This window comes from Marivivens aquimaris, assembly GCF_015220045.1.
GTDB classification, from domain to species: domain Bacteria; phylum Pseudomonadota; class Alphaproteobacteria; order Rhodobacterales; family Rhodobacteraceae; genus Marivivens; species Marivivens aquimaris.
Genome location: NZ_JADBGB010000005.1, coordinates 1 through 55,699 on the forward strand (window position 1 = coordinate 1; position 55,699 = coordinate 55,699).

At 58.9% G+C, this 55,699-nt stretch carries 60 protein-coding genes and 2 pseudogenes (1 of these 62 cut by a window edge); 40 read left to right on the forward strand and 22 right to left on the reverse strand.

Annotated elements, in window-relative coordinates:
• Positions 1–270: 270 nt before the first annotated feature.
• Positions 271–498 (forward strand): hypothetical protein, encoded by a 228-nt coding sequence (locus IF204_RS18660; protein WP_194098685.1) that lies wholly within the window; start codon positions 271–273, stop codon positions 496–498.
• Between the two features lie 14 nt (positions 499–512).
• Here IF204_RS18660 and IF204_RS18665 read toward each other — a convergent pair whose 3' ends face one another.
• Together IF204_RS18665 and IF204_RS18670 are read right to left on the reverse strand one after the other, a co-directional pair.
• Positions 513–833 carry a type II toxin-antitoxin system RelE/ParE family toxin gene (locus tag IF204_RS18665; RefSeq protein ID WP_194098603.1) on the reverse strand — a complete coding sequence of 107 codons (321 nt, stop codon included), beginning with the start codon at positions 831–833 and terminating at the stop codon, positions 513–515.
• Between the two features lie 5 nt (positions 834–838).
• On the reverse strand, positions 839–1,081 hold the full coding sequence (locus IF204_RS18670) for a type II toxin-antitoxin system ParD family antitoxin (protein ID WP_194098604.1): 243 nt from the start codon (positions 1,079–1,081) through the stop codon (positions 839–841).
• Positions 1,082–1,555: 474 nt separating this feature from the next.
• Here IF204_RS18670 and IF204_RS18675 point away from each other — a divergent pair, with 474 nt between their 5' ends.
• Positions 1,556–2,209, forward strand: coding sequence for a hypothetical protein (locus tag IF204_RS18675; protein WP_228069665.1), 654 nt, complete (start codon positions 1,556–1,558; stop codon positions 2,207–2,209).
• A gap of 236 nt (positions 2,210–2,445) precedes the next feature.
• Complete coding sequence (locus tag IF204_RS18680) at positions 2,446–3,288, forward strand: hypothetical protein (protein ID WP_008336115.1); 843 nt, start codon at positions 2,446–2,448, stop codon at positions 3,286–3,288.
• A gap of 266 nt (positions 3,289–3,554) precedes the next feature.
• On the opposite strand, the gene IF204_RS18685 is transcribed toward IF204_RS18680, so the two are convergent.
• From IF204_RS18685 to IF204_RS18705, 5 genes are all read right to left on the reverse strand, one after another.
• Positions 3,555–3,917, reverse strand: a complete 363-nt coding sequence (locus IF204_RS18685; protein WP_194098605.1) for a SpoIIAA family protein — start codon at positions 3,915–3,917, stop codon at positions 3,555–3,557.
• Complete coding sequence (locus tag IF204_RS18690) at positions 3,889–4,854, reverse strand: cation diffusion facilitator family transporter (protein WP_010138164.1); 966 nt, start codon at positions 4,852–4,854, stop codon at positions 3,889–3,891. The genes IF204_RS18685 and IF204_RS18690 overlap by 29 nt, the downstream gene beginning before the upstream one ends.
• Complete coding sequence (locus IF204_RS18695) at positions 4,844–5,599, reverse strand: transglutaminase-like domain-containing protein (RefSeq protein ID WP_071167460.1); 756 nt, start codon at positions 5,597–5,599, stop codon at positions 4,844–4,846. The genes IF204_RS18690 and IF204_RS18695 overlap by 11 nt, the downstream gene beginning before the upstream one ends.
• A gap of 95 nt (positions 5,600–5,694) precedes the next feature.
• Positions 5,695–6,273: a cation transporter gene (locus IF204_RS18700; RefSeq protein WP_194098606.1), complete on the reverse strand. Its 579-nt coding sequence runs from the start codon at positions 6,271–6,273 to the stop codon at positions 5,695–5,697.
• A gap of 103 nt (positions 6,274–6,376) precedes the next feature.
• Positions 6,377–6,805 carry a MerR family transcriptional regulator gene (locus IF204_RS18705; RefSeq protein WP_013959865.1) on the reverse strand — a complete coding sequence of 143 codons (429 nt, stop codon included), beginning with the start codon at positions 6,803–6,805 and terminating at the stop codon, positions 6,377–6,379.
• A 171-nt stretch (positions 6,806–6,976) separates the two neighbouring features.
• On the opposite strand from IF204_RS18705, the gene IF204_RS18710 reads away from it, so the two are divergent.
• Genes IF204_RS18710 through lnt form a run of 10 tightly spaced genes read left to right on the forward strand, consistent with a single transcriptional unit; the run spans position 6,977 to position 14,435 of the window.
• Positions 6,977–7,579 (forward strand): SCO family protein, encoded by a 603-nt coding sequence (locus IF204_RS18710; RefSeq protein ID WP_018001723.1) that lies wholly within the window; start codon positions 6,977–6,979, stop codon positions 7,577–7,579.
• Positions 7,580–7,584: 5 nt separating this feature from the next.
• Positions 7,585–8,007, forward strand: a complete 423-nt coding sequence (locus IF204_RS18715; RefSeq protein ID WP_018001722.1) for a disulfide bond formation protein B — start codon at positions 7,585–7,587, stop codon at positions 8,005–8,007.
• Positions 8,004–8,663: a DsbA family protein gene (locus IF204_RS18720; RefSeq protein WP_194098607.1), complete on the forward strand. Its 660-nt coding sequence runs from the start codon at positions 8,004–8,006 to the stop codon at positions 8,661–8,663. Before IF204_RS18715 ends, IF204_RS18720 begins: the two co-directional genes overlap by 4 nt.
• 23 nt (positions 8,664–8,686) lie before the next feature.
• On the forward strand, positions 8,687–9,154 hold the full coding sequence (locus IF204_RS18725) for a copper chaperone PCu(A)C (RefSeq protein WP_194098608.1): 468 nt from the start codon (positions 8,687–8,689) through the stop codon (positions 9,152–9,154).
• Complete coding sequence (locus IF204_RS18730) at positions 9,154–9,780, forward strand: SCO family protein (RefSeq protein ID WP_026155632.1); 627 nt, start codon at positions 9,154–9,156, stop codon at positions 9,778–9,780. Before IF204_RS18725 ends, IF204_RS18730 begins: the two co-directional genes overlap by 1 nt.
• A complete protein-coding gene (locus IF204_RS18735; protein ID WP_026155631.1) occupies positions 9,777–11,150 on the forward strand; it encodes a M23 family metallopeptidase in 1,374 nt (457 codons plus the stop codon). Before IF204_RS18730 ends, IF204_RS18735 begins: the two co-directional genes overlap by 4 nt.
• 3 nt (positions 11,151–11,153) lie before the next feature.
• A complete protein-coding gene (locus IF204_RS18740; protein ID WP_194098609.1) occupies positions 11,154–11,609 on the forward strand; it encodes a DUF411 domain-containing protein in 456 nt (151 codons plus the stop codon).
• A gap of 12 nt (positions 11,610–11,621) precedes the next feature.
• Entirely contained in the window at positions 11,622–12,404 is a 783-nt protein-coding gene (locus tag IF204_RS18745; protein ID WP_194098610.1) for a ZIP family metal transporter, read from the forward strand.
• A 28-nt stretch (positions 12,405–12,432) separates the two neighbouring features.
• On the forward strand, positions 12,433–12,891 hold the full coding sequence (lspA, locus tag IF204_RS18750) for a signal peptidase II (RefSeq protein ID WP_018001715.1): 459 nt from the start codon (positions 12,433–12,435) through the stop codon (positions 12,889–12,891).
• Positions 12,858–14,435, forward strand: a complete 1,578-nt coding sequence (gene lnt / locus IF204_RS18755; protein WP_194098611.1) for an apolipoprotein N-acyltransferase — start codon at positions 12,858–12,860, stop codon at positions 14,433–14,435. Before lspA ends, lnt begins: the two co-directional genes overlap by 34 nt.
• A gap of 9 nt (positions 14,436–14,444) precedes the next feature.
• Here lnt and IF204_RS18760 read toward each other — a convergent pair whose 3' ends face one another.
• Both IF204_RS18760 and IF204_RS18765 read right to left on the reverse strand, forming a co-directional pair.
• Positions 14,445–14,957 (reverse strand): L,D-transpeptidase family protein, encoded by a 513-nt coding sequence (locus tag IF204_RS18760; protein ID WP_018001713.1) that lies wholly within the window; start codon positions 14,955–14,957, stop codon positions 14,445–14,447.
• A gap of 63 nt (positions 14,958–15,020) precedes the next feature.
• A complete protein-coding gene (locus IF204_RS18765; protein ID WP_071167356.1) occupies positions 15,021–17,375 on the reverse strand; it encodes a heavy metal translocating P-type ATPase in 2,355 nt (784 codons plus the stop codon).
• Between the two features lie 182 nt (positions 17,376–17,557).
• Here IF204_RS18765 and IF204_RS18770 point away from each other — a divergent pair, with 182 nt between their 5' ends.
• The gene (locus IF204_RS18770) at positions 17,558–17,842 is read left to right on the forward strand and encodes a hypothetical protein (protein WP_010138178.1); all 285 of its coding nucleotides are present in this window, start codon (positions 17,558–17,560) and stop codon (positions 17,840–17,842) included.
• A 47-nt stretch (positions 17,843–17,889) separates the two neighbouring features.
• Here IF204_RS18770 and IF204_RS18775 read toward each other — a convergent pair whose 3' ends face one another.
• From IF204_RS18775 to IF204_RS18790, 4 genes are all read right to left on the reverse strand, one after another.
• Entirely contained in the window at positions 17,890–18,552 is a 663-nt protein-coding gene (locus IF204_RS18775; RefSeq protein ID WP_071167357.1) for a L,D-transpeptidase, read from the reverse strand.
• 291 nt (positions 18,553–18,843) lie between these two features.
• Positions 18,844–19,365, reverse strand: a complete 522-nt coding sequence (locus tag IF204_RS18780) for a c-type cytochrome (protein WP_138919430.1) — start codon at positions 19,363–19,365, stop codon at positions 18,844–18,846.
• Complete coding sequence (locus tag IF204_RS18785) at positions 19,358–19,852, reverse strand: DUF411 domain-containing protein (protein ID WP_009573584.1); 495 nt, start codon at positions 19,850–19,852, stop codon at positions 19,358–19,360. The genes IF204_RS18780 and IF204_RS18785 overlap by 8 nt, the downstream gene beginning before the upstream one ends.
• The gene (locus IF204_RS18790) at positions 19,852–20,316 is read right to left on the reverse strand and encodes a WD40/YVTN/BNR-like repeat-containing protein (RefSeq protein ID WP_228069673.1); all 465 of its coding nucleotides are present in this window, start codon (positions 20,314–20,316) and stop codon (positions 19,852–19,854) included. Before IF204_RS18790 ends, IF204_RS18785 begins: the two co-directional genes overlap by 1 nt.
• A gap of 144 nt (positions 20,317–20,460) precedes the next feature.
• On the opposite strand from IF204_RS18790, the gene IF204_RS18795 reads away from it, so the two are divergent.
• Positions 20,461–22,077 carry an ISL3 family transposase gene (locus IF204_RS18795; protein ID WP_434622679.1) on the forward strand — a complete coding sequence of 539 codons (1,617 nt, stop codon included), beginning with the start codon at positions 20,461–20,463 and terminating at the stop codon, positions 22,075–22,077.
• Positions 22,078–22,099: 22 nt separating this feature from the next.
• A pseudogene (locus IF204_RS18800) lies at positions 22,100–22,594 on the forward strand (IS5 family transposase); the annotation flags it as partial.
• A gap of 55 nt (positions 22,595–22,649) precedes the next feature.
• Here IF204_RS18800 and IF204_RS18805 read toward each other — a convergent pair.
• The gene (locus tag IF204_RS18805; RefSeq protein ID WP_228069675.1) at positions 22,650–23,510 is read right to left on the reverse strand and encodes a LysR family transcriptional regulator; all 861 of its coding nucleotides are present in this window, start codon (positions 23,508–23,510) and stop codon (positions 22,650–22,652) included.
• A 231-nt stretch (positions 23,511–23,741) separates the two neighbouring features.
• Here IF204_RS18805 and IF204_RS18810 point away from each other — a divergent pair, with 231 nt between their 5' ends.
• Positions 23,742–24,386 carry a putative quinol monooxygenase gene (locus IF204_RS18810; RefSeq protein ID WP_228069677.1) on the forward strand — a complete coding sequence of 215 codons (645 nt, stop codon included), beginning with the start codon at positions 23,742–23,744 and terminating at the stop codon, positions 24,384–24,386.
• 206 nt (positions 24,387–24,592) lie between these two features.
• Here IF204_RS18810 and IF204_RS18815 read toward each other — a convergent pair.
• A pseudogene (locus IF204_RS18815) lies at positions 24,593–25,198 on the reverse strand (IS5 family transposase); the annotation flags it as partial.
• A 121-nt stretch (positions 25,199–25,319) separates the two neighbouring features.
• Entirely contained in the window at positions 25,320–26,861 is a 1,542-nt protein-coding gene (locus IF204_RS18820; protein WP_194098614.1) for a 4-hydroxyphenylacetate 3-hydroxylase family protein, read from the reverse strand.
• Between the two features lie 99 nt (positions 26,862–26,960).
• On the opposite strand from IF204_RS18820, the gene IF204_RS18825 reads away from it, so the two are divergent.
• Positions 26,961–27,593: a TetR/AcrR family transcriptional regulator gene (locus tag IF204_RS18825; RefSeq protein WP_189383083.1), complete on the forward strand. Its 633-nt coding sequence runs from the start codon at positions 26,961–26,963 to the stop codon at positions 27,591–27,593.
• Entirely contained in the window at positions 27,590–28,120 is a 531-nt protein-coding gene (locus tag IF204_RS18830) for an isochorismatase family protein (RefSeq protein WP_189383086.1), read from the forward strand. Before IF204_RS18825 ends, IF204_RS18830 begins: the two co-directional genes overlap by 4 nt.
• A 171-nt stretch (positions 28,121–28,291) precedes the next feature.
• Here the strand turns inward: IF204_RS18830 and istB are convergent, their stop codons facing one another.
• Together istB and istA are read right to left on the reverse strand one after the other, a co-directional pair.
• Entirely contained in the window at positions 28,292–29,023 is a 732-nt protein-coding gene (istB, locus tag IF204_RS18835) for an IS21-like element helper ATPase IstB (RefSeq protein ID WP_456085619.1), read from the reverse strand.
• Positions 29,020–30,519, reverse strand: coding sequence for an IS21 family transposase (istA, locus tag IF204_RS18840; RefSeq protein ID WP_194098615.1), 1,500 nt, complete (start codon positions 30,517–30,519; stop codon positions 29,020–29,022). Before istA ends, istB begins: the two co-directional genes overlap by 4 nt.
• 68 nt (positions 30,520–30,587) lie before the next feature.
• Here istA and IF204_RS18845 point away from each other — a divergent pair, with 68 nt between their 5' ends.
• Positions 30,588–30,782 carry a hypothetical protein gene (locus IF204_RS18845; protein ID WP_194098616.1) on the forward strand — a complete coding sequence of 65 codons (195 nt, stop codon included), beginning with the start codon at positions 30,588–30,590 and terminating at the stop codon, positions 30,780–30,782.
• Positions 30,783–30,800: 18 nt separating this feature from the next.
• On the opposite strand, the gene IF204_RS18850 is transcribed toward IF204_RS18845, so the two are convergent.
• Positions 30,801–32,036, reverse strand: coding sequence for a helix-turn-helix domain-containing protein (locus IF204_RS18850; protein WP_407658949.1), 1,236 nt, complete (start codon positions 32,034–32,036; stop codon positions 30,801–30,803).
• Between the two features lie 238 nt (positions 32,037–32,274).
• Here IF204_RS18850 and IF204_RS18855 point away from each other — a divergent pair, with 238 nt between their 5' ends.
• The 12 genes from IF204_RS18855 (at position 32,275) to IF204_RS18915 (ending at position 44,555) form a co-directional block, all read left to right on the forward strand.
• Positions 32,275–33,156, forward strand: coding sequence for a recombinase family protein (locus IF204_RS18855; RefSeq protein WP_194098617.1), 882 nt, complete (start codon positions 32,275–32,277; stop codon positions 33,154–33,156).
• Between the two features lie 134 nt (positions 33,157–33,290).
• Positions 33,291–34,484 (forward strand): plasmid partitioning protein RepA, encoded by a 1,194-nt coding sequence (gene repA, locus IF204_RS18860; RefSeq protein ID WP_194098618.1) that lies wholly within the window; start codon positions 33,291–33,293, stop codon positions 34,482–34,484.
• Positions 34,468–35,397: a plasmid partitioning protein RepB gene (repB, locus tag IF204_RS18865; RefSeq protein ID WP_194098619.1), complete on the forward strand. Its 930-nt coding sequence runs from the start codon at positions 34,468–34,470 to the stop codon at positions 35,395–35,397. Before repA ends, repB begins: the two co-directional genes overlap by 17 nt.
• 213 nt (positions 35,398–35,610) lie before the next feature.
• The gene (gene repC / locus IF204_RS18870; RefSeq protein ID WP_194098620.1) at positions 35,611–36,822 is read left to right on the forward strand and encodes a plasmid replication protein RepC; all 1,212 of its coding nucleotides are present in this window, start codon (positions 35,611–35,613) and stop codon (positions 36,820–36,822) included.
• 180 nt (positions 36,823–37,002) lie between these two features.
• Positions 37,003–39,171, forward strand: a complete 2,169-nt coding sequence (locus IF204_RS18875) for a ParB/RepB/Spo0J family partition protein (protein ID WP_194098621.1) — start codon at positions 37,003–37,005, stop codon at positions 39,169–39,171.
• A gap of 99 nt (positions 39,172–39,270) precedes the next feature.
• The gene (locus IF204_RS18880; RefSeq protein ID WP_194098622.1) at positions 39,271–39,744 is read left to right on the forward strand and encodes a hypothetical protein; all 474 of its coding nucleotides are present in this window, start codon (positions 39,271–39,273) and stop codon (positions 39,742–39,744) included.
• A 387-nt stretch (positions 39,745–40,131) separates the two neighbouring features.
• Positions 40,132–40,296: a hypothetical protein gene (locus IF204_RS18885; protein WP_009574204.1), complete on the forward strand. Its 165-nt coding sequence runs from the start codon at positions 40,132–40,134 to the stop codon at positions 40,294–40,296.
• 239 nt (positions 40,297–40,535) lie between these two features.
• Positions 40,536–41,981 (forward strand): hypothetical protein, encoded by a 1,446-nt coding sequence (locus tag IF204_RS18890; RefSeq protein WP_194098623.1) that lies wholly within the window; start codon positions 40,536–40,538, stop codon positions 41,979–41,981.
• A gap of 725 nt (positions 41,982–42,706) precedes the next feature.
• Positions 42,707–43,111: a single-stranded DNA-binding protein gene (locus IF204_RS18900; protein ID WP_194098625.1), complete on the forward strand. Its 405-nt coding sequence runs from the start codon at positions 42,707–42,709 to the stop codon at positions 43,109–43,111.
• A 251-nt stretch (positions 43,112–43,362) separates the two neighbouring features.
• Positions 43,363–43,842 carry an SRPBCC family protein gene (locus IF204_RS18905; protein ID WP_194098626.1) on the forward strand — a complete coding sequence of 160 codons (480 nt, stop codon included), beginning with the start codon at positions 43,363–43,365 and terminating at the stop codon, positions 43,840–43,842.
• Positions 43,826–44,101 carry a hypothetical protein gene (locus IF204_RS18910; protein WP_194098627.1) on the forward strand — a complete coding sequence of 92 codons (276 nt, stop codon included), beginning with the start codon at positions 43,826–43,828 and terminating at the stop codon, positions 44,099–44,101. Before IF204_RS18905 ends, IF204_RS18910 begins: the two co-directional genes overlap by 17 nt.
• A gap of 109 nt (positions 44,102–44,210) precedes the next feature.
• Complete coding sequence (locus IF204_RS18915; protein ID WP_194098628.1) at positions 44,211–44,555, forward strand: hypothetical protein; 345 nt, start codon at positions 44,211–44,213, stop codon at positions 44,553–44,555.
• A gap of 411 nt (positions 44,556–44,966) precedes the next feature.
• On the opposite strand, the gene IF204_RS18920 is transcribed toward IF204_RS18915, so the two are convergent.
• On the reverse strand, positions 44,967–45,473 hold the full coding sequence (locus IF204_RS18920; RefSeq protein ID WP_194098629.1) for a hypothetical protein: 507 nt from the start codon (positions 45,471–45,473) through the stop codon (positions 44,967–44,969).
• Positions 45,474–47,923: 2,450 nt separating this feature from the next.
• On the opposite strand from IF204_RS18920, the gene IF204_RS18925 reads away from it, so the two are divergent.
• Positions 47,924–48,577 (forward strand): LuxR C-terminal-related transcriptional regulator, encoded by a 654-nt coding sequence (locus IF204_RS18925; protein ID WP_194098630.1) that lies wholly within the window; start codon positions 47,924–47,926, stop codon positions 48,575–48,577.
• Between the two features lie 1,251 nt (positions 48,578–49,828).
• Here the strand turns inward: IF204_RS18925 and IF204_RS18930 are convergent.
• Both IF204_RS18930 and IF204_RS20345 read right to left on the reverse strand, forming a co-directional pair.
• Positions 49,829–51,052, reverse strand: a complete 1,224-nt coding sequence (locus tag IF204_RS18930) for a helix-turn-helix domain-containing protein (RefSeq protein WP_194098631.1) — start codon at positions 51,050–51,052, stop codon at positions 49,829–49,831.
• On the reverse strand, positions 51,040–51,360 hold the full coding sequence (locus IF204_RS20345; RefSeq protein ID WP_194098632.1) for a type II toxin-antitoxin system HigB family toxin: 321 nt from the start codon (positions 51,358–51,360) through the stop codon (positions 51,040–51,042). The genes IF204_RS18930 and IF204_RS20345 overlap by 13 nt, the downstream gene beginning before the upstream one ends.
• A 408-nt stretch (positions 51,361–51,768) precedes the next feature.
• On the opposite strand from IF204_RS20345, the gene IF204_RS18940 reads away from it, so the two are divergent.
• From IF204_RS18940 to IF204_RS18970, 7 genes are all read left to right on the forward strand, one after another.
• Positions 51,769–52,968 carry a DUF932 domain-containing protein gene (locus IF204_RS18940; protein WP_194098633.1) on the forward strand — a complete coding sequence of 400 codons (1,200 nt, stop codon included), beginning with the start codon at positions 51,769–51,771 and terminating at the stop codon, positions 52,966–52,968.
• A 129-nt stretch (positions 52,969–53,097) separates the two neighbouring features.
• The gene (locus IF204_RS18945; protein WP_194098634.1) at positions 53,098–53,538 is read left to right on the forward strand and encodes a JAB domain-containing protein; all 441 of its coding nucleotides are present in this window, start codon (positions 53,098–53,100) and stop codon (positions 53,536–53,538) included.
• Positions 53,539–53,646: 108 nt separating this feature from the next.
• On the forward strand, positions 53,647–54,165 hold the full coding sequence (locus tag IF204_RS18950; protein WP_194098635.1) for a DNA repair protein RadC: 519 nt from the start codon (positions 53,647–53,649) through the stop codon (positions 54,163–54,165).
• Between the two features lie 101 nt (positions 54,166–54,266).
• The gene (locus IF204_RS18955) at positions 54,267–54,758 is read left to right on the forward strand and encodes a DUF6878 family protein (protein WP_194098636.1); all 492 of its coding nucleotides are present in this window, start codon (positions 54,267–54,269) and stop codon (positions 54,756–54,758) included.
• Positions 54,759–54,768: 10 nt separating this feature from the next.
• Positions 54,769–55,146 (forward strand): DUF6915 family protein, encoded by a 378-nt coding sequence (locus tag IF204_RS18960; protein WP_194098637.1) that lies wholly within the window; start codon positions 54,769–54,771, stop codon positions 55,144–55,146.
• Position 55,147: 1 nt separating this feature from the next.
• Positions 55,148–55,345, forward strand: a complete 198-nt coding sequence (locus IF204_RS18965) for a hypothetical protein (RefSeq protein WP_194098638.1) — start codon at positions 55,148–55,150, stop codon at positions 55,343–55,345.
• Positions 55,346–55,420: 75 nt separating this feature from the next.
• Positions 55,421–55,699 carry the 5' portion of a hypothetical protein gene (locus tag IF204_RS18970; RefSeq protein WP_194098639.1) on the forward strand. 141 nt of this gene lie beyond the right edge of the window, so only the first 279 of its 420 coding nucleotides appear in the window; the start codon lies at positions 55,421–55,423; its stop codon lies beyond the right edge, outside the window.

Below are 55,699 nucleotides of genomic sequence, written 5' to 3' on the forward strand. Positions count from 1 at the left end.
CCATATTCGGGGCTTCTTCTATCATGGCCTTCCCTTGGGTCCTTGTTCTGCCTGGGTGCAGTATCAGGCCCACGGGGTCGCAACACCGTGAGCGATACAAAACAACATTAATGATAGCAATGCAATAATAACGTGTTGACGAAGTTCGCCTTGCTCCGATAACGGTGATCGCCGACAGAATGATAATCATAAAGGCGGCAAAGGAGTTTTGTCCTGCGGTTGTTTATTGCGCGCAACGCACCGTTGCTGTTCGCGTTCCTGCTTGGAAGCATGCCGATAGCCGCGGCAGCAGATTGCGTGCCTCCCGAGCGACCGTTCTTGCCCCAGTCGCAAGAAGACATGCGTGCCTATGCCGATCTGCTGCGTTCTGATTTCGAGGGCTACATCGCCGACATCCAGGAATACTTCCGTTGCCTTGATGCCGAGCGTCAACGCGCGTTTCAGGAGGCGCGCGAGGTCAGTGAGGACTATGGAAGGTTGGTCGAGCTATTGGAATGAGGAAACGCATGGGCTCAACCGCCGTCGAGATCCTCGTAGTAGACGAGCGCGGGCATGTTGCGGCGCTGATGCACGATGCGCAGGATGACGGCCGCGCCATCCGCCGCATCGAGCCGCTTGTAGAAGATCACGTGTCGCTGGCAATTGACGGACCGCATCCCAAGAACAAAGAGACTCCTGTCCCGGCCCGCGTCGGGATCCCCAGTGATCCGCTCGAAGGCGGTGACCAACTGGCGGTAATAGGCGAGCCATTGGTCCCTACCCCAGGTCTCGACGGTGTAGGCACGGATCTCTTCAAGGTCGGCCCTGGCCCGACCGGAAAGTCGAACAGTCATGCGGGTCAGCGATCAAACGCATCCGGTTCGAAGGCGTGAGCATCGAACTCGGCGAAATCCCCATTTTCGGCCAGGGTGGCTGCCTCCTCGAGGTCGGCCTTGAGCGCATAGAACTGCCGGGCGCCATCCCGCTCCATCAGCATCCTGACGCCGGCGCGCACGACTTCGCTCAGATTTGCGTAGGCGCCGGATTCGATCTGTGCCTGCACATATTTCTGCATCGGTTCGGTCAGGTGGACGTTTGGCATCGGACTCTCCTATACATGCTCAATCGTATCAGATACTGCCATAAATCTTCAAGCGCATGTTCGATCCGAACATAGGCCCCAACACAGGATCGTTGCTCCGCCCCGCCCTTCTGTTTCCGGATTCCAGCCGGAGAACCAAGCGCGACAGTTTTCCGATACTGCGCTTCCCGAGGCCATGAGCGCTGCGACACGCCGTTTGACGGGCTCATGCGGTCTGTTCTTCCATGACCGCTTTCGTGGCCGCATTGGAGCGCCATATTTGTGTTTGGTTACAGATGCTTGTTTGGAAATTTACATGAGATGGGTCCGCAATTCTGGCCGCTTTCAGGACGCCGAAACAGCCAAAACCGGCGTCAGATCTTGGAAGCCGCCAATCGACACAAGCGAACAATCGGACGAAATCATCAATCAAATCTCCTTGCTATCATTCATGTTGTTTCGTATCGCTGCACCATTGTAGATGGAGTCGGCATCATGAAGCACGTGATCCACAGCGTGGCAACAGCCACGGCATTAAGCATATCCGGACTAATGGCCTCGTCAGGTCCGGCTCAGGCCTATCAGGTCGACTGTGCGATCCTCCTCTGCCTTGCGGGCGGCTGGCCTGCCTCCGCGCCCTGCGCGCATGCCAGAGCGGTCTTCATTCGGCGGATCACGCCATGGCCGATCGAGCCGCCCTTACAAATCTGGCGGTGTCCGATGGGTGTGTCGCTCAACGATCCCAGTCCGATGTCGCCTATGGAACGCCTTTATGACATCACGTTCCGCGATCCGCCCGAACCGCAGGAATCGACTCCGATCCCCCTTGTTCACGTCCAAGCAGATGAGCAAGCCGACATCGACATCTCAGGCGACGCCTTTGATTTCGTGCGTAGCATTCGCGTTTATCACATCCAGTACCGCCAGCATGAAAACCGAGATGGCGACTGTAATCGCAGCGACTCCACGCGGTTGGGGTCCTACGGCGTGCAGGGCGACTACCGATGGACAAGGTCCACCGTAGGCCAGGTGCCGGCCGCATCCGGCCTGAGCATCCCGAATGGATGCGGGAGCTACTTCTACCGTTCCGTCTTCGTCGACTGGCACGATCACGCCGGTAACTATGGCTCTGAAGAGGTTCGCTACTGACAAAATCTGCGCGCGGTTTTGCCGCGCGCGTCATCTCAACCCCGCACGGGAGGCTGTGCAAAACCCCTGAAAAGGAGACGACGCCAGACCGTGAAGCCTGACGCCGTGCTAGAAAACTCCGTGAACAAGAGTTTCCTAGCGCACCGCTAAAACACCTGCAACCAGCAAAGTTGTTTTGCTGGCAAGAATGTTGTTGTCTCACGACATGGCGTCGGATCTCCAAGGAGACCTCGACCATGGAACCTACGACCGGCTTGATCCTGCGACGGATTACGCAGACAAATCTCTCTGTTGCAGCGCACAAGCTTGCCACCCTCATCCTCGATGCCATCGCCTGGAAGGATGGCTACAACGGTTTGTCGCGCGGAACGGCAGCCTTCACCCTCTCGGCCCTGGCGGAGAAGATGGGTGTCTCACGGCAGTATCTTGCGGTTCTTCTGAGCGAACTTGAGGCTTCGGAGTTGCAGCTCGAGCGGGCGAAGCCGAATGGCAAGTTCGCGCCCTGGATCTTTCGGTTTTCCGCTTTCGACGAGGAGAGTGAAACCCATGATCTCGTGTCAGGTGAAGGCGACACATCACTATCTAGAGATAATAAAAACAAAACTATCTTCTCAGGGCTGATCGATATCACCACGAGTTCGAACGTTTTTCAGACAAGTTGGGCGGAGCTCATCAAAGCAGCGAAGGCCACGTTGCCCTGCTGGAACATCGACACCCAGGTCATCTGGGATCGCTTCCTCGCCTTCAACCGGTCCCGAGGCAACGGCAGGGTGCCGGCCGGCTTCCTGCTTGGCTTCATGCGCCGATGGCGAAATTCGTGGGGAACTCCAACTCGTCCCGCGGTCAAGCCGCCCGCGAGACCAATAACGGATCCCAAAGAGCGCGAATTGCTGAGACAGATGCAAGCCGCACCAACTGCGAACCGCCAGTTCCACGCGTCCGACTTGTGTCGCTTGATCGGACACGCTGCCTACGAAGCGCGGGTACTCGATGTGATCCGCAAGTTTGGGTGCCAGAGGTTTTCAGCAACCTTGGCGGTGCACGGACGAGCGGTGCTGGAAGGGGAGATATCCCGGTAGCTTCGCTTGCTCGGACTTGGAGTCCATGAAAGCCCCGCTACAGATGTCAAGTTCCGATAGTGAAGTTTATGTTAAATTTCGAAGAATTCAGCGCGTAGGGACTTATTATGCAGCCTAAAGTCGACATCAAACTGCATCGGATTGTTTCATCCGAGCAGACAAATGTTGCTGACTACATTTAGATCGTTCCGTTCCTCCATTAATCGTGAAGCATCTGATGTGATGTCAATTTCCAGGCCAGAGTCCTTTTCTTGCAGAATCGCTGGCTACCCGTCACGCGCCCACGCAATTGCGGACTCGGTATCGCTGGATTCGAACCACTGCATCTCGGAGCCCGTCAATAGGTTGACCACCCGTGCGCCCCATTCCATCCATCTGCGTTCTCCGACAACCGCTATGCGACCGAAATCGTTCGCGTGGGCGGTGTCGACCTTCAGATCTTCTAGCATCGCCGAAGGCTCTTCGTAGCCCTCGAAACTTGTAAGGTCGAGAACCAGACCCGGATTATCGGTTGTTCCAAGACGCTCATGAAGCAGCGCGTGCATATGCTTGAATTCTGTCTCCGTCAACTTGCCTTCGCAGACGAGCCCGATGACATCATCACGCTCGGTCAGCGTTTCCTTGAACATTGGTCTTCTCCTTTTCACTTGCGTTGCCGTGACCGTAGAGATCGGCGTTCTGATGAGCGCGATCCTCGTGCTCGAATTCGAGGCTGGAATGGCTGATGCCGAATTCTTCCTTCAGCCGCTCCTTGATCGCGCTCTTGATCTCTTCGATCTTCGACCATCCCTCGGCTGCCACGACGACATGACAGTCGAGCGCAGCCTCGTGCTCTTGCATTTGCCAGAGATGGACGTGGTGGACGTCGGCGACGCCTTCGACTTTCCGCATCGCTTCGACGACGGCCTCGTTGTCGATGTCCGGCGGGCTCCCGAGCATCAGGGTTCGGATTGGGCCGCCTATTTCAGTGAAAGACAGATACAGGATGTAGGTCGCGATGCCGATGGTGATGGCAGGATCGACCCAACGCATGTCGTAAAGGATGATCAGCGACCCAGCGACGATAACCGCGACCGAAGCAAGCGCATCCGAAAGGTTGTGGAGAAAAAGCGCACGGATGTTCACGCTCCCCTTCTGCATCGAATAGGTCAGCATTGCGGTCAGCGTGTCGACCACAAGCGCGATTCCACCGAGAATGACGACGGTCCACCCCATGACTTCGGGTGGATCAATCATGCGCATGCCACCTTCGTAGATCAGATAGAAGCCGATCACGATGAGGGTGGTGTAGTTGATCAGGGCCGCGACGATTTCGACCCGGCCATAGCCGAAGGTCATGCGCTCATCGGCCGGGCGGCGCGCGATCTTGCGTGCGGCAAAGGCAATGACAAGCGAGGCCATATCGGAAAAGTTGTGCAGCGCATCGGCGATCAGTGCCAGGCTGCCCGACAATATGCCCCCGACGATTTGCGCAACGGTAAGAAGCCCGTTCGCCCAGATCGCGATGGCAACCCGCCGATCGCCAGAATCCGGATCGATATGCGCGTGCCCGTGGTCATGTGGCATTGGCAGGCTCCTCATGCGCGTGTGTCGCGCGTCGGTCAGTCTTGAGGCGGTCGCTGCGGAAACCACGAACGCGCGCATTCATCCAGTGGCGTATGATATGACGGTAAAGGGCACCACGCAGCCATCCAAAGGATTGCTCATGGGAAAAATAGAAGGCGTCCGGCGTATCAAACACGCCGAAATCCTGCACGATGCCGGTTTTCTGAATGTAGGTATCTTCTCCGTTCCAGGCGACGGGAGGCGCGCCAAGGCAATCCGTGCCCGCGCCATAACCGCAGAGACTTTCTGTGTCCGAGAATGACGTTTGCAGGACATCGAGGAAAGCGTCATCCAGGATGAAGCCTTCAAGGTTGATCCAGGCACCTTGAAATTCGATCTCGACCCATGAGTGGAGAATTTCCTGCGGAGCAAGCGGATACACCAGCTCAGGGACAACACCGCGCTGCAAGCCTTTGTGGATCGTAAACCCATGCAACCGGCAACGAATGCCGACACCACGCAGCAGCGCCATCAAGAGCGTGCCTTTGGTATTGCACTGCCCATAGCCGTCGGAAAGCACTTCGGATGCGGGGATGTCGTCAGCTCGATTGTATCCGAACGCGATTTCATTCCGAACGAAATCATAGGCAGCTCCGATCCGATCGTATTCGGATAAGCCGCGCCAGCTGCGGTTCTCAATTAGACGCGCAAGAGGCGCGGCATCAAAATCCAGTAGTTTGGTGGGTACAAGTAGGGGGTCGATCATCTGCAACGGGTCGCTCCTCGAATCGTCTTGGAACAAGACTAATTGCTATAGTCACTATAGCTTCAATCCTTTCTTTCAGAAAGAATCTCCCGCAACTATTTGTCCGTGTGAACCGCTTTGTGGTGTTCGCCGTGTGCGTCGCGCAGGATGTCGATACCGCCCCAGGCCGCGATCCCGGCGACGATCACACCGACGACAAGGTCCGGCCAGTTGGTTCCTAGCCAAGCGACGAGGCCACCGGCCACGACGATCCCGAGGTTCGCGGCGAAATCGTTGTAACTGAAGGTGTTGGCCGCGCGGATATTGACGTTTGGATTTTTGAGCTTAGCGAGCAGCCAAACGCAGACTGCGTTGATAGCCGCCGCGATCAGGGCCATTGCAATCATGATCGTCCCGAGCGGATCTGACCCACCGATGTAGCGGCGCCACGCATCGTAGAGGATGCCTGCAGCGAACAGGATCAGCAGCCCGCCGGAAACGTTCGCCGCCCCGCGTTTCCATTTGGCGGATCGGGACAAAGCGAAAAGTCTGATCGCGTAGACGAAGCTGTCGGAGAGGTTATCGAGCCCGTTGGCGATCAGGGCACTTGAGTCGCCGAAGGCGCCTGTTGCGAAAAAAGCCACGGCCAAACCGATATTGAGCGCCAGAACGATCCAAAGCGTCCGTCTCTCCATTGAATCTTGTCTAGCGGCCATTTTGTGGTTCCAGCTTGTGTTGTACGACACATTAACTTCTGCGGCAGATCTGCGTTCCAGCCGGAATGTTGGCTGAATTCCTTCAGGCCCCGATTTCCTCGTGTTCGGTCAAGCATTCCGAATGGTCCCGCAACACCTCAAGCACCTTGCAATCTCCCGTCCGCCCGCCGCTGCATTCGTGAACCATGCGTTTCAGTTCCGTGCGCAGCGCCTTCAGGCGGGCCATGCGCTGCTCCACCTGTTTGAGCTGGCGACGCGCGATGGCATCAGCCTCATCACAGGGCCGGTTGGGATGGTCGCTGAGGTCGAGCAGCTCGCGGATCGCATCGAGCGAGAAACCGAGTTGTCGCGAATGGCGGATGAAGGACAGCCGGTCGAGCTGTGCATTGTCGTAGCGCCTCTGCCCGCCTTCGGTCCTGCCAGGTTCGGGCATGAGCCCAATCTGTTCGTAGTACCGGATGGTCTGCACCTTCGTGCCAGTCTTCTTTGACAGAGTACCGATCGTGAGCATTTTCGCCTCCATGAAAAAGATACAGTTTGTGTAGGTTTTGCCGTCGGAATAAACAAGTGTCGGTTTCACAGACGCGTGAGTTCAAGCTATACCATGATTTCGTGCTTGAACCTCTAGCGGCTAGAGGATGTATCCGCACTTGCAATAAGAATCAAAAACAGGCGAACAGGATTGTCCCTTACATCGGCACAGAAGTTTCTTTGGGTTTTGGCAGGCGTGGCAGCGCTTGCCTTCGTATGGCTCTTGCTATGGTCCGATTATCGTGCCGATAGCGCCCGAACTGACGCCGAGCCGCCTTTTTTCGCTGAGTTCGAACTGACGGACCACCAGGGTATGGTTCAAACCGAGGAGGACTTTGCGGGGCGCTGGATGCTGGTTTTTTTCGGCTTTACCAACTGCCCCGACGTCTGCCCGACGACCCTATCTGAGGTCGCGGCGGTGATGGACGGTCTGGGCGACGATGCCGCCAAGGTCCAGCCGATTTTCATCACCATCGACCCCGAACGGGACACGCCCGCCGCACTCGCCGAATACGTCCCGCTGTTCGATGCGGGCATCATCGGTCTGACCGGCACGCCGGAACAGATCGCCGCCACATCCGAGACGTTTCCGATCTTCTTTGAACGCGTCGAAGAGGCTGCGGCGCCGGATGGTTACACGATGGGCCACACGTCGCATTTGTTCCTCTTCGATCCCGACGCGGGCTTCGCCGACTCGTGGCCCTACGGCACCTCCGCCGAAGAGATACTCGCCGATCTGGAAGAGAGGTTCTGACCGACATGAACCGTATGTCCGGAGAAACAGCCCTCGGGCTGGCGTGGATCATCGCGCTCGTCGCCTCGCTTGCCGTGCTTTTTGTCGGCGAGGTGCTGGGGCAGACGCCCTGTGTGCTGTGCTGGTTCCAGCGCGCCTTCATGTTCCCCTTGGCCATTGTCCTCGGGCTCGGCCTTTGGTGGCGGGACGGCCGCGTGGGGCGCTACGGCATCGCATTGGCGCTTGGCGGCGGCGCAATCGCCCTCTGGCACATGGGGCTGTACGTCGGTCTTGTTCCCGAACGCGTCCAGCCCTGCACGGCCACCGGCCCCTCTTGCACCGATGACAACCAACTGGTCTTCGGCATCCCTATCCCGCTGATGGCGCTCGCCGCCTTCGCGCTGATCGGGGCGCTGTCGGCCCTTTCATTGAAGGACACACGAACATGAATCGACGCGGCCTGATCCTGTCCGTTCTTGCCCTCGGCGCCGCCGGTTTCGGCGGAGCCACCTGGTTTGCAATCCGCCCCGGCCCAGTGGCCGAAGCGGAGCCCGTTGCTCCGGAACTTGCGGAGGCGATGATCCGCCCCTACTCGCCCATCCTCGGGCCTGCGGATGCGCCCGTCACGATCGTCGAATTCTTCGATCCGGCCTGCGAGGCCTGTCGCGCCTTTCATCCCATCGTGAAGGACATCATGGCCGAGCATGGGGAAGCTGTCCGCGTCGTGATCCGCTACACGCCCTTCCACGGCGCGGCATCCGAGGAAGCCATCCGCGTGCTCGAAGCGGCGCGCATGCAGGACGTTTACGTGCCGGTGCTCGAGGCCGTTCTGCGGGAACAGCCGAGATGGGCGTCGCACGGTGCCCCGGCGCCTGGCCTGATTTTTCAGATCGCCGCCACGGCCGGACTCGATGCCGAAGCCGCGCGCACGCAAATGCTGGCACCCGGTGTCGTGGCGATCCTTAACCAGGATCGTGCTGACGTCGAGGCCGTGGGAATTCGCCAGACGCCCACATTCTTTGTGAACGGCAAGCCGCTCGATCCATTCGGGGAGGCAGAGTTGCGTCGTCTGGTGGCCGCCGAAGTCGCTGCCGCGCAAAGCTGAATGGAAAGGGCAGGATCAGAACGATGAAAAAGTATATTTTGACTGGCACACTGGCCGCGCTTTTGACCCTTGGAGGGCTCTCGGTGCCCGCGCTGGCCGGACCCGAGGATGTTGTCGTCGAGAACGCGTGGTCCCGCGCCTCCATCGGGATGAACCGTCCCGGGGCCGCTTACATGACGATCCGCAACACTGGCGACGAGCCGGTGACGCTGATCGGCCTTACAACACCGCTCGCGATGATGCCCGAAATCCACCAGACGAAGACCAATGCCGAAGGTGTGAGCTCCATGAGCCCGGCGGGGGAGATCGCGATCGCCCCGGGCGAGAGCGTCGCGCTCGAACCGGGGGGCCTGCACGCAATGCTGATGCGGCTACAAGAACCGATGACGGAAGGGGACACCTTTCCGCTGACCCTGCTTTTCGACGACGGAGGCGAAGTGACGGTCAAGGTGCCGATCCTCGGAATCGCCGCGCGGGGGCCAGAGGACTGATGCGGCGACGGGCGGTCCTGGGGTACGGCGCGGCTGGTGTCGGGGCGGTCGCCCTGATGCTCTTCGTCGGTTGGTGGCAGGTCGATGGACCCGGTGGACCCGAACCTGTCGGGCAGCGGCCTGTTGCCCTGACCGAGATGGATTTCCGTCTGACGGATCATGAGGGCAACGCGGTCGGGCCGGAAACCCTGATCGGTCGCCCGACGATGGCGTTCTTCGGCTTCACCTACTGTCCCGATGTCTGCCCGACCACGCTTTCTGACATTTCGGGATGGCTCGACGATCTGGGAGACGAGGCCGACGAGATGAACGTGGTTTTCATCACGGTCGATCCCGAGCGCGACACTGTCGAAACGATGGCCGAATATGTCGGCTACTTCCATCCGGCGATCCGCGGCTGGACGGGACCGGAAGAGCAGATAGCGCGCGTCGCGGACGGCTTCCGCGCCACCTACGAGCGAGTACCGGCGGAGAGCGGCGATTACACGATGAACCACACCGCGAGCGTCTTCCTGTTCGCAGCCTCTGGGCGATTCGTCACCATGATCGACTATCACGAGCCCAAAGAATTCGCGGTGCCGAAGATCCGCCGCGCGCTGGAAGAAGAAATGGAGGGGGCGACATGAGGCTCAGAACTTTGGCGGCTTGTGTCGCAATTGCGGGGACGGTTTCGGGAGCGGCTATCGCCATCTCTGATTCCATGTCGAAAGAACCCGTGCCGCCGGAACTTGCCCAGGCAGGTAGCTGGATGCCCCAAGGTCCTGAAGCCCCCCAGAACGTTGACATCCCCGTGACGCTGCCCGCGGCGGCATGGGCAGACGATGCACCCGACCTCAGCCCGCTGCCCCTTCTGCAGGCCGCGTTTGCCGACAGGCCGGTGCAAGCGATCGAGCCACCCCTGTCGACGTGGTCGCGCGACATTGCTCCGGGCGAAACGCTCGATTTCTTGCTGTCAGAGGCCGGTCTTGCGGCACCTGACAGAGCCGAAGTTGCCCTCGCGCTTGGTGCGGAATACGATCTGCGACGGCTGCGGCCGGGGCACTCGGTCACTGTCGCTTCGACCGTGGACGGCAGCCCCCGCACCGTCTCACTCGCCGTCGAGGACGGGGTTCGGATCGAGGTGGTTTTCGGCGAGCAGATGTCCACGCAGGTCGTGGCTCCGGATCCGGAAATCGTAACCCTTGCCGGCGAAGCCATGATCGACAGCTCGATCTTCGCGGCACTCGACGAAGCCGGCATACCCGCCCGTTTTTCCGTGGACCTTGCGCAGATGCTGGGTGGGACCGTGGATTTCCGCCGCGAGATGGCCGGTGGCGAAACACTAAGGCTTCTCTGGCGTGAGGCGCGGGTCGGAGAGGACAGGATCGGACAGCCCGAACTCGCCTTCGCCGCACTGGAGATCGGCGGTTCGCTTTACGAGATCGTATGGCCGGACGACGGCAGCGGTCAGGCGACGATCTACGTCGATGGCGAGGTGCTGCGCGTCTTCGCACAGCCGGTCGAGGGTGCGCGCCTCAGCTCGGTGTTCGGACGCCGCACGCATCCGGTCTTTGGCAACGTCCGGATGCACACCGGCGTCGATTTTGCAGCGGCACGTGGGACACCGGTTCAAGCGACGGCACCGGGGCGGGTCAATTTCATCGGCTGGCGCGGCGGATATGGTCGCGTGGTCGAAATCTTGCACGGCTCCGACACCATGACGCGCTACGCGCATCTGAGCGCCGTGCCGGAAGACTTGGCACAAGGCCAACGCGTTGCGGCGGGAGACGTGATCGGCCGCGTCGGCGCGACTGGCACGGCGACAGGTCCGAACCTGCACTATGAGGTGCTCGTGGATGGGCGCCCGACTGACCCCCTCTCTGACGACCGGCTCGCCGAAGCGGCCGAGAGCGATGCGGATGATACCGCCGCGCTCTCGCGTCTGGCCGAGGCGCGGGCGCTTCTGAATGAAAACCTCGGCAGCGAGATTGCCAAAACGACAACCGAAAGGCTCTGACCCATGAAACGCATGACACAAGTTCTTGCCATCACGCTCGCCCTGTTCCCAGCGGCCCAGGCCCTCGCAGAGGCAACGGCGATCGACGTCCGCAAGACCAACGGATGCGGCTGCTGCCTCTCGTGGATGAAACATCTCGAAGAGAACGGGTTTGTGCCGACCGGCCAGGACATGTTCGGCGGGCTTCTCGTGCGCTTCAAGCTAGACAACGGCGTGCCGCAGCGCATGGTCTCCTGCCACACCGCGCTCATTGACGGCTACGTGATCGAGGGCCATGTACCGGCCGCTGACATCCGCCGCCTTCTCGAGGAGCGCCCGGACGCCGTCGGCCTCGCTATTCCGGGGATGCCCTATGGCTCGCCCGGCATGGGGCCAGAAGACGACCGCGAGGCCTATGATGTCTTCCTCGTCCGCAAGGACGGGTCGACGGAAGTCTTTTCGAGCTACGCCGAAGGATAATCTGGCCCGCCCATGGAAAATCTGTCTCCGATAATGCTCGGCTTTCTCGGAAGTCTTGCCGCCGGATCGCTCACAGCAGTCGGAGCAGTTCCCGTGCTGTTCGGGCGCATCCCGTCTCGGGCCACACGCGATCTGTCGCTCGGCTTCGCTGCCGGTGTGATGCTCGCCGCTTCTTTCTTTTCGCTGATCATCCCGGCATTGGATGCGGCGGAGCCGATGTTCGAAAACGGCGCGATGCCTGCGGCCATCGTATGCGTTTCGATTCTTCTGGGCATGGGGGCTGTCGCCCTGATGAACGAAAAGCTGCCGCACGAGCACTTCAAGACGGGACGCGAAGGGCCCGAAGCGGCGTCTTTGCGGCGGGTCTGGCTGTTCATCATCGTAATCACGATCCACAACTTCCCCGAAGGCCTTGCGGTTGGGGTCGGCTTCGGATCCGGAGGTATGGAGGGCGGTCTGCCGCTCGCCATCGGCATCGGGCTTCAGAATGCGCCCGAAGGATTGGCCGTCGCTGTATCTCTGCTGGGCGAGGGATATCCGAAGCTGCGCGCCTGGGGCATCGCGGCGCTGACGGGCATGATCGAGCCGATTGGCGGTTTGCTCGGGGCCGGCATCATCACACTGTCGGAACCGCTGCTTCCATGGGGTCTGGCCTTTGCCGCGGGCGCAATGCTCTACGTCATTAGCCACGAAATCATCCCCGAAACCCATCGCAGCGGCCATCAGAACAGGGCGACGCTCGGTCTCGCAGTCGGGCTCGTTCTGATGCTGTTCCTTGATGTCTGGTTGGGATGAGGCAATGTCACTAAACAAGGTATCTCCGATGATCGGCGTCTTCGCAGCACTTGCTGCGTTCGCGATCGATCAGATCACCAAAGCCATTGTCGTTGCGAATGCCGTCACTTTAAGCGCCGGAATTCCCGTGTTTCCGGGATTCAACCTCGTCTTTTATCGTAATGACGGCGTGACTTTCGGGATGTTGGGCGGCGCGCCGTGGTGGAGCCTCATCGCTTTCGCTCTTGCCATCTGTGTTTGGCTGGGGGTTATGCTGTTTCGCGCCGACAATGCGGTGGAAACGCTTGCCTACGGTGCGATCATTGGCGGAGCCCTGGGCAATGTCATCGATCGTGTGCGGTATCGGGCTGTAACAGACTTTCTCGATTTCTACATTGGCACAACACATTGGCCTGCCTTCAACTTGGCCGATGTATTTGTCGTCAGTGGCGTGGGGCTCTTGCTCGCCGCGCCATGGATCAGCGCGCGGCGTTCGATCAAGTCGTGAAGCCGGAAATTCTGAACCGCATCGCTCTGCGCCACCGTTTGCTTTCGCGGATGACGCTTGGTTTCGCCGCCGGGGCGATGACCGTTCTGACTTTCCCGCCTCATTCGATTCTCCTGCTCGTTCCCGTTGCCTATTCCGCGTTGTTTGTCGGGCTTCGCGATCTCTCCTTCGGGCGCGCTTTCCTCGTCGGCTGGGCGTTTGGTCTCGGCCAGTTCGGTTTCGGGATTTGGTGGATCGCGGAAAGTTTCTACGTCGAGGCCGAGCGGTTTGGGACGATGGCGATTCCGGCGGTCGCGGGATTGTCCGCAGGTCTCGCGATTTTCCCAGCCATTGCCGCTGCGCTTTTTGCCGAAATCGCGCGGCGCGGAGCCATGGGCAGTCTCTTGGCCTGCCTCCTGTTCGCGACCTCCTGGACCGTGGCCGAGTGGTTGCGTGGTCACGTTCTGACAGGGTTTCCCTGGAACCTGGCCGGTTACGCACTTGTAGACTACGCCGCCCTTCGCCAGACCGCCGCCTGGGTCGGAAGCTATGGGCTAAGCTTTCTCACCGTGTTCGTCGCGGTACTCCCTGGCGCGGCTGCTATGGCGTCCGGGCGGCAACGATTGACCATCTCGCTCATGGCGCTGGCCGGAATCGCGACGATGTGGGCTGTCGGCACGCTGCGCCTCCAGTCGGATGCACAACAGCCACCCGGTGTCGACCTGCGCATCGTCCAGGGCAACATTCCACAAGAGGAGAAATGGGCTCCCGAGAACCGCGAGGCGACCTTCGCGCGCTATCTTGAGCTTTCAACCCGGCCCGGCGATTTCGACGTGCTTCTCTGGCCGGAAACCGCCTTTCCGGGTTTCCTCGATGAGGATACGGAGGCACGGGCCCGCATTGCCGCAGCGCTACCAGACGGCAGAGTGCTGCTTACCGGTGTGCCGGACCGTGTACCGAGCGAGGATGGCACCCGATATTTCAACACGGTCCAGGCATTTGACGAGACCGGCGAGATCCTGACCGGATACGCGAAACACCATCTCGTGCCCTTCGGCGAATATGTGCCATTCCGCGGCTGGTTGCCCATCGAGCGGCTCACGGCGGGTCTGGGCGATTTTACGCCCGGACCGGGCCCGAGAACGCTTGCGCTTCCGGGTGTGCCGCTGGTCGCCGTGGCGATCTGCTATGAGATCATCTTCCCAGGGCATGTGGTCGACGACCTGTTCCGGCCGGACTGGATTTTCAACGCGACAAACGATGCCTGGTTTGGCACCAGCATCGGACCCGAGCAGCATCTGGCTTCCGCACGTATGCGCGCCGTAGAGGAAGGCCTTCCAGTCATCCGAGCCGCGAATACGGGCATCTCTGCGGTCATCGACGCGAGCGGAGAGATCGTTGCGCGGCTCGATACCGGCGAAACGGGCATCATCGACGCTAGCCTGCCCTCCGCGCGACCGCCGACACTCTACGCGAGCTTCGGGGACTGGATGCTGTTGGCGCTCATCTTGGCTTCGTGGAGCTGGGCAATGGCGCCAATGCGACGGCTCACTACCGCCGCATGAGAAAGACCGTCATGCAAAGATGTGGATAGGTGTCCCGTCCTTCACCATTGCATAGATGTCCTCGATCTCCCGATCCGTGACCGCGATGCAGCCAGCTGTCCAGTCGCGGACATTTGTCGGGTCGATGCCGGGGCGTGGGCCACCATGGATGAAGATGTCGCCGCCGGGGGAAAGGCCCTGCGCTTCGGCAAAGGCGATGTCGGCCTCGTTCGGATAAGAGATGCCAATCGAAAGATGGTAGGTGCTGTTGGGGTTTCGCCTGTCGATTGTGTAAACTCCTTCCGGAGTCCGGCCATCCCCCTCGAATTGTTTGTGACCCTCAGGAGCGAAACCCAGCCCGACCGGATAGGTTTGCAAGACGCGATCGGCTCCGTCGAGAACAAGCAAGCGCTGTCCCTTGTAAAGCCGAACACGGGTGACTTCGGGTCCGTCATAGCTGCGGAACTTGCTGGCACACCCGGACAGAAACGCTACCAGCCCGCCCAACAGGACGGCGCGGCGGGGAAATCGGATGGTTTTCACTGCTCGATGCCTCTTTCGTGAGGTCTGTTATGGACATTACGTTACCTTGCAAATGCTGCGTGATCAATGTCCGTGGGCAAGCGCGGCCTTTGCCATCTGTGGGCCAACCTGCTCACCGCCGGACGGCGGCGCCTTGGCCTCTTGGCTGTTCAGCAGGCGCAGGGCATTGGCCACCACCAGCAATGACACTCCTACGTCGGCTGCAATCGCGCCCCACATCGATGCCAGTCCGAACGCGGTAGCGACAACGAAAACGCCCTTGGTCGCCAAGGAAATACCGATGTTCTGATGAATGATCGACATTGTCCGGCGCGAATGACCGATCAGCCAAGGCACCTTGCCGAGATCGTCGGTCATCAGGGCTATATCCGCCGTCTCGATTGCCGCGTCCGAACCAACGGCACCCATTGCGATGGCGTAATGCGCGCGCGCCATGGCCGGGGCGTCGTTGACCCCGTCGCCGATCATGGCCACCATGTCATGCGTTTCGACCAGTTCTTCGATGGCAGTCACCTTGTCTTCGGGCAGAAGCTCGGCACGGACCTCGTCGATGCCGACCTCGGCTGCAACAGCGCGCGCTGTCCGCTCGTTATCACCGGTCAGCATGACGATGGTCTTCACACCCTGCGCGTGAAGCTGCGCCACGATGCCTTTGGCATCCGGGCGGATACGGTCGCGCAATTCCAAGATGCCGGTGACACCGGTGTCGTCGCCCACGGCAACAAGGGTGCTGCCAGCCCCTTCGATGCGGTCGCGCAAATCCTTCGGAATGGCGTCGCCGAAACCCTTCTCCTCGGCAAACCGGTCCGACCCCAGCCAGATCGACCGGCCGTCTGTGCGTCCTTCAAGTCCCCTGCCCGGAACGGTTCGGGTATCTTCCGCGGCGGATACCTTGATGCCGTCGGCTTCTGCCCGCGCAAGAATGGCGCGCGCCAAGGGATGCGAGGAACGTGCCTCCAGCCCAGCGGCGAGGGTCATCAGATCTTGCGCCGATGCTTTGCCCAGCGGATGCACCGCCGCCACCTCGGGCTCGCCCATGGTGATCGTGCCGGTCTTGTCCATGGCCAGTGCAGTGGTCTTGCCCGGTGCCTCAACATATGCACCGCCCTTGATCAGCACCCCGGCCCGCGCTGAGGCGGTGAGTGCAGCGACGATGGAGACCGGTGTCGAGATGACCAGAGCGCATGGGCAAGCGATCACCAGCAGCACGAGTGCATTGTAGAACCAATAATCCCAGGCCCCCCCGAAAATGAGCGGCGGCAGCAGGGCAATTGCAATGGCGAGAGCCATGACGATAGGCGTATAGATGCGGGCGAATTTCGCCACCCACTGCTCCACCGGCGCGCGGCGGGCATGGGCGTCGCCGACCATGCGGATAATCTTGGCCAACACGGTGTCCGAGGCGGCCTTCGTGGCGCGCACCGTCAGTGTGCCTTCGCCGTTGATCGTACCGGCATAGACTTCGTCGCCCCGTTCCTTTGGGACCAGCGCACTCTCTCCGGTGATCGGCGCCTGATCGACGGCCCCTGCCCCATCGACAACCTCACCATCCAATGGGATGCGGTCTCCGCCGCGCACGATGAAACGTGCGTTGATAGCAACCGCAGAAGCCGGAACGTCCGCTTCCGAGCCGTCATCATGAAGAACTCTTGCCGTCGGCGGCGCGAGGTCGAGCAGAGCTGAAACCGCATTCCTCGCACGCCCGACGCTCCAGCTTTCGAGGTAGAGCGAGAGCGAAAAGAAGAACGCGACTGTCGCCGCCTCGAAAAATTCGCCAAGCCCGATGGCACCGGCCACGGCGACCACCATGAGCAGGTTCATGTCGGGCGACAGCCGCCGAGCGGACGACCATGCCTTGGGTGCCACGAGCCAGACACCGAACAGGATCGCAACCGCGAACAGCCCTGCCTCGACCAGTGGCATCGGCGCTTCGCCGTGACCCGCGAAGAGGCCGAGCGCCCCGCCCATGCCGGTCTCGATGATGTGCCACAGAAATCCTGCGGCCCAGAAGCCTCCACTGAGCGCCGTAAACAGCCGCTGTCTTGCAAGATGGGCCGCCTGGTCGACCGACGCGTTCTCGGCATCCCAAGGCTTGGCGGTCATGCCGGTGCTTGCGACCAGTTCTGCAATTTCGCCGTCCGATAAACTCTTGGCGCTGTCGAGAATAGTCATCCGCCCATTGATCACGTCGAACGCGAGATGCTCGGCCCCGCCGATCTTCGGGCCGACCACCTTGTTCAGGATTGCTACCTCCTCGGCGCAATCGAGGCCGGACACCTGAAAACTGCGCCCGCCCGATGGCGCGGGCGTCGTCGGAACGATGTCGCCGCACGTTCCGGCGCCCCCGCAGCAGCTGCCGCCGCTTGTCTGGGCATCTTCGGCGTGATCGTGGTCGTGACGATGGGTGTCGGACGGCATGAATGGACCTCTGGATTCGGGTGCTTTACCATGGCATAACCCCTACAGCAGCTAGAGCTTCAAGAGCAAAATACGGTGGTATTTCAGTTTGTTTTATTGCTAGAGGATGCGGCGATCGGCTCCATCACGCCTTGAGGCATGAAAAGCCGATGCAAAGAAAAACAGACACGAAAGGAAGCTTGATGCGGGTTTTGATGCTGAAGCAAAAAATAATTGTTGCAGTGGCGCTGTCTCTTACGGCCGGGTGCGCAATCCAGCCGACTGGACCGGGCGACTCGGCAGACCGGCGGGGCAACGTTCCCGAAGCCGTGATTGCAATGGCTGCCCCGGATCAGGATGTTGCAACCGCGCGCTTGGTGCCCGAGGACGGGTGCTACTGGTACGAACACAGCGGCCCCGTTGAAACGACCTTGCTGCCGCTGCGCACGGCGAACGGCAACCCTATCTGCGTCGCGCGGGAAGTGTGACGACGACCCGCACGTCACATCAATGCGCTGAGAGTTAATTACCTCATTCAACTTCTCGCGGTAACGCTGTCCTCAGCCGAATAAAGATGTGCTGTCGATCCGATCTCGACGTTCGGATAAAGCTCGTTGATGTGTGCCATAACCATCCGCACGCAACCCGAACTCGCACGACCGCCGATGCTTCTCGGATAGGGTGTGCCGTGTATCCGAAGATAGGTGTCGCGATCACCGACATAGAGATAGAGCGCCCGTGACCCGAGAGCGTTTTCCGGCCCTGGTTCCATCCCATCGGCCCATTGTGCGTTCACGGGATCGCGTTCGATCATGTTTTGTGTTGGCGTCCAGTGCGGCCACCTGACCTTGCGCTTGATGTTATAAACACCCGGCTCGTAGAGGTTGCCCCGCGCGATCGCCACGCCGTAGCGCATCGCGGTTCCACCCTCCTCAATGTGGTAGAGATACCGCGCGACCGCATCGACATGGATGTCTCCCGGCACGAGGCCGTTTTTCGCGTCCACACGCTGAGGCAAGAAACGTGGGTGTAGTCCCCAAGGGTTTGACGTGGCCGGATCGAAGCCGGGCGGGCTGACTTGCGCGTCCCATTCAGCCTTCTGCGCCTCGGTGGGCCAGCTATCGGCAAACACAGGGTTGGCCACAGTCGCCGAAAAGAGCGCTGTTGTCGTTTGAATAAAGTGTCGTCTTGTCAGCATGTCGTACCCTTTCGGTTCCCACCGGCGATCAATGGCAAGAACGATATAAATTCTCGTCGACTAGATAGGACTTCTAGTGGCTAGAGGTTCAAGGGTAAATTTTCGTGAACGCTTGCACGCGACCCTGGTAGCACATGCTTGCCTTGCGGGCGGGTTAACGGCCAACTAGGTCAGGTCCGAATTAGCGTGGTAAAGCGGGAGTCAGGGGGCGGAGTAGGACAGATTTGCCGAATTGGTCCCCCGGTGGATCGGTTTTGGTCGAAAGATACTATCCTGACACCCTGTCGATCTTCACCCGCCCGTGTCATTGGCCGAAACTTCGGCTTGGAACTCACGTTGTCGCTCAGGCCAGGTGCTCTTGATGTAGACGAGGATAGCCGCGATCTCTGCGTCTGTCAGATCCTCTCCGAAGGCCGGCATGTCGCTCTCGTATCCCGGCACGACGGCCCCGACCCCGCCTTTAGTGATCTGAAAAAGCATGCGGTCTGAATGGTGCCAAGTGTGGCCTGAGTCATCATGCGGCGGGGCCGGCATTCTTCCTGTGTCAAGACGACGACGCCAATCGGGCTGACCCTCGAGGCTGGCACCATGGCAACTGGCGCAGTTGTCCGCATAAAGCTGTTGCCCTGCCATGACCTGGGATGCGAGCACGGGCTCTCCCAAAAACGTCAGTCCCTCGACACGCGGGTCAACCGGTTCCGATTGGGCCAGCACCACAACGCCGGTGGTCGCGAGCGCGGACACTAGGGCAGCGAGGTGCACTGACCGCCTGACCGTACACTTCGCCGATCGATCTTTCGGCCCTTTATTCATCGGCATAAATTGAAATTCCGTCTGGGCCAAAGGCATAGGTCCTTAGCGTGCCTGACTTGACCGCAGCCATGCCCGGCGCGTTCGCGGGCATTCCCGGCAAGGTGATACCCGTTATCGCCGGACGGGTTTCCAGCAGCCGATCGATGATGTCGACGGGGACGAGACCGCTGACATAGTAGCCGTCGATCTCGGCCAGGTGGCAGCCGATGCCCTGGGCGGGCACACCGACTTCGACCGAGCGTTTGTCGAAGTCGCGGTCATCCACACGCGTAACGGTAAAGCCGTGTTCTTCGAGATAATCCCCATAGGCATCACAGCAGCCGCAGCCCGGATCGCGCCAGATGGTGATCTGCCTTTCGTTGCCCGCCAAATCGGACGCCATATCGCCTGTCGCTTGCGCCCAGGCCGATGTGGACAGGCCCACCATTCCGACAATGCCGCTGCCAATCAGGCCAAGCGCGTTTCTTCTCTGCATCATTTTCTCCATCATTGTTCTCCTGTTTCGATCCAAGTTGCGCCGCCGTCACGGCTGATTTTCAAGATGCCGCCCAACAGGGCAGCGATGTAGGTCTCGTCTCTTGGATGAACCGCAACAGCGGTCGCAGCTTTGCTGGCCCGCTTTTGCCAGATGACTCCGCCGTCCTGCGATGCCCAGAGGCCCGAGGGCAGCGCGGCGTACATCACTTCCGGCGCCGAGGGGGCACTGGCCAGCGACAGGATCGGTTCACCTCCAGGCAATGGCGCTTCGGACGGTGGGGCTTCACCCGCAACCAATGCGTCCATCGCGTTGCCTGGCTGCACGTCCTGCCAGCGACAAAAGCAATCGGGCACCCGCGTTAGGCCAACTTCGGTGCCCGCATAGATCCAGATCCCGCCCATGCCGGTTTCAAGCTCGACCGAAGCCAGAGCAAGAGGATCGCGCTCTGCGTCGTCGAGCCAGGGGCGGTCCATGGCGAGCGACCAGGTTGCACCGGCGTCTTCGCTCTTCCACAACCCGTCGCCGCGAAGCGAGGTGTCGCGTAGCCCTTAATTTGGCTCTGCCTCAATCTGTGTGGCGCACTATCCTGAGGACGGGAAGATTCAGGAGGGATAGTGATGATTTCAAGGAAGCACTGGTCGCCCGGGAGCGATGTTTCCGTTCAAAGCGTTGAGCGGCGCGATTCCGGCGGGTGGACTGTATCCGGCAGTCTGACACCAAACGGCATCTGCCCAGACTGTGGATTGCAATCGCGACGTCGTCACGGCTGGCGGCGTAGGCGGCTGCAGGATTATCCCGCCCATGGTGACGGGGTTACGGTAACCCTCTGGGTTTGCCGTTGGCGATGTTTGGCACCCGCCTGCCCGCGCCGGACTTTCTCGGACCAGATCGGCTCGATTGCGCGTCCTTTTGCGCGGCGCACTTCGCGTGTCGGGGAAATTGTCAGCCATCTTGGGCACGCGACCGGCGGGCGGCCTGCCGAGCGGCTCTTGCATCGCTTGGGCCTTGGGGTCAGTGATGACACGGTGCTTAGGCAGCTGAAGAACCGTGCTCAAGACACTGCCGAGCCGCCGACCGTCATCGGGATCGACGACTGGAGCTGGCGGAAGTCGCAGACCTACGGCACGATCATTGTCGATCTGGAGCGTCGCGCGGTCATCGATGTTCTCGAAGATCGTGATGTGGTCACCTGCACCGACTGGCTGAAACGACATCCCGAGGTGGAAGTGATCAGCAGAGATCGCTGCGGTCTCTACGCCCAGGCTGCCCGGCAAGGCGCGCCGCAAGCGGAACAGGTCGCCGACCGGTTTCATATCGTGCAGAACCTGCGGCAGGCTATCGAGGAGCAGATGAACCTTCACGGCCGTGCGACCGGCAGGGCGCTGCTGTCCGACGCCGACAATATCACCGCAGAGGGAAGCCTTCTGAAGTCCCGCCTTGCGCACAGGACGTCTCGGGAAGAGATTTTCACCACCATCCATGCGCTTCGAAATCAGGGGCTTACCTGCAGCGAGATTGGGCGGCGAACAGGGTTCCCTCGTCGCAGCATCGCGAAATGGCTGCAGTTCGAGACGCCGCCGGACCGCAGGCGGGCAGCTTTGAAGCCGACTTCGCCGTGGTACTTTGAAGAGTTCCTGAGCCAAAGCTGGAAGGGCGGAATTCGAACTGGAAGCGCCCTGTTCCGTCTGATCCGAGAGCGTGGCTACGAGGGGAGCCCGACGCATTTGCAGCGGCTGCTGGCGGGGTGGCGCAGAGCCGAAAAGCAAGCGAAGGGCCCTGCCTTGGAGCACCAGATCCTGGAACCGGTCCGGGACCCGGAAACGGGGCACGCGATCTCCCCGGTCATCGCGGCAGCGCTGTGTATCAAACCCCGCGGAAAACTCACCCCGGATCAGGCGCGGAAAGTCGACGCGCTCAAGGCTGGCTCTCCCGCCTTCGCAACGATGCGCTGCCTCGTCATGCGGTTCAACGGTATCCTGCGTGGCCGCGAGGCAGACCCGCTCCCTGCATGGATCGACGACGCGATCGAAACCGACCTGGCGCCCATCGTGCGCTTCGCACGCACATTGAACCGGGATTTCGATGCGGTAAAAAACGCTATCGAGATGCCCTGGAGCAACGGCCAAGCAGAAGGTCAGATTAATCGTCTGAAGACCCTCAAACGCGCCATGTACGGCCGAGCCGGGCCAGAACTGTTGAGGGCAAGAATGCTGCCCCTCCGCCACACAGATTGAGGCAGAGCCGAATTAAGGGCCACGCGACATCCACCTCGGGATCGATGAGGAAACGCTGGAGATCCGGGCAGTCGAGGTCACCTCCAGCAATGTCGGCGACGCGCCGATGCTGCCGGACCTGCTTGCCCAGCTGCCCCCGGATCAGGAGATTGCCACCGTTACAGCAGACGGTGCCTACGACACGCGCGCCTGCCACGACGCCATCGCTGACCGCGGTGCGGCAGCAATCATTCCGCCCCGCCGCAACGCGAGACCCTGGAAGCCGGACACGGCAGGAGCCCGAGCGCGCAACGAGATACTGCGGACGTCAAAGCATCTTGGCCGGGCGCTGTGGCGGAACTGGAGCGGCTACCACCGACGTAGCAGAGTGGAAACGAAAACGAACTGCGTAAAGCTACTCGGACAGAAGCTGATGTCCCGCGACTTCGACCGCCAGGTTGCCGAAGTTCAGATCCGTGCGGCGGTAATGAACCGCTTCACTGCCCTCGGCATCCCGGTCACCCTGGCACTGGGATAAGTGTGTCCGGAGAAAGGGGAACTGCGGTCATCATCTGATTTGTGCAACAGCGCCCCTACACACGCGCAATCTCACGGATCAGATCATTTGTCTCTGGTCTCGTCGTTTGGTGCCGATAACGAAGAGCAGATACAGTTCGCGAAATTTCAGGGCCGTCGATGGGTATCGAAACGAGGCCACTGTCTGCCGGAATTGCCGTGGTTGGCAAAATCACCGCGCCTAATCCCTGCCGCGCGAGTTCGACTAACCAATCCACGCGATTTGACCGATAGGCCGCGTAGAGTTCGAGACCTTGGTCTGCACATGCCCCATGCAGCGCATCCCGCATTTCGCAATTGAGTCGATCGAGCATGTCAGTTTCAGCGAGTGTCGAAAGAGAAACAGCGTCTCGTTCAGACAACGGGTGCGACTTGGACACCACAACCTTGTAGGACTCGTCATAGAGCTGGTCTATTCGATAGAGGTCTTCACTGACCGTCGCCGCTGTGACTACGACGTCAAATTCACCCTCTCGCAATCCGGCCAGAAGCTTGGAGGCCGACGCCACGATCAACTCTATTTCGGCTTGCGGCAATCGTGTACGGAAGCGTTCCACGGCGGCTGAAATCCGGTTGTGACCGATCGTTTCGCCAACACCGACAGAAACAGGAACCCGCTCTAGTCGCGTGTGGCGGACGGCTTCTGCCTTGGCTGCCTGCGTTTCGTCATGCGCTTTCTGTAGCCTTGGCTGCATGAGTTTTCCGAGTGCCGTCAACCTGCATCCCGCGCGGTCCCTGACAAACAGATCACCCCCGAGCTCGTGTTCAAGCTTCTTGATCGCGGTCGTCAGGGACGGTTGGGAAACATTTGAGGCGCTGGCGGCATGGGTGAAGTTGCGATGCTGGCAGACAGCCAAAAAATACCTGATCTGGTTCATCTCCACTGCCACAGTCTCCGTCACTTTCCGTCATGAGGTTCACCATAGCACATGTCTATCAAAGAATAGAAGTTCGGGATTGGTGCCCGAGGCATTCGGCATGGGAAAAGGGTGCATCGAAACCAACCACGACGACCTGTCGATCAGGAGGCGACCATGAAAGCCCAAATTCTCAAGACACTTGCCGCTTTGGCCTTGATCACGACATCTGCAGCCGCACAGGAAACCCCAATGGAAAATCACACTGCCAGCTACATCGCCATGCCCGCTGCTGAAGGCCAGACCGAAGCATTCGCCAAATTTCTGGCCGGAGCCGCCCCGATTGTCGCGGACACCGAACCAGGCACCGTGCTTTGGTTTGCCTTACAAGACGACGATACGCTCGCGATCTTTGATATCTTCGTGGATGAAAAAGCGCGCAATGCGCATTTCTCCGGCGCTGTGGCCGCGGCTTTGAACCAAAATGCCGACGCGCTGGTCGCCGGGGGCTGGGACGATGGTGTTGTCGCGAATATCAACAATTCCGATGTCTTGTCGGTGAAGGAACCGGTTGATCTCTACTCGGCCACGACAGCCACGTACATCACGCTCGAAGCAGCACCCGGCAAAGGGCCGGAACTGGCAGCCTTGCTGACCGCAGCTGGTCCCATCGTCGGAGAAACCGAACCCGGCACATTGTTCTGGGCGGCGCTGCAGATTGACGAAACATCCTTCGCAATCTTCGACATCTTCGCCAACAATGCTGGCCGTGAAGCACACTTTGCCGGTCAAGTCGCCGGGCTGCTGAACGAACGGGCAGCGGAGTTGGTCGCTGGCGGGTGGGACGACGGTGTGGTCGCTAACGTCCACAACTTCGACATCCTCGCCATCAAGTAACGCGATGTGACAGGAACAAGAGGCGCCTGGTGCAACGCATCAGGCGCTTTCCCGAACGAATTTAGATTCACCGTGAAGCGGTCGTTCGAGTAACTGCAGCGAATTGGCGCTTTGTCCGCACATCGGACACAAACCCCCTGCCAGAACTTACACGGCGTTGTTGCAGAAGTCAGCGGCGGAGCGAGCAGCCCCTTTTCCCTTTTGGTTCAGGCAACGCGTTCGATCTCGGCGGTGCCGAGCGCGTTAAAGCGGTTCATGAGGGCAATTCGGATGTGGATTTCGGCGGTTTGGCGGTCCGGGTCACGTGATGCGATCCTCTCGCCAAAAGCCTTCAAGCATCGCATCTTCGCCTCGACCCGACTTCGGGCATGATAGCCGGTCCAGCGCTTCCAGATGGTTCGGCCGAGACGTTGGGTCGCGCGACGGATCTCGTTGCGGGCTTTGGCAGCGGGGCAATCCTCCCGCCATCGCCGCCCATTCTTGCGGATGGGGATGATCGCGGTGCCGCCGCGCTCCAGGATCGCGGTGTGGCAGCGGCGCATGTCGAACGCGCCGTCTCCGGTCACGGTGCCGATCGTCTCATTGGGCGGGATCTGGTCCAGGAGATCCGGCAGAACGGGACTGTCACCCTTGTCGCTGGAGGTGAACTCCACCGCGCAGATGTCCCCGGTGGCGGTATCCATTGCCAGATGGACCTTGCGATACTGGCGTCGGCGGTGGGTGCCATGCTTGCGCGCCAGCCATTCCCCATCGTCTAAGAACTTGATCCCTGTGCTGTCGACCAACAGGTTGAGGGGGCCTGCCGCGCGACGGCTCAGCTCAATGAAATGCTGACCTGGATGGAAAGCCACCCGTTCCCCTTCCTTTGGACAGCCAACTTCGTCGAAAAGCAGGCATTTTTCACAGAATGACTGTTCCAAAAATCAGCGCTATCTACCTCGGCAGTACCGCCTCGGCACCCCCTGTGACCTTCGCTGGTGCCTGGCACCCGGTCGCACAGCAGCGCCCGGGCTGACGCGAGACTTTGCGGCCTTCCGCCAGAACGCCCCGATCCAACAGGTCATTCACCAGCTCCTTTCGCTCGGCAACCGGGTAGTTCCGCCAGATTTCGCGCTTCATCGCCTCGGGCGATCCACCTCCGTGCAGGGAGATCACCGAGTACCATCCGCCCTGGTTCGAAACGGTCAGGTCCTCGATCATCCGCGAAACTTCCATCCGGCGCTCCATCGGGATGTCGGCGCGTCCTCCCAGGACCGCGGACAAGGAAGCTTTCGTTTCAGGGTTGTGGTCCTCATCCGGCCCGGGCAGCGCAACGATCAGCCCGCCGGAAACGTAGTGCGCCACCTTGTGCATATCGTAGATCTTCGTCGCCAGAAGCAATTTGCCGATGTTTGAGAAGACGGCGTCCGGCATCACAGAGCCGACGGGATCCTGCTCGAAATAGACCGAGGCCGCGACGCCGCAGGCATAGAAGCCTTCCGTGATTGTGATCAGATCGACCATCGCCTCGCGGATATGTCCGTGCCGGTCGGCATCCAGGCCATTGGCGTCAATCATGAGGGCACCGGCCCCGATCAGAAGATCGCCAAAACCGGCCCGCGCCCCGATACAGGAATGCCGGTGATGGTTCGCATAGGAGGTAGTCATGAATCCGCCTTCCTCATATTCCCCGGCAAGAAAGACACGCTCATGCGGAACGAACACATCCTCGAAGATCACGACCCCGGTGGACTGCCCGTATTTGGCGGAGAACTTCGCCGCGGCTTCGCCGGGCCGTCCCGCCGGACGCGCCACGATCGTCACGCCGGGCGCGTCGCAGGGCACTGCGCAGCAGACGGCAAAGTCAGCATCCTCTTTCGTGTGGGTGCGGCACGGCATCACGAGAAACTCGTGCATGTAAGGGGCGCCTGTAACGATCGCCTTGGTGCCCGAGATCACGATCCCGTCCGGCCGCCGTTCCTTGATGTGAACATAGACGTCGGGGTTCGCCTGTTGACCGGGCCGTTTCGATCTGTCGCCTTTTGCGTCGGTCATGGCGATGCCCAGCGTGAGATCGCGGTCCTGCACGTCATGCAAATAGGCGAGGAAGCGTTGCGAATAATCGGTCCCGTGGTTGGCGTCGGTTCGATAGGTCGCCTGATAGATCCCGTTTAGGGCATCATGGCTGAGGTAGCGTTGCGCGCACCCGGAGACCTTGCAGACCAGTCGGACGGCTTCGAGCTTCTTCAACAGATCATCCGACGACGTGTTGATATGCAGCATCCGGTTCACGGTCCGACCGCTGGTCGACTGCTCGGCCGTCATCAGATCCTTGTGCTCGCGAAGGTGAGCAAAGTCATAGGTTACTCCCACCCCGTTGATCCCGGGTGCAAGGAGCGGTTCATCGGCAACGCTTTCGACCCGGTTTCCGTTGATAAAAACGCGTGGCGAGTAAGACCTCAGAGAGTCCCGATAGTCCGATGCGGTCATCAGCATGCTCTTTTCCCTTATAGTAGAATTTGAACACCGTTAGATTCTTGTTCAAGTTATCGAACACTGTTAGAACGTTCGTCAAGGAGATTCCTTGAGGTGCCCGTGTCAAATCAGAAAACAAAAAGAAAACAATCTCTTGCGGAGAGCAAGCGACAGCTCATCCTCGATGCGGCACGAGAGGTCTTCGCGTCCGAAGGGCTGGAAGGGGCAAGCCTACGCGCCATCGCGGCGAAGGCGGGATACACGCCAGCCGCGCTCTATTTCCATTTCTCATCGAAAGAAGCCATCTACGCGGAGCTGCTGCGGTTGTCGCTGACAGCCCTGCAGACCGAAGTCGTTGGGAAGCTCGCGGGGCTAGACGATCCCGCGAACAGGTTCCGCGCTGCGGCCATGGCGTTCTATCACTACTACGCCCAAAATGCCCAAGAGCTCGATCTGGGTTTCTACCTTTTCCGTGGCGGCATGAAGCCTGCCGGTCTGAGTAGGGAAACCGATACCGAACTCAACAAGGCGCTGGAAAACGCTCTCCGGCCAATAGCCGATGCTGCGTCAGACCTCGGTGTCCCGCAGCGGGATGCCGATCTCCTGATGGTCGATGTTTTTGCTCATGCGGCCGGCTTGCTACTGCTTCTGCACACCGGCCGGATCAAGATGTTCAACGCAGCACCAGAAGCTCTCATGACCGTTTTCGCCGAGAGCAAACTTCGTGAGATTGGGAGAAGGGTTTCGACGTGAAGATACAGCTGCCGTCTTCAGTCCTGCTGGTGATCGATATTCAGTCCCGCCTCATGCCCGCAATTGCCAACGAGAAGGAGGTGGTGGGCAATGCCACGAAACTCCTCATGGCATCTCGGTTGTTGGACGTGCCGACGCTGGTGACCGAACAGAATCCAAATGGCTTGGGCTCCACCGTTCCCGAATTGGCAACTGGTCACGCTAGAACGGTCTTCAAGGATACGTTCGATGCCTGCGAAGAGCCGGGCTTTATGGAACTGCTTCCTGATGCAGCGAAAGTGATCGTGGTGGGGTGCGAAGCACATGTCTGCGTGATGCAGACCGTCCTCGGTCTGTTGGCGCAAGGCCGGGATGTGGCCGTTACCAGCGACGCGATTGGTTCGCGGACATCTGGCAACCGGGACGCTGCGCTGAACCGGATGGCAAGGCATGGAGCGGATCTCGTGACAACCGAGATGGTTCTGTTCGAATGGCTTCAATCGTCCCGGCACGAGCACTTCAAGCCCGTTCTCGATCTCGTGAGGTAGGCAGACCCTCAACGCTCTACCTCAGTAAGGGTAACAAGATTGTCAATCGGCATCCAATCGGGCCCCCTGATCGGCGTCCAAAAGGGCCCCCTCTGGCGTGACGGGAGCTGGCCCGAGGCGGCGTAGCTTTCCAGCTTGCGCAGCCGTCTCGGGCCAGCGTTTCAGTCTGGCTCAGACGCGGGTTTTGAGGCGCCAGCTTTCGTTGCCGGTTTCGACGATGTCGCAGTGATGGGTGAGGCGGTCGAGCAGCGCGGTCGTCATCTTGGCGTCACCGAACACTGTCGGCCATTCCCCGAAGGCAAGGTTGGTGGTGACGATGACCGAGGTCTGTTCGTATAGCTTGCTGATCAGGTGGAACAGGAGCTGTCCGCCGGACTGGGCAAAGGGGAGATAGCCCAGTTCGTCTAGGACGACGAAGTCGAGGCGCATCAAGTGTTCGGCCAAGCGGCCGGCGCGACCGGCACGGGCTTCAGCCTCCAGCTTGTTGACCAGGTCGACGACGTTGAAGAAGCGGCCACGTGCCCCGTTGCGGATGACGGCCCGCGCGATGCCGACGGAGATGTGGGTCTTGCCCGTGCCCGTCCCGCCGACCAGCACGACGTTGCGCTGCTGGTTCAGGAACTCCCCCCGCGCCAGATCGCGAACCAATGTCTCGTTGATCGGCGTGCTGTCGAAGGTGAACTCCTCGATCTCGCGGGCGAAGGGCAGCTTGGCGACGGTGATCTGGTATTTGACCGAGCGCGCTTTCTTCTCATTGATCTCGGCGGCCAGGAGGTCGCCGACCACCTTCTGGGGTTCGTGCTGTCGCCGGATGGCCGTCGCCATCAATTCGTCATAGGCTGCCCGCATGCCGAAGAGCTTGAGGTCGGCCATCGCGGCAAGGATCTCGGCGCGTTCCATCATCCGGCCCTCCGCAGCAGGTCATATCGCGAGCAATCCGCGACCGGTTCATGGGCAAGGCGCAGCGCGGGCGATGTCAGAAGCAATGGCGGCGGTGTCGGGTCGCGGCGGCGTGCCAGGATGTTGAGGATGACATCGGCGGAATGGACACCCTGTGCGATGGCCTCTGCACAAGCGGCCTCCACCGCAGGAAGGCCTTCGGTCAGAACAGCGGCGAGGATATCGACCATCTGGCGATCGCCGTCATCAACGCCCTTCAGCTTGCGGCGCACCTTCTCCAGGGCGCCGGGCAACACCCAGTCCTTGAAGGGCGCACCGTTGCGCAGCGCCCCGGGCTTGCGCACCAGGACCGGCACATAGTGCCAAGGATCGTAGATGGTCCGACCCCGGCCAAAACAGCGGGGGTGATCACCGACGAGGCGACCGTCCTGCCGGATCTCGATGTGTTCGGCATAGGCCCGGATCTCGACCGGACGACCCACCGCGCTGGCCATCACCGAGTATTTGTTGTTGTCGAACCGCACGAGGCAGGTCTTTGACACGGCGGCTGGCACGGAATGGAAGCCGTCGAAGCGCCCGGCATAGGGCACGAGCTGCGGGCGCTCCGCTTCGAACACTTCCCACACGGTCCGATCCGTCATCTCGGGATGCGGGTTGGCCTTGGCCCAAGCGATGCACTTATCGATGAGCAGGGCGTTCAGCTCCTCGAAGCTCTTCACCCGCAGGCGCGGCGAGAAGAAACGCTGGCGGACGGTGCCGACCTGGCTCTCGACCTGTCCCTTCTCCCAGCCCGAAGCCGGGGTGCAGGCGACCGGGTCCACGAGACAATGGCCACACATCTGAAGGAAGCGGCGGTTGTAGGCCCGGTTCTTCCCCACGAAGATCGCATCCACCGCCGTCTTCATGTTGTCGTAAATCCCACGCGTGCAGGTGCCTTTGAAGAAGGCGAAGGCCCGGTCATGGGCGTCGAACACCATCTCCTGCGTCTCGCGCGGATAGGCCCGGACGAAGAACATCCGGCTGTGGCAGAGCCGGACGTGGGCTACCTTCACCGTCATGGTGACGCCGTCGATCAGCACCACCTCGTGGCTCCAGTCGAACTGGTATGCCTCTCCCGGCGCGAAGGTCAGCGGCACGAAGGCGGCCGCCGTGCCCGATCCTTGCGCCTGCTTCCAGGTCGCGGCATAGCGTCGAACGGCGTCATAGCCGCCCTCATACCCGAGCCCCCGAAGCTCCTCGTAAAGCTGCATCACCGTCAGTCGTTCTCGGCTGGCCCGGGCGGCATTGGCCGCCAGAAGCCGATCCAGTTCGGCCAGCCATGCGCCCAGCTTCGGCCGCGGTTGAACCGTGCGCTTGTAGCTGAACTCGGTCGCGCCGGACCGAACCACCTTCCTCACAACCTTCTTCGACAGGTTCAGCTCACGGCAGATCGTCTTGATCCCCATGCCCTGACCGAAATGCATGCGCCTGATCTTCGCTATCGTCTCCACAACCAACATCCCGAAAAGCGTCCCCCGAATGTTCCTCGGGTGGACTATGGACCCACGCCCCGATGGAGGGGTCCCTTTTGGACGCCGATCACCCCGGTAGCGGGGTCCTTATTGCGCGCCGATCAACAAACAAGATCGCGCGCCGGGTCAAAACGGCCGACATCCTCGACAACCAGAACGCTTCGCGACTGTCGGCACTGACCGAAAAGGACATGCGCCGCATGAACCGCTATCTGGCTGCTCTGCGAGAGCTGCGGGACGCGGAAGCCTGAAGGAAAAATATCCGGGGATCACTGGAGCGCGGCCAGCACATCGAAGAAATCTTCAGCCAGCAGCTCATCATGCCTTTCGGGCATCGAATTTGCCTCTGTTGAGCGCGGCTCGACGATCCGCCACATTCGGTATCGTCCCTGCCCCGTAACCTCCCGAATGAGGCCCTGCTCGTCCATCCAGTCGATGTTGCGCTGAACCGTTGCCCGATGCGTGCCTGTCAGTTTCTCGGCCATCTGTACTGAGACCAGCGGCCAGCTTGCGAAGAGGTTCCGCAGCATCGGTGGCGTCTTGCCCGAGAGGGGAGCCATCGCGCGCTCTGCGGCAGCCGCCCAAGCCTCGATCTCCTCGAGCCGGCGCAGGGCTGCGAATGTCGCGCTCTCCATCGCGTTCAGCCAGCGCGCTAACCGGGCGGGCGGGTCCCCGATCGCGCGGAAGCCCCCTCCCCCGCCCATGGCGATGGGGGCGAAGATCGCGCCGGGCGCGCTCCCCGACGGCGCGAGATCGGCGATCGCGACACGCGCAGCCGTCACTGCGGCCTCCAGCGGGTCATCGACCGGTGAAAGCTCCGCGACGTGCCAGAGATGAAAACCCATGCAGGCCCGCGCTACGGGGTGGAGGTCTTCGGCCTGATCCATCATCGCGAGCCATCCGGCGGCCCGGTCATCGAAGGCTTCCCGCTCTGCCATCTCGACCATGCGCGAGGGAGCCTTAGCCTCGTCGAGACGCTCCCCCTGCCCCGGACGGGCGCGCCGATCAAGGAAGGTCTCGAGGTCGCCCACACCTGACCGACGCGCCAACGGCGCGGGTCCGCCGATCAGCCGCCGCATGGTCCAGCCGATCCGGTACAGCGCCTGCGCATCATCCGTTACTGTCGAAACCCGCAGCGCCATGTAGAGTGACAGCCGGTCGAGTCCAATCCGGTCCTGCGTCAACCAGCTGAGATCCGCGGCTTCGATCAGGGCGAGCCGTTGCCGCCAGCCAGCCGGGCCGCGGCGCAGGCGTTCATCGAGGATCCCCAGGCGCGCAGCAACACGGGCGAGCTGCGCCGCCTGCCCGGCCTCGGCCGCGCGCCAGGCATCGACGACATCGGATTCCTTCGGCTCAGGTGCAGGTTCGGGAGGCAGGTAATCCGGTTCGTCCTCCATCGGCCCTGGCAGGAACCAGAGGTCAGCGTCATCCCTGTCCTCGGACGCCTCCATGTCCTCAAAAGGCACCCCGTCGTCGTCCATGTATGTTTGGCGAAAGTGGTTCATGCGCGCATTATACGGCAATTATGCGCGCTTGGCGATGGACTTTGGTAGCCTGCGTTTCCTTCTACTATAGAGGCGGCCGAGGATCCTGTCTTCTTCATAGCTATGGAGCACCTCTCGTGGGCTTCAGCCCAGAGATTAAAGGCTTCCCGAACTAAGCGCGACGAGGGAGACACCTCTTGCGCGCGTTTACAAACGGTCGTTTATTAACGATATATTAAATTGCAAACGGCCCAGTTTCATGCCCCTGATTGGCTATGCGCGCGTCTCCACCGAGGATCAGACCCCCCTGCCCCAGTCTGAGGCACTGCAGTCTGCTGGATGCGCCGAGATCTTTGAAGAGTACGCCTCGGGCGGCAATCGCGCGCGGCCCGTGCTTGCACGTGTGCTGGAGCGGATTGGCAAGGGCGACACGCTGGTCGTCGTGCGGATCGACCGGCTTGCGCGGTCTTTGTCGCACCTACTTGAGGTGATCGAAAGACTGGAGGGCAAGGGGGCGTTCTTCCGCTCGCTCCAGGACCCGATCGACACTGCCTCGCCCCAGGGCAAGTTCACGTTGCAGGTTCTGGGCGCTGCGGCTGAGTTCGAACGCGCCCTGATCCGCGAGCGTACCAAAGCCGGACTTGCCTCGGCACGCTCAAAGGGCCGCGTCGGCGGCAACCCAGGTCTTCGCGCCAGGGACCCTGAAGCGCTGCGCAAGGTGCGGCTGGCGCGACAGGACGGCTACATGGAGCGCTTGAACGAGACAGCGCAGGATTGGGTGCCCCATGTGCGCCGTTTGCGCCCCGATATGGCTTGGGAAGACGTCCTGCGGATCATCAATGGCCCCCTGCCCCATGATCGGCGCTGGACGCAAAGCCGCCTGCTCCGCGCCGTGAAGGCATACGTGGCGGACGGATTCCTGCCCGCTGAAGTGCTTGGACGCGCTGGACGTCGCGAAACCGACGATCGCCTGCCTGCGATTGTCGCCGCAATCAAAGGTGCTGACCCCGAGATCACCTTGCAGGCAATCTGCGACCGACTGGAATCCATGCGTGAGCGCACCCCTCGCGGTCGCACCAGCTGGCAGCCTTCCTCGGTCAGAATGCTGCTGGAGCGTGCTGAAAAGCTGGGGCTCCTCTGAGGATCACACTTGTGTTGGCCTAACCGATTGCCACTAAATCTAGAAAGTGCTTGCACGAATCTGGTTGGTCGGGCAATAGTCTCGAAAAATAACGCGCGGTCACATAAAAAACGCGCCCACGGATCGGGGCAGACATGAGCGAAGCAGAGCAGGATCTAGACATCGCCATCGGGCACTACGCGGAACTTCTCGCGTCGAACCTGCATGCTCAGCGCGCCGCACACTTCCCTCCGGATGCAAAGAAGGTGATGCGCACTTTGACCAGCGGCGAAGCTGCTGAGCTCCTTGGCGTCGACCATACCTATCTTAGGAAGCTTCATCGAGAAGGAAAGATCGTTGACGTCGAGACGACGGCTGGAAGTCATCGTCGCTATACTCTCGACGATATCTGGGAAATCCGGCAGACGCTTGAAGGAAACGCAAAAAAGTCTGGAACTTACGTGCCTGGGCGTCGCGACGGTGACGAGCTTCAAGTTATTTCAGTGGTGAACTTCAAGGGCGGGTCTGGCAAAACGACGACGTCTGCTCACCTCGCTCAGCGCTTGGCGCTCAATGGGTACAGGGTTCTTGCGATCGATCTCGACCCCCAAGCATCTCTTTCGGCTCTTCACGGAATCCAGCCAGAACTCGACCTTATGGAGGGCGGAACCCTCTATGATGCCGTTCGCTATGACGATCCGGTTCCGATCGCCGAAGTGATCCGCAAGACCTACATCCGCGGCCTTGATCTTATCCCGGGCAACCTTGAACTCATGGAGTTCGAGCACGAGACGCCTGCTGCTATCCAGCGAGGCGGAGCGAAAGCGTTCTTCGCGAGAGTTCATGACGCACTCGATAGTGTTGAAGCGAACTACGACGTTGTTGTGATCGACTGCCCGCCGCAGCTTGGTTTCTTGACGATGTCAGCACTTTCCGCGTCCTCGGGTGTCCTCGTGACGGTTCACCCGCAGATGCTCGACCTCATGTCGATGTCCCAATTTCTGCGAATGACCGCGGATCTCCTGGGAGTGATCAGGGATGCAGGCGCAAATCTGCGCTTCGATTGGCTGCGCTTTTTGCCAACGCGATACAAAGTCGGCGACGCGCCACAAACCGAAGTCATCGCTTTCATTCGCGGACTGTTCGGGAGGTCGGTCCTGACCAATCACATGGTTGAATCGACCGCAATTTCTGATGCCGGCTTGACCAAGCAAACGCTCTACGAAGCTGACAAGAAGGACTTCACGCGTCAGACGTTTGATCGTGCGATCGAATCCATGAACGCAGTGAACGATGAGATCGCTGAAATCATCCAGAACACATGGGGGCGGAATGGCAAGAAAGCCTAAACTTGGCCTGCCGCTGCAGACCCTTCGCAACGCTCCTGACGCTCTTGAAGGGCGCCGACTGCGTGGCGGTGTATTTGAAATCGATCCGGCGCAGATTATTACCGAAGGACGATTGGATGACAGGCTTCAGATTGAAGTTGAGGGCCTGAAGAATTCAATCTCCAAGAACGGTCAGCGTGTGCCTGTCTTGGTCCGCCCACTGGAAGGCGATCGCTACAACCTGATCTATGGCCGCAGACGCCTGGAAGCATGTCGCGAGCTCGGGATCAAAGTTCGAGCCATCGTCACGGAAGTTGATGGTGATCAAGCGCTTCGAGATCAGCTACTCGAGAACCAAGAGCGTCGTGATCTGAGCTTTATTGAACGTGCGCTTGTTGCGACGGCGCTTCTGGACGGTGACCATTTGGAAGGGGCTGAGCGTACCAATCGAGGTGTCGCCGAAGTCCTTAACCTCCACGAAGCTGGGGTTTCACAACTCTTGAGTGTCGTTCGGACGGTCGGCGAGGATCTCATCCAGGCAATTGGTGCGGCTCCCGGGATTGGTCGCCCGAGATGGGAAGAGCTCAAAAAGGCTTTGGGTGTCTACGACGGTGATCGAGACCAACTGCAAGCCGTAGCTCATGCAGCCAAGTCCGAAAGTTCCGGCTCGGTCGATGAGGTTTCTGAGCGTGCGTTTCTCGCAGTTCTGGCAGCTGCGAAGAGCCCAGAGAAGAAAGCAAACCCGTTTAGAAAGGGCGTGCCTGCTTTGGCGATCCCCGGTGTCGGAGCTGCGACGGTTAAGACCGGCCGCCAAGGAAAGCAGCTTAAACTCGATCTGACTACGGATGAACCTGATTTTATCAGCTGGTTGGAGGGCAATGCCCCAAAGCTGATTACCGAGCTTCATGAGCGCTGGAAGCGTTCAGGAGACTGAGGAAGAGCAACCAACAAGAAGGAGGCACGATACAGGCAAAAAGAAAAAGGCCCCGAGAAGCTAGCTTCACGAGACCTTTGTAAGGTTTCGCACCGGGATCAGCCCGCTACAAAATCTCAGTTTTCGCACTTCTGAATGTAGCGTTCCGGCCCCTACCCCGCAAGCGCAAAGCGATTCGCGGGCCGCAGAAATTTTGCCTTCGTGAACGTTTTCATGGAGTACACACCGATTTCGCCGTTTATGCGGCCGATCTCGCACGCCCATCTGCGCGTGATCGAGCGACCCGAGGCATCTGTTCCGGGCAGACCCGTCAACAAGTGGGAACTCCTGCGCGAGCTCTCCAAGGCGCAAGCGGCCTTTGGCGTGTCAGAACGTGATCTAACTGTTTTGCAGGGGCTCCTCAGCTTCTTTCCAGACGATGCACTTGGCGGGAACGCCGAGATGGTAGTCTTCCCCTCGAACAAGGCGATCTGTGAGCGCCTGAATGGTATGCCCTGCTCCACTATGCGTCGTCACCTCGCGCGTCTTGTCGAGGCTGGTTTGCTCCAGCGGCGTGATAGCCCCAATGGAAAGCGCTATGTCCGCAAGCACGGCGAAGAGCGCGTCGCCTTTGGCTTCGATCTTTCCCCGCTCTACTGCCAGTCCGAGGAGATAGCACGGGCCGCAGAGGCCGTACGTGAGGCTGAGGAGCGCGTCAGGCGTCTGAGAGAGGTTGTAAGCCTCATGCGGCGTGATCTCGCGGCCCTCGCGGAGCTCGGAGACGAGATGCAGCCAGGCCTAGGCATCTGGGACCAGCTTCGTGACAAGGCTATCCTCACAGCGCGCGCGCTTCGCCGCAAGCTTTCAATTGAGGACCTCGCGGCCTATCGAGCCGATCTTGAAGCTCTCCTCGATCAGGCACGCAACATCATTGATGGCTCTGAAACAGAAGAAATGAACACCAATGATGCTCGATCTGAGCGTCACCATCATAATTCAAATAAAGAATTTATAGATCTTGAACCTGCTTTAGAAAAAAGCGGGGGGGCGGCCGGCGTGCCAGATGTGGACAGGGATGAGTCCGTGGCTGACGTCGATGAACAGGACACAAGACACCTACCAAAGATCCCGCTGCACCTAGTGATCGCGGCATGTCCCTCGCTCAAGACCTTCTACCAAGGCGAAATCCGGCATTGGCACCAGCTTTTCGATGCGGCATGCCATGTGCGACCAGCCATGGGGATCAGTGCATCTGCATGGGAAGAAGCGCAGCGGTTCATGGGTCCGGAGCAAGCGTCGATCGTCGTTTCTGCCATGCTGGAACGCTTTGAGGACATCAGATCGCCTGGTGGATACTTGCGAGCTCTGACTGCCAAAGCTGTGGCCGGTGAGTTTTCCTGTGGGCCGATGGTCATGGCATTGATGGGACGACGATCTGCAGCTTAACAGCTGTTAAGGTTGAGAGACTGCGTACTGTTCCGCCACCTCGGGACTGACGACTTAACAGCTGTTAAGGTCCTGTCTCGGGAGTGTCAAAACAGGAGAGGGAAAGGTTTGTTGGTTGGAGGGGTGACGGGAAGTGAGATCGGAAGAGTGGCTTCCGGCGCCCGTCGTGGAGAAGATCTGATGGCAAAATCTGCCCAGAAAGTTACCCTGTCCCCGTCCCGGGATATCCCCTTCGATAAGCTCGTGCTGAGCCAATCCAACGTCCGGCGCATCAAGGCCGGCATCTCGGTCGAGGAACTGGCCGAAGACATCGCCCGCCGCGGATTGCTGCAGAGCCTAAGCGTCCGCCCCGTTCTGGCGGATGATGGGTCCGAGACCGGTAAGTTCGAAATCCCCGCTGGCGGTCGGCGCTTCCAGGCCCTGTCTCTGCTGGTGAAGCAGAAACGCCTGGCCAAGACGACGCCCATCCCTTGCATCGTGCGGGATGCCGATTCCGCGATCCTCGCCGAAGACGACTCGCTCGCTGAGAACATGCAGCGCGCTGCCCTGCATCCGCTCGATCAGTTCCGTGCCTTCGTGGCGCTTCGGGAGAAGGGTCAAGGCGATGAAGAGATCGCGGCCGCTTTCTTCGTCACGCCGCAGGTGGTGAAACAGCGCCTGAAACTCGCCGCCGTGGCCCCTGCCCTGCTCGAGCTCTACGCCGAGGACGAGATGACGCTGGAGCAGCTGATGGCCTTCACGGTCAATCCGGATCACGAGCGTCAGGTTCAGGTCTGGGGGGCGATCAAGTCGTCCTGGAACAAGGAGCCCTACCAGATCCGGCGATTCCTGACGGAAACCTCGGTGCGCGCCTCTGACCGTCGTGCGGCTTTTATCGGTGTCGGGGCCTATGAGGCTGCTGGCGGCACCATGTTGCATGACCTGTTTCAGGGCGATGATGGTGGCTGGCTGGAAGACCCGGCCCTGCTCGATCGTCTGGTCAGCGAGAAACTTCAGGCTGAAGCCGAAGCCATAGCAATCGAGGGCTGGAAGTGGGTCGAGGTCTCGCTTGACCTGCCCTATGGCTATACCCACGGCCTGCGCCGGTTGTCCGGCGACCCGGCGCCGATGACGGACGACGAAGGCGTGGCGCACGCCAAACTGCTTGCCGAGTATCGGGTGCTCGAAGAGGAATACGCCGGTCAAGATGAATTCCCCGAAGAGGTCGATGCGCGACTTGGCGCGTTGGAAGTGGCGATGGAGAAACTCGAGGCCCGGCCGCTGATCTTCGACGCGGAGGAGGTCGCGCGGGCAGGGGCTTTCGTGACGCTTGACCGCTATGGCGAGCTTGCCGTTTATCGGGGCTTTGTCCGGCCCGAGGATGAACCTCGGCAAGATGCCGACGTCCACAGCGGTGAACAGGCGGCAGACGGGCAGGGCGTTGAACTTTCAACGGGAAGCAAAGTGGATGGTATCGGCCATGGCACGGTGATCACCTCTGCCGGTCAAGCGCTTGGCGCGAACATGCCCGACGACGAGGACGATGGTGCGTTGAAGCCCTTGCCTGAGCGGCTGATCATGGAGTTGACGGCGCACCGGACATTGGCACTGCGGGAAGCTGTCGGGCGCTCACCTGACGTCGCGTTGACACTGCTGCTCCTGAAGCTCGTCAATGACACGTTCCGGACGTCCAGTTCGGCCGGCAGCTGCCTCGAGGCCTCGGTGCGTCACGTCTATATGTCGGCGCAGGCGAGCGATCTGAAGGACAGCGTGGTAGCCAAGCTGGTTGACGATCGTCATGCGGAGTGGGAGGCCGACCTGCCGCTCGGCGACGGTGCCGCTCTCTGGGATTACCTGGCTTCCCTCGATCAAGGGAGCCGGCTTTCGCTGCTCGCGCATTGCCTCAGCTTCGGGATCAACGCGCTCCATGAGAAGGTGAACCCCTATGGTGCCGGTATCTCCGCCAGCGGCTTGACCAAGCGGATGACCCAGTCCGACTTGGTCGCACAGGCGGTCGAACTCGACATGGTCGAGGCGGGTTGGGAGCCGACGGCCGATACCTACCTGAACCGCGTGCCCAAGGCACGGATACTCGAGGCCGTGCGCGAGGCGAAAGGGGAGGGGACGGCGCAACTCCTCGAACATTTGAAGAAGGGTGAGATGGCGACCGAAGCCGAGCGTCTGCTGAAAGGCAGCGGCTGGTTGCCGGAGGTTCTTCGCCGTCACGATCTGGCAGCACTCGACGAGGCGGAAGGGCGGGGGGCGTCTGCGCCCGTTTCCGACGCCGGCCAGACCGAGGATGTCGACCTTCCCGCCTTCCTCACCGCTGACCTGCCGGTTGACGATGCATCGATGATGGCTGCGGAGTGATCCGCGCCATCCGAGGGCGGGGAAACCCACCCTCAATCAATTAAAAATCAACAATATCAATGTGATGAATGCAATTTTGTGCATTCAGGATGAGGAATCATGTCTGCAACCACCATTCTCGATACCGCGCCCCTGGGCGCGCTCATTCGCTACACCGACAACAGTCCGAAACCTCCTGCGCGGTTCACGAAGAAGCTCGCGGCCTGGGAACGCTCGAACGGCCTCGGCCGTCTCGTCAAGAAGGAGCCGCCGCGGCCCTATCCAACCTGGACGGCGCCGGCGTCGTTCACGCTGCACGAGGGGAACTTCTCCTCGGACGGGGTCATTCTCGTCACCATCATGCGAACGCATTCGGCTGACAGTGCGTTGACCTTCGAGGTAGCAGAGGAACCGAGGCCCGGACAGGTGCGCGTCCTGCTGGATTTTGGCGGCTGCACGGAGCTGCTCCACCTGGCCGAGTCTGTCGCGGCTGCCGAGCTCTGGATCGCCAGAGAAGGCTATCGCAATGCGCGGCTGGAGATTGTCGGCGAAGAAGGCGCTGCTAGGGCAGGGGGCGCGGAGCTTGCCGCCTGAGCCTACGTAGAACCCAAGGGGCCCGCCAAAGCGCGGGCCTCTCACCCATCACGACCCTGTCCCGCGAGATCGCGGGGCACCATAGGATCCAATCCATCAAGGAGAGAGATCTTACCCAAGAGCCTGCCCGGGAGGCTGGCCGCGATAGCATCAGCGGGACACTAGGCTCCAGTCAGCGGTCGCACCATCCCCCGCTCGCCATTCCCTTCCTTGCCCCGAATTCTGTCTTCGAGATCAACCCGCGAGGGGTCGGACTACGGGCGAACCCGTGCCGCCGGGTGGATTCGGACGAGCCGAACGCACCCGGTGATGTCAGCCAGTCTTCGGGCCTGCGGGGTCCTGTCGCGCGGGGGATGGTCCTCCGCCTCCAAGACAGGAGCCAAACAGATGTCCCGCAAAGATGCTCACGCCTTCGCCGCTTCCCTTGCCGCCACGCTCATGGTCTCGATCGTCGTCTTCCAGGCCGGTGATGGAACCTATGGCGCCGTCCCCGCAGATGAAATCGACGGAGACGAGGTCGTGATCGTCTCGGAATACGATCCCTTCGGGTGAGGCTACGGCCTCACTTTCCGAGGGCCCGAGCGTGCCGTAGGTGTGCCCCTGGGCATATCACCGACAAAGACAACTGCGTTGCCGGCCTAAGGAAAGCCGATCTGCGGCCCTGAGCAGATCGTGGTGCGCACGGGTTGGGCGGGGAGCGGACATGCGCAGTTGCGGCGAAGCCCTCAAAGACTATTAGTTGGCCCTACCAAAGCCGACCTTTGCAACACTCGTTCAATCTGACACCGTGCATGAACATCGACAGCAGTGTTAAAGGACTTGATTTGAAGGAAATTTCCGAACTCCGTTTCAATGCAATCGCTGGCTATGCCCGGCACCCGAGAGCAGCGCTGACTGGTGAGGAACTGGCTTACTACGAGTCAGAGGATGGAAGCATTCTCGGCCTGCTCATCAGGGACCGAACAGACGGTGACTTTGCCGGAATGGCCTTTGGCCGGGACGCGAAATTGCGCTTCCGGTGGACCTCCATGACCGATTTCCTCGAGAGCCCGGAACTGGCGCACGGGGCATTGAGAAAACTGATGACCAATTTGCTCGATGAGCCGGAAGAGTTTCATCACCAAGGCGATGAAAAGGGGGAGCCAGTCGATTTCTTCACTCCTATTCACGCACCAGAAGTCTTGCACCCGGATTTCCAGCAGGTCGCATCCGAAATTGGTTTCTTTCCTGCCCGGGGCATAATCGAACCCATGATGCGGTGGCACGAGGATCTAGATGGAAACTTCGTGGAGCAGTTCCAGTCCACCGCTTTTGACCAGCGGATTTGGGAACTTTATCTTTTCGCGACGCTCATCGAACTCGGGTTTTCTCTGGATGCGACGCATGCTGTGCCCGACTTCATCGGCACAAGCTTGTTTGGGTCCATCGCCGTCGAAGCGGTGACGGTTGGGCCAACCCGGCGAGGCGTTGAAATAGTTCCGCCACCGCCCGTTGAGACCGAGGAACAGATGGAAGCGTATCTGCAGGACTATATGCCGATAAAGTTCGGCAGCCCATTGTTCAGCAAGCTAAGGAAAAAATACTGGGAAAAGGAGCAGATCGCTGGAGTACCGCTGGTGTTTGCAATCGCGGACTTCTCATCGCCCGGCTCCATGATCCACACCCGATCCGCACTCGAGCGTTATCTCTACGGGTACTCCTTTGACGCCGGACGCGACGAGCAAGGAAGAACCGTAGCACAGCCCATAAAGATCATTGAGCACCGTTGGGGGGACAAGGTGGTGCCCTCCGGCTTCTTTGACATTCCGGACTCGCAACATGTCAGCGCCGTTATCTCCACAACCGCTGGCACGATCTCAAAATTCAATCGAATGGGGATTCTGGCCGGGTTTGACGCGGGCAACGTATTGATGACGCGCACTGGCACTGTCGTCGACCCCGATCCCGAAGCGAGGGACCCGCTGCTCTTCAAAGCGATCGTGAACGTCAAAGGATACCATGAGAGCTGGGTGGAAGGACTCAACGTCTATCATAACCCGCGCGCCATCATTCCGCTTGAGGAACACCTCGTACCTGGAGCCGCGCATCACCATTGCGACGCGGAAGGCAATTGGACAACTACGGCCCCCCGCTTCCATCCTCTGGCATCAAGTACTGAAATCCTAGGCGGCGTGAATGTCGCTGAAGCGCTCGCGAATTTCGAAGGTCCGGCAATCCGATTCTGGAAAAAATCTTAATGGTGCGCCCTGTTTTGACGGTGCGTTCGCCATTCTCGTTCCTTTGCAATCCCGGCTGAACCAGGCAAGCGACAGGTTCTTGGGGCGTCGGTATTTCGCCGCTGCAGGCGCGCGGGGGGATTTCGTCTCGGTGCCGACAAGTTCGGTCCGAGTGTAACCCAGATCGTGGGCGAGAGCTTCCACCTTGGGGCGGGTTTCCGCCTTCCGACGATCCTCGAATGTGGCAATCGCCTTGGCGACGTCATTCTGCATTTTCTTCAGCTCGCTAAGCGTCGGTGCCTCGAGATCGAAAGCAGCCGTTGGTGCGGTCCGTGTCCTGGATTTCCCGGTATCGATAACCCATCGCGGTAGGGCCCTGCATTTCCCGGCAGGCAAGGGCAGGGGTGACAGCTGGTGATAGCCACTTAGGCCGCTAGCGGCGTGCTGGGCTTTGGGTCAAACAGTCCGATTGGCAAGGGGACATGGTCTGGCATGGGCTCCCCGCGCATCTCTGTCTTCTGGGCCATCCCTTCGACTGACAATCCCCTAATCCCGTTCGGGCTCTCGCGCGCAACCCCGCGCCGGTCCGGGCCGTGTTGGCCGCCTTTGGCGTCCTGCCCGCTCCACCCCGGTCCTCTGGGGGTTTCCGGCGTCCGTTCCGTCCACCGTGCACGCGTCACCCGACGGGCTTTTTCCGGGTCTTGTCGAAGGGACGGTCCCGAAGACAGGAAACACAGGAGCTTACCATGCAGAACATCGTCATCCTCGCCGGCAACATCGGTCAGACCCCCGAAGTCCGCACTACCCAAGGCGGCACCAAGATCACCAACTTCAGCCTCGCCACCTCCCGCCCCCGCCTCTCGGAAGGTCGCGTCCTGCGCGACGATAACGGCTACCGGGTCATGGACACCGAGTGGCACCGCATCTCCTGCTTCAATGGTCTCGGCAAGACGGTCGCGGAGCATTGCGAAAAGGGCATGAAGGTCCTCGTCCACGGCCGCATCCACTACACCAAGTGGATCGACAGCATGGGGAACGACCGCTACGGCTGCGAGATCATCGCCGAGAAGGTCGACTTCCTGAGCCGCCCGAAGTCGGCCGAGACCGAAAACCCCGAGCTGGTCGACCGCGACGACGAGATCCCGTTCTGAGAACGGGGTCTCTCCCCTCGGGCCCGGCGGGACAACCTGCCGGGTTCGGGCGATCTCGGCCCATTGCTGCCATTCGGTCGCTGACCGACCGCTGCGGCGCGGCTACGCCAGACCGGCCATTCGTCTATCGCACAGCATTTTCGGACGATGAAGGTCGGCACAGCGGACAAAGCTGGCTTTCGCTGCGGTTGCGCAGATGTTTGGTTTAGGTCAATCAAGCAGGGATAGCTTTTTGAACCACAGGAGCGACTGTGAAGACTGTCATCCTCGAACATGAATACGCCTCACCGGCGAAGGAGGTCTGGGCGCTGGCAACGGACCTTGATGCACTCAGGGAAATCATGGATGGGGTTGTCAGCTTCGAAGGGTTGCCGAGCGGTCGCGTATACCAAGGCCAGAGAATTACCGTGCAGGTGTCGCTGTTCGGGAAGTTACCGCCTCAGCCGTATTTCATGGAAGTCCTGGAATGCGACGACGAAGCAATGATTTTGCGGTCTTCTGAAAAGGGCGCAGGCGTCAAATCGTGGCTTCACACTCTGACCGTGGAACCGCAGCAGTCAGGATCCCGGCTGCGCGACGTCATTGAAATCGACGCGGGCTGGATTTCATGGGCCTTCGCGCTCTGGGCACGGTTTCTGTATCGCAAGCGACATGAACCACGCGTTCAAATGCTTGCGGACATGCGGGCGAAACGGTCTGAGACTGAGTTGTCCGATGCAGAATCGCCGTGAAGTGAACCAAGGTGGACTGCGGCTTTTCGCGCTATGTGCAGTGAACTGCAAAAAGGGCTCGAAGCCGACATGCGGCGTTGCGGCAGACCCCTTGCCCTCACGCGCCAGTCCTGGGAGCGCTGACGGCCCTAACCTGCCGTTCAGTCCCTGGCCGACCGCCGCGGTGCAGCTTCACCAGACCGGCCATTCGTCCATCGCGAAGCATTTTCGGAAGATGATGGTCGGCAATGCGCACGAAGCCGCCGCTCCCATCGCCTAGAACAATGACGGTAGTCTAGCACAAAGCGATCTTCGAACCCGGCTGCAATTCCGAAAAAACAGTGGGAGCACAACCGACTCATCTCTCCGCCCAATTCGACCACCGGAGAATGCAGTCTCGTGCCAACGAAAATAGTAAGCAGACGAACAAATCGCGCACCATGCAGGCAAACCATTCAGATGTCATGGCGACCACTGCTACTAAGGTGATTGCCGTCGCGCTTTATGCTGATCGTCGGATTACTGATGACGAGTTGCTGAATGCGATCACTTCTATCAAAAAATCGGCAGGCTTGGACCAAAATATCGGCTCGCGGTCCGCTAGGCTGATCATGTGGTCGTGGAAGCGTCAGTGTGCTGTCTGCTGCCATTGCGCAATGGATTCTCACCAAGAGAATCTAATGCTGCTTCTGCAGCTCGGTGATCGGCGCGCCTGTTGGAAATTGAGCAGTTAATTGCGACATTGCTGGAAGACACGAGCGGCGGGAACATTGCTCATACGTAGACGTCTTACGCGGCGCTGAGGCAGACTTCGCTTAAACCACCCCAATTGCGTCATGGCTTGAAGCAGGCTTCTGCAGATATGTCTTAGCGTGTTCAGACTTGCGCAATGCACGGAAGCCGCCCGAGAGAAGGCCAATAGAGCTACATGTGCCATCCGTACGCTCGTCGCAGTCGCACCGGAGGCCGGATTTCGAGAAGTGTGAACCTATCCCAAATTCATGCAACGTGTGCTCGAAGCGCTTGTCAGTGAACGTAGAATCGTCGTAACCCGAATGGAGATACTCGTGGCAACTCTACTACCAGCAACCAGCGACGTCATTCGATTTATTACATAAAAATGGTCGCATGAAAATACAGGCGCTCTATCGCTCTAAGCAATTTAGTTCCGCCATCGTAAATGCAAGTTCAAGCCTTGGTAAGGTAATGGGAAACCTCATGGCAGCATCATATATCTCTGATGGTAACGGAGAGCAAAAGTCCTCAATAAATTTTCTGGAAAAAAATATAACCGGATGGTCGGGATGAAGATCTCGAAACCAAGGAATTATCTGATGCAGGGAAGTCTCTTCAAGAGGATAGTCATCGACGTCAATTATAATGTATCTATATTTCTCCACATCTGCAGAAATAAAAACTTCCAGGCCTACAAGATCGCAACAGCCTCCATCCCCCTCCACCCAGTCAATGAGAGCTTGGTATCGATCAATATTTTTAGCTAACAGGGCAATACATCGTCCCAAATCAACATAATCGCTCGTAAAAAACTCAGGCGTTTCCGGCGAGCCATTGCTTGGCGGTGTAGAACCTTCCGAAATACGCTTCAAGCCACTCACTAACGTCGCCACTGCTTCCACGATATGATAAAACATCTTGCAATTCTTGATAACTCAATCGCGTAGATTATGCGTGGCTAAGAGTAATTGCTGAAGAAATTAATAGCACAGTCCGCGTTATCTTTAACTCGCGAGTGCGATAAATTGGGCAAAATGATGTATCTTTTGATAGACGCCGAAACGCTCGATGTTGGCGCACAAGCTCAAGCTCCATTTCGGATAGGCCGCAAATAAAGTTCCGCATCCAACACTAACATTTTTGAACGCGTAATATCGAGAATAATAGTATGGCGGATAGGGGTTAGAAAGGCGCCGAAAATGATAAATGATTACGATCCCGATACCTTTCTGCATAGCTGCAGGACTAATACAAAAAGATAGGAGCATGCTATTAGGCCAAATATGTCCCCAGCCAAGAATCCCCAAGAAGCTGTTGTGATTCCTCCAAATTTAATGGAGCTAGCACACATGTTCGAAACAGCAGATGCGAGTCCGCAAATGAAAAGGGTCGGAAAAATTCTCTTTTGATCAGTACGCAACTGTGAAGAGTGATACTTCAACAGGCTGTGCGTGACTGGTGTCATGATTAGCACACAAAGTACGACCAATAAGTCACCGACCGAAAGAGCCGCAAAACCGATCTCAGTGAAGCGCGTCCAAACGATTACTGGAAGCAAATATAAGATTGACCTATACCCCAGTATAACTCCAAAAATCACCCTAACTCCGTGAGGAAAATAAATCAGCGATGCTGAATTCATGGGGCTACTTAAGAATAAATTCTGCAAAGCGAGAGTTTGGTGGTAGGTGAAGTTGTGCGCAACCAGATAAACGAAACTCACGATCAAGAATGTCTTTAGGCAGTTAATTAGTGGCTCCACGCATCACCTAGTAATGTCAAAATATTGGGAAGCCATGGGGCTTAGGATTTATAAGATTTGACATGTCCATCGACATAAAGGTCTCAGAAGTATACATAGAGATATCTATTGTTACTTGTGCGTTCGGCGAATGAAATGCTTCATCAAACTCGTCAATAGCAAGATAGCGTCTCGCGTCAATTTTTATTCGCGTAAACGTGGGGCAGAATGGGCAAGATTGCTTAGTTTCTAAACATTTTCATCTTTACATGCGATGAAGCAACACTAATATGACATTTGCAATGTTGATATACATGAGGCGAGTCATGAAATCTCTTCCCGTACTTGCGAGCCTCCGAGCGCTAGTTGATCAAATGGAAGTTGATCTTGGTCTTGCTAAAGAAAGTCGCGCGGAGATTGACATCATACTAGCAATTGCATCAGTCCAGTCCCAATTTGGGTCTGCCTCTGTCGAGCAAATATTGAAATCCCCTCTGGCTCGGAAGTTATCGCGTCCTACTGTGTTTAGGATTACTAATCAACTTGTTGCAAAGGGGCATATTTATGTTGAGGGCACACTTCCACATCGACGGTATGCTACAAAAAAGTGAAGGCTGAAAGGCCGAAATATTATATTTTTATATCAAATATTGATGCATCGGGACCTGCCATTCGGATCATCCGATATTTATCGATTTAGCTTACGGTGGAAGTGCGCAACTGTGCGTAAATAGGTGTGGCGTTGGCTTGAAGAAATCTCAACTCGGCTTCTTATATTTCATATTGTGAGACTGCATGTTTATGTGAGACAATGGAAATCGTAATTGTGAAAAGATAATAACATGGGGCCACTGATCATGCCCCCTCTCCTGCGGGGTGCGGTTTTTCTATACGGGCCGATGAAATTATCCAGCTATCTACGACTGTATCGTTGTTTCTACTGCGTTTGGATAGAACGTCATCGATCAATAACAATTCCGCTATTAATAGTTCCACCGTCGCTCCCACCAGAACAACCAGTGCTGTCGCGACCAAGTCACTTGTCCAAATCAGGGTCCAGACCCCCAGCAACGCCCAAATTTCGCCACGCTCGTAACGCCATATAGCAATTAAATCGCGTGGATTGAGAGAGTCTGTCGCTGGAGGTATCACAGTATGATATCCTTTTTAGTAGCTAGAATATGAACTGAACCAAAATTGTTACGCCGAGAATGCAAATCACCAAGTCTGTGATTACCCCGGTCGGAGAATTGCGAAATGTTCGCAAGCTACCGCATTTGCCACAGCCACTTCTGAAAAGCCGCATCTTATGGCCACAATCGACACACGAGTAAATTTTTATCGTCATCTTAGATCCCATAATTGATCTCAACAATGAACACGTGATTGCAATGCGGACGCAAACGCCCAAGAGTAGATTTGATTTTTTTCAATAGTGCCTTGGATTGTGCAAAGGATACAAATGTCGGCCAAAGCAGCACGAAGCTCGTCAAATTAGACTTCTAGAGATCTTCGGTCACATAAAGATATCAAAAGATACATCTGACCCCCCAATTGGAAAGGTTTTCAATCCAGACTGATTGGACAACCATTGGTGCATCCTATTATCATTTTGAGATTGTACTAATGTTGCGTGCAGAAGACCAAGAAACACCAAGCTCACCCACCGGTGTCTTAAACTTACTTTTGACAGATAGCCACGCAGCTGCTGCTCAACTAATGATGCAAGAGTTTAAAAAAATGCCTGGCATTATAGCGAGGCACGCGCAGAGCTTAAATATCCTCCGAGATGAATTAACGGCTTCAGGCGCCGATATCGTACTACTTGACTATGATTTGCCCGGCATGAGAGGGGTAGACAGCTTGCATGAACTTACATCGAAATTTCCCCACTCAAAATTTGTGATCTATTATCCTGGACTAAGCTATATAGGCGCTTCGCGCGCCATTGAGTTAGGCGCGTTTGGCTACATTCCAAAGTCCACAACTTTCGACGGAGTTTTGGCTGCCGTAAATTACATTGCATGCGGCGAAATTTTCATGCCTTCACAAATAGTTAGGCAATCTTATAACGCAAGAAGCGACAAAGGACTTGGGGATCTTGATATTGAGTTATTAAGGCTCGCAAAGGCCGGAGTTAAGACGAAAAATATTGCTTCAGAACTCAGTGTCTCAGAATCGACTGTCAAAATGCACTTTAGAAAGATATTTTCTGCCTTAAAGGCGAACAATCGGCCACATGCTGTATCTATCGCACTAGAGCTTGGCATAATCACATGACGGCAAGGTGCTATTCTAATGTGTGCGTGAGATATTGATCCACGCAGTGCAGCCGGGTCATTTGACTCTAGAAGTCATGATTTGCGCGATAGGTTGAACTTGTATTTTCAAATGCCGAGCAATTTATAGACCGATCATTTTTATGAGATAGCGACTGTAGTCGTGCGTTCAGAGAGTTTTGATCTTAATCCTTGAAATCTTTCATGGTAGATTCTTTGTCCTTTTGATATCTCAATCGATCCATACGATATACTAGCATTATTTCATTAGCTGAGTAAGGTATTCTTAGGTAACGAGTGATGTGTTTGTTCTGGGGGATGTTCTCCCGCGTTAAGTGGTATTAGGTTAATTTTCAACTGATGGTCGGCACTATTCGGCGGTTAGTGATAAGGGCGCCATTCATTTGGCGCCCTTATTTATTCCGTTAGATCTGATATATTATGCCATTTGAGTGCAAGGACTATCTTGCGTGGAAAGCAGACGCCTCTTCAGTTGAACCCCTTTGACCGGTGCTAAACAAAATATCTAGTAGTGCAGCGGGCAATAATTTTAGCAACTCGCTGACATACGCTAAAAGATGATTTTAAGGAAATAAATGTTTAACACCCAAGGCTAACGCTACTATTGATCTTAACTTTTTTAGGATCAGGACCCATTGATTTCCCTGGGATGGCGTGATCTCTCTCCAGGTTCGCGGTTCGTGGCGAAATCGTAGCGCTGGTAGCCATTTGAGTGGCTTGGTTTTCTCGCTTCCTTGTCCGCGGCTTGGTCAGGCTTATGAAGTCGTCAATTGAGCAAGTTGGAATAGGTGCGGTCCAAAATAATTTCTGGTTCTATCGTTATTCTGGTTCAAGTTGGCTAAGAGGTCTCTTGAGCGTTTAGCGCGTGCGCTGAATGAATGGTATCTGTAGAAGAGATCTTTGCTTGGACGGGTTTGATCACTTGCACTGGCATGTGGCCAAGCTTATTTGCGCAGTTCGTTTATGTAACCGTTGTCATCACCAAGTGCGCTAGAAGCGGCTATGTCTCGCCATATTTTAGTTCAACGGCATGTAAATGGCCGCTTCCATTATGGATTTAAATGCGATCTACATCGCAGCGAACAATTGCTTCCCGCCCTTTTGGCAGGTGGTAGTTTCGGCCCATAGCCGACATTCGATCCTGGAGCAGCCAAGGTCCGTATGCAGCCTAGCCAACCGAGAGCGCCCTCCTCAGATTTCACCTTCCGAAATTAGTTTGCCGCTCAAAGATCTATTGGCGGACACACCCCAAACCATTTGCGACCTCGCCTTGCCCCACCAGTCCCGAAAAGTGAGTGTATTTACCTGTCATCATACGCACTTGACCTGCAATGATTGCTTCATGAACATCGGCCTTGCGAGCGTAAGCCTGCACCTTCGCTTTAGAAATGTTCTCCGCCACTCGGCTGAGTTCATCATGAATGTCGTCTGGAACCAACGCACTTCGTGCCAACTTGTTTGCCTCATCTTCCATGGCTGGATCATTTCCGAACGCTCCGGTCGAACCCTCCGTTTCGTCAATAATCATCCCCTCGTCAGGCAAATGCCGCTCTACGTGCGCACATTCATGAAGCAGTGTGAACCAGAAGTTGTCGAGCCTGTGGTGGCGCAGACTAACAGCGATAGCAGGTTTGCCACTCGGAAGACTGAAGCATGCGCCATCGATATGTGTTTTCTTCAAGAACGGAACGTAAACCGCAGTGATACCTGCTTCATTGAGTTTTCGAAACGCACGTTTAGGCCCATCTGAGTACAAGCTGAGCTTGGCGATCTCTCGCCTGAAATCATGCCCCACGTCATGCGTATTGAAGTCATTTTCGCTCTCACAGCTGATTGCTTCACCCATAGCTCTCATCAGCCAAGCATTAACAGAGTATGGATTGGGCTCTTTATTTTCAGCGCCACGGAAGCGGACCCCCGCAAACTGGGGAGTTGAAACTTGCGCCGCCGCCATGAGATTTCGAACACGAGTTTCGATCTCGTCAGCTTTCGGCTTGACGCTCCCAAGCCAGCCTAACTTGAACATCTCCAAGATTGGAAAAGACTTCCAGTCAACACTTGGGCAGGATTCAGGCAGCTTTGCTTCTAATTTTCCTAGAAGAACATCTGCCGGGATTCCTAGTTTCTCATGGAGAGCGCGCATCATATCCAGTGACGGCTTGCGCTTTCCATTGAGAACTTCCGAAACCCGAGACTTCGGGAATTCGATAATGGCGGCAAGTTGAGCGCGGTTAATTCCCAGCTGATCAATGCGAAACTCAATCGCTTCAACCGGCGTTGGAAGCTGAACTGGAAATTGCTCCATCTCATATTTTTCGACCAAAATTGCCAGAACTTCGAGATCGCGAACGCCTTCTTCAGAAAGTTCATCCTCCAACATCAGCGCATCAATCTGCTCCATGGCCCATGCATGGTCAGTTGCGGTCTTGATTGGCCTGATGTCTAGCTTTTCCATGTTACTGTTCCCACGTCGATTTCATCGTACTCCCCATGGGTCCCGATGAACTCGACCTTTATGACTCCAGCTTGGTAGTTGATCCGAACTACTAACCTGAAATGATTCCCCTTGATTTTGAAGATCGTTACCCCGTTGCCTTTTCCGACAGGCCTTGCATTCGGGTATTGATCTTTTAGTTCACCAGGGTTCTTCCACTCTGCTACGGTCGCTTCTCGATGCCATGCCCGGAGTGCGCCTGCAGCTTCGTTCCCCCGCTTATGTGTCGTGATGAAGTGTTCAATCCGATCTTTTGATACCACCTTCATCGCGAAGTTACCTGCTTGGTTACCAGATTTTGATTACCATCTTGGTAACTCTCACCTGAAATAGCGACTGAAACCTGCGTTGGCAATAGGTGTCAGTCACGTCTCGGTCGTGGTCAGCAGCCAGATCGGCCGCCACAGTCACAATGCGCGGTAAGTTGCCAAGTGCGGGAAGTCTCGCCCAGAGCGAGACAGCATCAGCTAAGAATGACAGACGCAGACGCGTGTTAGAAGGCTTAGGGGCGTCAATGCGTCCGTCAGCTCCCTGCGCATCGCGGCCGTTCGTCCAAGACGCGGCGAATGGCAGCTCTCCGCCCTGACCACCTTCTAGAGGAAGAGGAGTGCCGGTTTCTCGGTGACGGGTTGAGGGTTGGGAGAGTGGCTCCCGGCGCCTGTCACGGGAGATAGCCGATGGGCGTTGTGGAAGTTCTGGATCCGGTACAGCCGGCGCGGGCTGGTGGCTGGAAAGTGGATGTGAGCCGGGGTGAACGGAACGGGCGGGTGTCGTCCGAGTGGTTCAACCGGCCGGATGACGAGCGGTATCTGTCGCTCGACGATCTCTGGGCCAATGTGAAGGGCCGCTCCGAGCGCAGCCGCAGCCGCGTTGTGCAGACAGCGGACATCCGCGTAGAGGCTGCGCGCGACAACCCGGAGCGGTTGCATCTGATGCTGCTGAAGGCGCACGAGCCGGTCGTGCCCACCCATTGGGCGTTTGGTCAGCTTGCCAGCATTGTCGGCGCTCCGGCCTCCTATCTGCGGCAGCTGCCCGCGCCGCTGGCGGGGATCAACCTGCAATACGGACTGACCAACCACCGCGCCGAGCAGGTGAAGACCTTCGAGACCGAAGATGGCCGCACGGAACTGCGCGCGGTCACCGGCCCCGACTACGGCCGCATCCATGACTTCGAGCTTGTCGAGGCGGTTCAGCGCATCGCGGGCAATGGCACGGGCGATACGCGCTGGAAGGTACCGGGTGTGCTGGATTGGTCGACCGGGGTCTACAACCCCGATGTCGAAATCAGTCGAGACACGACCACGCTCTACGCCTCGGACCGCGATGTCTTCTTGTTCTTGGTCGACGATCGCAATCCGATCGAAGCGGGCAAGCTGGCGGACGGCTCGCCCGACCTCTACTTCCGGGGATTCTACTGCTGGAACTCCGAGGTGGGGGCAAAGACCCTCGGCATGGCGAGCTTCTACTTGCGGGCGGTGTGCCAGAACCGGAACCTGTGGGGCGTCGAGGATTTCCAGGAGATCAAGATCCGCCACTCGAAATACGCCGCGTCGCGCTTCGCACATGAGGCGGCGCCGGCGCTGACGCGGTTTGCCAATTCCTCGCCGCAGGGCTTCGTGAATGGCATCAAGGCGGCGCGACAGCAGATCGTGGCGCGCAGCGATGAGGACCGTGCAGATTTCCTGCGTAAGCGCGGTTTCTCGAAAGCCGAATCCGGCAAGATCATCGAGAAGGTGCTGATGGAGGAAGGCCGCCCGCCCGAGAGCATCTTCGACTTCGTGCAGGGCATCACGCGGCTTGCGCGCGACAAGACCCAGCAGGATGCCCGCCTCGACATGGAAGGGCGCGCCAAGAAGCTCCTCGACCGGGTCGCCTGACGCCGGGCCCGACAACGCGACCGCCCTCGCGCGCGGCGGCGGTCGCACTTTCCCTTTCCACACGCACGCCACTGGCCCCGCCCCGAGAGGGCAGGGGGCTTCGGCCTGCGCATCTCAGCGAGAACCTTCATGACCCCCCAGGAAGAAACCGTCATCCTCGAGGCCCGTGACATCCTCGGCCGCTACCTCAGCCAGAACCCGGTCATCGGCAGCTGGCATGCGCTGATGGACTACTGCGCGCTGGCCGTCCGCGGGCCCATCGAGCGCTTCCACGTCCTCTATCTCGACCGCAAGAACCGCATCATCTCGGATGAGCTTCTCTCGACCGGTACGGTCGACCATGTCCCGGTCTATCCGCGCGAGGTGATCAAGCGAGCGCTGATGCTGAACGCCAGCGCCCTGATCCTGACCCACAACCACCCTTCGGGCGATCCGACGCCGTCGGAAGCCGATCTCAGCATGACCAAGGAAATCCAGAAGGGCTGCAAGTACCTCGGGCTGACGCTGCACGACCACATCATCGTCGGCGCCGGGACAGAGCTAAGCCTGCGGGCCCTCGGCAAGCTCTGAAGGCCCATCGGACCCATCACCGCCGCCCCTTCGAGGACGAGGGCGGCGGTTTGGTCTTTGACGGATGAAGCGGGGAGAGAGGCTTCCCGCGCCGTCGGAGATTTCCCCATGTTCGACTTGCCCCTGCCCATCCACCCGACCACCGGCCCGCGAGGCTTCTCGCCGGTTTTCGCTGTGGGCGATGCTGATCCCAACCACCCCTTTGCCCTGACCCTGTCGCGCCGCACGCCTGCGGATCTGATGTCGGGCCGGGCCGCGCCGTTGGTCCTCGCCCGCTTTGCAACTCTGGCCGAGGCCATGCAGGGCGCGATCGACCATGCCGAGGGGATCGTCCCGGATGCTCCGCCCCAGCTTCTGGCCATCCTCGACCGCGACGAGCGCCTCGTTCTGGCCGGGGCCGCCAGCGACCACGCCGTCGCCTGGTGCCACCCGGTCACGAGCGCGGCTGAAGCGCGGGGCGTCGTGACCGAGGCGAGCCAGCTGCGCGCGCAGGCCGGCCGCGCGACTGCCTGGGCCGAGCCGGATCTGGCGCAACGGCTGCGCCACCGCGCCGATCTTCTGGATGGGCGTCTCGTAGACCCGCTCTGGCGCGCCTTTGCCGCCCGGGCGCTGCAAGTCGCTGCCTGAGGCCCGAGAGGCAGAGGAGGGCAGGGGGGATTTGGAGCTTGTCCGGGGGAGAGAGATCGCCCGGACCGGCTCCGATCCCTTAACCTTAGCGGAGACTCACGATGACCTTGACCGAACCCACCCTCACGCCGCCGATGGCACCCTCGTCCGTCGACATGGCGCAGATCTTCGCGGCGCATGCCGCGCGCACGGCCCGGATCGACGCGCTGCGCCCCGGCAACAAGGACCGCCTTTTCGATGGCCTCATGGCCGCCGGCATCACCCATGTCACCGTGACCTTCGACGGTGCGGGGGACAGCGGCCAGATCGAAAGTATCGGTGCATGGTCTGGTGAAACCGCCGTCGATTTCCCCGCGACCGAGATCGAGTATGCCGCGCTCACCTGGGACGACCCCGAGGTCGAGATGCGGCAGCTCTCGCTGGAAGATGTCGTCGAGCAACTCGCTTACGACTTCCTCTCCGACACCCATGGCGGCTGGGAAAACAACGACGGCGCTTACGGCGAGTTCTGCTTCGACGCCGCGGCCCGTTGCATCCATCTCGAGTTCAACGGGCGCTTCACCTCGTCCGAACTTTACACCCACGATTTCTGAGGGGGCGGGTATGGCACATCCCTATCACCACGCCCTCTCCTCGGTGAAGAAATGGGGCGGCACGGTCGAGGATTTCATGGCGGTGCATGCCTGGTTCGACCAGAGCAAGGAGATCACAGCCGACTTCCGGCACCGGGCGCTGCGCCACCATGCCGAAGGCATCTTCATGGCCGAGACGATTTTCGGGCCGACCCTCACCCTCTCGACCGGGCGTATCATCCCGACCCGCTGGGTGGGAGAGCAGCATGTGAAGGAAGACCTCGGCTTCATCCCGAGCTTCGCCGATTGGGTGAAGGCTATTCGGCCAGAGCCGTGGATGGGCCGGACCGCGCGGATCGAGGCCTTGGTCGATCCGTATCTCGCTTCGCCCGTGGTCGAGGTCACCTGAGATGACCGATCCGGCCTATCAGCGCCTCGGCCTGCCAGTGACGGCTTCGCCATTTGCGGTCCTGCGGGCAGCGGTCCGGGCGCTCCACCCGGACACGCGCGCCGTTCGCGGCTTCCGGGCGGCGCGCAAGCGCTTCTACCGGCAGATGCTCTGCACGCATGCCGCGCGACAGGCGGCGGGCGACAGTCCCACAGGCTGATCGCTCCCAACCATTCTTTCATCCCAATCCAGCGCCCGGCCTCTCGGCCGGGTCTTCCCCATTCAGGAGGTCCCCATGGCGGATTATTTCACCCATTTCTCATGCCTGCTCGACGTTGGCACCCCCGACAAGGCCGCCCGCGCGCTCGCGCTGTTCCAGGAACTGCGCGCTGCGGATCAGGACGCTGACGACCCGGAGGTCGCGGGCCTCACACTCGTGCGCCAGGATGCGCCCGAGGGCAGCACCCTCTGGATCCATGACGATGAGCACGGCGATGTCGAAGCCGTCATCCGCTTCGTGCTGCGCCTCGCGGAAGAGCTCGATCTCATCGGCCTTTGGGGCTTCCAGTATGCC

Bases quoted from the DNA above. Each gene is read 5' to 3' on its own strand.
- IF204_RS18705 (WP_013959865.1), bottom strand. From the start codon at position 6,805: ATGCTCACGATCGGTACTCTGTCAAAGAAGACTGGCACGAAGGTGCAG.
- IF204_RS18775 (WP_071167357.1), bottom strand. From the start codon at position 18,552: ATGCTGACAAGACGACACTTTATTCAAACGACAACAGCGCTCTTTTCG.
- istA (WP_194098615.1), bottom strand. From the start codon at position 30,519: ATGTTGGTTGTGGAGACGATAGCGAAGATCAGGCGCATGCATTTCGGT.
- IF204_RS18680 (WP_008336115.1), top strand. From the start codon at position 2,446: ATGGAACCTACGACCGGCTTGATCCTGCGACGGATTACGCAGACAAAT.
- IF204_RS18930 (WP_194098631.1), bottom strand. From the start codon at position 51,052: ATGGAAAAGCTAGACATCAGGCCAATCAAGACCGCAACTGACCATGCA.
- IF204_RS18910 (WP_194098627.1), top strand. From the start codon at position 43,826: ATGCAGAATCGCCGTGAAGTGAACCAAGGTGGACTGCGGCTTTTCGCG.
- lspA (WP_018001715.1), top strand. From the start codon at position 12,433: ATGATCGGCGTCTTCGCAGCACTTGCTGCGTTCGCGATCGATCAGATC.
- IF204_RS18745 (WP_194098610.1), top strand. From the start codon at position 11,622: ATGGAAAATCTGTCTCCGATAATGCTCGGCTTTCTCGGAAGTCTTGCC.
- IF204_RS20345 (WP_194098632.1), bottom strand. From the start codon at position 51,360: ATGAAGGTGGTATCAAAAGATCGGATTGAACACTTCATCACGACACAT.
- IF204_RS18850 (WP_407658949.1), bottom strand. From the start codon at position 32,036: ATGAACCACTTTCGCCAAACATACATGGACGACGACGGGGTGCCTTTT.
- IF204_RS18890 (WP_194098623.1), top strand. From the start codon at position 40,536: ATGAACATCGACAGCAGTGTTAAAGGACTTGATTTGAAGGAAATTTCC.
- IF204_RS18765 (WP_071167356.1), bottom strand. From the start codon at position 17,375: ATGCCGTCCGACACCCATCGTCACGACCACGATCACGCCGAAGATGCC.
- IF204_RS18965 (WP_194098638.1), top strand. From the start codon at position 55,148: ATGACCGATCCGGCCTATCAGCGCCTCGGCCTGCCAGTGACGGCTTCG.
- IF204_RS18900 (WP_194098625.1), top strand. From the start codon at position 42,707: ATGCAGAACATCGTCATCCTCGCCGGCAACATCGGTCAGACCCCCGAA.
- IF204_RS18945 (WP_194098634.1), top strand. From the start codon at position 53,098: ATGACCCCCCAGGAAGAAACCGTCATCCTCGAGGCCCGTGACATCCTC.
- IF204_RS18880 (WP_194098622.1), top strand. From the start codon at position 39,271: ATGTCTGCAACCACCATTCTCGATACCGCGCCCCTGGGCGCGCTCATT.
- IF204_RS18925 (WP_194098630.1), top strand. From the start codon at position 47,924: ATGTTGCGTGCAGAAGACCAAGAAACACCAAGCTCACCCACCGGTGTC.
- IF204_RS18725 (WP_194098608.1), top strand. From the start codon at position 8,687: ATGAAAAAGTATATTTTGACTGGCACACTGGCCGCGCTTTTGACCCTT.
- IF204_RS18955 (WP_194098636.1), top strand. From the start codon at position 54,267: ATGACCTTGACCGAACCCACCCTCACGCCGCCGATGGCACCCTCGTCC.
- repC (WP_194098620.1), top strand. From the start codon at position 35,611: ATGGAGTACACACCGATTTCGCCGTTTATGCGGCCGATCTCGCACGCC.
- IF204_RS18670 (WP_194098604.1), bottom strand. From the start codon at position 1,081: ATGCCAAACGTCCACCTGACCGAACCGATGCAGAAATATGTGCAGGCA.
- IF204_RS18735 (WP_026155631.1), top strand. From the start codon at position 9,777: ATGAGGCTCAGAACTTTGGCGGCTTGTGTCGCAATTGCGGGGACGGTT.
- IF204_RS18700 (WP_194098606.1), bottom strand. From the start codon at position 6,273: ATGGAGAGACGGACGCTTTGGATCGTTCTGGCGCTCAATATCGGTTTG.
- IF204_RS18950 (WP_194098635.1), top strand. From the start codon at position 53,647: ATGTTCGACTTGCCCCTGCCCATCCACCCGACCACCGGCCCGCGAGGC.
- IF204_RS18820 (WP_194098614.1), bottom strand. From the start codon at position 26,861: ATGCTGATGACCGCATCGGACTATCGGGACTCTCTGAGGTCTTACTCG.
- IF204_RS18690 (WP_010138164.1), bottom strand. From the start codon at position 4,854: ATGCCACATGACCACGGGCACGCGCATATCGATCCGGATTCTGGCGAT.
- IF204_RS18675 (WP_228069665.1), top strand. From the start codon at position 1,556: ATGAAGCACGTGATCCACAGCGTGGCAACAGCCACGGCATTAAGCATA.
- IF204_RS18730 (WP_026155632.1), top strand. From the start codon at position 9,154: ATGCGGCGACGGGCGGTCCTGGGGTACGGCGCGGCTGGTGTCGGGGCG.
- IF204_RS18885 (WP_009574204.1), top strand. From the start codon at position 40,132: ATGTCCCGCAAAGATGCTCACGCCTTCGCCGCTTCCCTTGCCGCCACG.
- IF204_RS18685 (WP_194098605.1), bottom strand. From the start codon at position 3,917: ATGTTCAAGGAAACGCTGACCGAGCGTGATGATGTCATCGGGCTCGTC.
- IF204_RS18660 (WP_194098685.1), top strand. From the start codon at position 271: ATGCCGATAGCCGCGGCAGCAGATTGCGTGCCTCCCGAGCGACCGTTC.
- IF204_RS18920 (WP_194098629.1), bottom strand. From the start codon at position 45,473: ATGTTTTATCATATCGTGGAAGCAGTGGCGACGTTAGTGAGTGGCTTG.
- IF204_RS18780 (WP_138919430.1), bottom strand. From the start codon at position 19,365: ATGAATAAAGGGCCGAAAGATCGATCGGCGAAGTGTACGGTCAGGCGG.
- IF204_RS18960 (WP_194098637.1), top strand. From the start codon at position 54,769: ATGGCACATCCCTATCACCACGCCCTCTCCTCGGTGAAGAAATGGGGC.
- IF204_RS18915 (WP_194098628.1), top strand. From the start codon at position 44,211: ATGCAGTCTCGTGCCAACGAAAATAGTAAGCAGACGAACAAATCGCGC.
- IF204_RS18790 (WP_228069673.1), bottom strand. From the start codon at position 20,316: ATGGACCGCCCCTGGCTCGACGACGCAGAGCGCGATCCTCTTGCTCTG.
- repA (WP_194098618.1), top strand. From the start codon at position 33,291: ATGAGCGAAGCAGAGCAGGATCTAGACATCGCCATCGGGCACTACGCG.
- IF204_RS18805 (WP_228069675.1), bottom strand. From the start codon at position 23,510: ATGAACCAGATCAGGTATTTTTTGGCTGTCTGCCAGCATCGCAACTTC.
- IF204_RS18665 (WP_194098603.1), bottom strand. From the start codon at position 833: ATGACTGTTCGACTTTCCGGTCGGGCCAGGGCCGACCTTGAAGAGATC.
- lnt (WP_194098611.1), top strand. From the start codon at position 12,858: ATGGATCAGCGCGCGGCGTTCGATCAAGTCGTGAAGCCGGAAATTCTG.
- IF204_RS18715 (WP_018001722.1), top strand. From the start codon at position 7,585: ATGAACCGTATGTCCGGAGAAACAGCCCTCGGGCTGGCGTGGATCATC.
- IF204_RS18810 (WP_228069677.1), top strand. From the start codon at position 23,742: ATGGAAAATCACACTGCCAGCTACATCGCCATGCCCGCTGCTGAAGGC.
- IF204_RS18875 (WP_194098621.1), top strand. From the start codon at position 37,003: ATGGCAAAATCTGCCCAGAAAGTTACCCTGTCCCCGTCCCGGGATATC.
- IF204_RS18940 (WP_194098633.1), top strand. From the start codon at position 51,769: ATGGGCGTTGTGGAAGTTCTGGATCCGGTACAGCCGGCGCGGGCTGGT.
- IF204_RS18770 (WP_010138178.1), top strand. From the start codon at position 17,558: ATGCGGGTTTTGATGCTGAAGCAAAAAATAATTGTTGCAGTGGCGCTG.
- IF204_RS18720 (WP_194098607.1), top strand. From the start codon at position 8,004: ATGAATCGACGCGGCCTGATCCTGTCCGTTCTTGCCCTCGGCGCCGCC.
- IF204_RS18695 (WP_071167460.1), bottom strand. From the start codon at position 5,599: ATGATCGACCCCCTACTTGTACCCACCAAACTACTGGATTTTGATGCC.
- IF204_RS18740 (WP_194098609.1), top strand. From the start codon at position 11,154: ATGAAACGCATGACACAAGTTCTTGCCATCACGCTCGCCCTGTTCCCA.
- IF204_RS18855 (WP_194098617.1), top strand. From the start codon at position 32,275: ATGCCCCTGATTGGCTATGCGCGCGTCTCCACCGAGGATCAGACCCCC.
- IF204_RS18785 (WP_009573584.1), bottom strand. From the start codon at position 19,852: ATGGAGAAAATGATGCAGAGAAGAAACGCGCTTGGCCTGATTGGCAGC.
- repB (WP_194098619.1), top strand. From the start codon at position 34,468: ATGGCAAGAAAGCCTAAACTTGGCCTGCCGCTGCAGACCCTTCGCAAC.
- IF204_RS18795 (WP_434622679.1), top strand. From the start codon at position 20,461: ATGATTTCAAGGAAGCACTGGTCGCCCGGGAGCGATGTTTCCGTTCAA.
- istB (WP_456085619.1), bottom strand. From the start codon at position 29,023: ATGATGGAACGCGCCGAGATCCTTGCCGCGATGGCCGACCTCAAGCTC.